Source organism: Streptococcus ratti FA-1 = DSM 20564, from assembly GCF_000286075.1.
GTDB lineage: Bacteria > Bacillota > Bacilli > Lactobacillales > Streptococcaceae > Streptococcus > Streptococcus ratti.
The window spans coordinates 57,672-115,342 of record NZ_AJTZ01000002.1; the positions used below are offsets into that span (position 1 = coordinate 57,672).

Annotated in this window: 58 protein-coding genes, 1 tRNA gene, 1 other RNA gene and 2 pseudogenes (2 of these 62 cut by a window edge); 54 read left to right on the forward strand and 8 right to left on the reverse strand. The window is 42.4% G+C overall.

The window, feature by feature from the left end:
* Both typA and SRA_RS00340 read left to right on the forward strand, forming a co-directional pair.
* Positions 1-1,607, forward strand: partial view of a translational GTPase TypA gene (gene typA, locus SRA_RS00335; RefSeq protein ID WP_003086298.1) — the 3' portion only. Its footprint begins 238 nt before the window's first position; only the last 1,607 of its 1,845 coding nucleotides appear in the window; its start codon lies beyond the left edge, outside the window; its stop codon occupies positions 1,605-1,607.
* A gap of 30 nt (positions 1,608-1,637) precedes the next feature.
* A complete protein-coding gene (locus SRA_RS00340; protein WP_003086300.1) occupies positions 1,638-1,901 on the forward strand; it encodes a DUF3165 family protein in 264 nt (87 codons plus the stop codon).
* 252 nt (positions 1,902-2,153) lie between these two features.
* Here the strand turns inward: SRA_RS00340 and SRA_RS00345 are convergent, their stop codons facing one another.
* Positions 2,154-3,356 (reverse strand): IS110 family RNA-guided transposase, encoded by a 1,203-nt coding sequence (locus SRA_RS00345; protein WP_003086305.1) that lies wholly within the window; start codon positions 3,354-3,356, stop codon positions 2,154-2,156.
* A gap of 497 nt (positions 3,357-3,853) precedes the next feature.
* Positions 3,854-4,666 (reverse strand): Cof-type HAD-IIB family hydrolase, encoded by an 813-nt coding sequence (locus SRA_RS00350; protein WP_003086308.1) that lies wholly within the window; start codon positions 4,664-4,666, stop codon positions 3,854-3,856.
* Positions 4,667-4,776: 110 nt separating this feature from the next.
* Between SRA_RS00350 and SRA_RS00355 the strand changes: the two genes are divergently transcribed.
* The 5 genes from SRA_RS00355 (at position 4,777) to lytR (ending at position 9,279) form a co-directional block, all read left to right on the forward strand.
* Positions 4,777-5,376 carry a DUF1361 domain-containing protein gene (locus SRA_RS00355; protein ID WP_003086311.1) on the forward strand — a complete coding sequence of 200 codons (600 nt, stop codon included), beginning with the start codon at positions 4,777-4,779 and terminating at the stop codon, positions 5,374-5,376.
* 72 nt (positions 5,377-5,448) lie between these two features.
* The gene (locus tag SRA_RS00360; RefSeq protein WP_003086315.1) at positions 5,449-6,879 is read left to right on the forward strand and encodes an NCS2 family permease; all 1,431 of its coding nucleotides are present in this window, start codon (positions 5,449-5,451) and stop codon (positions 6,877-6,879) included.
* A 175-nt stretch (positions 6,880-7,054) separates the two neighbouring features.
* On the forward strand, positions 7,055-7,498 hold the full coding sequence (gene tsaE, locus SRA_RS00365) for a tRNA (adenosine(37)-N6)-threonylcarbamoyltransferase complex ATPase subunit type 1 TsaE (RefSeq protein WP_003086317.1): 444 nt from the start codon (positions 7,055-7,057) through the stop codon (positions 7,496-7,498).
* Positions 7,491-8,012, forward strand: coding sequence for a GNAT family N-acetyltransferase (locus SRA_RS00370; RefSeq protein WP_003086318.1), 522 nt, complete (start codon positions 7,491-7,493; stop codon positions 8,010-8,012). Before tsaE ends, SRA_RS00370 begins: the two co-directional genes overlap by 8 nt.
* A 10-nt stretch (positions 8,013-8,022) precedes the next feature.
* Entirely contained in the window at positions 8,023-9,279 is a 1,257-nt protein-coding gene (gene lytR / locus SRA_RS00375) for a glycopolymer--peptidoglycan transferase LytR (protein WP_003086319.1), read from the forward strand.
* A gap of 66 nt (positions 9,280-9,345) precedes the next feature.
* Here lytR and SRA_RS00380 read toward each other — a convergent pair whose 3' ends face one another.
* Entirely contained in the window at positions 9,346-9,639 is a 294-nt protein-coding gene (locus tag SRA_RS00380) for a hypothetical protein (RefSeq protein ID WP_003086321.1), read from the reverse strand.
* On the reverse strand, positions 9,636-10,055 hold the full coding sequence (locus SRA_RS00385; RefSeq protein ID WP_003086323.1) for an HIT family protein: 420 nt from the start codon (positions 10,053-10,055) through the stop codon (positions 9,636-9,638). Before SRA_RS00385 ends, SRA_RS00380 begins: the two co-directional genes overlap by 4 nt.
* Before the next feature lie 64 nt (positions 10,056-10,119).
* On the opposite strand from SRA_RS00385, the gene SRA_RS00390 reads away from it, so the two are divergent.
* From SRA_RS00390 to SRA_RS00475, 20 genes and pseudogenes are all read left to right on the forward strand, one after another.
* Entirely contained in the window at positions 10,120-10,845 is a 726-nt protein-coding gene (locus SRA_RS00390; RefSeq protein WP_003086324.1) for an ABC transporter ATP-binding protein, read from the forward strand.
* A 3-nt stretch (positions 10,846-10,848) separates the two neighbouring features.
* Entirely contained in the window at positions 10,849-11,883 is a 1,035-nt protein-coding gene (locus SRA_RS00395; RefSeq protein ID WP_003086326.1) for an ABC transporter permease, read from the forward strand.
* 58 nt (positions 11,884-11,941) lie between these two features.
* Positions 11,942-12,724: a cell cycle regulator CcrZ gene (ccrZ, locus tag SRA_RS00400; RefSeq protein WP_003086328.1), complete on the forward strand. Its 783-nt coding sequence runs from the start codon at positions 11,942-11,944 to the stop codon at positions 12,722-12,724.
* A gap of 9 nt (positions 12,725-12,733) precedes the next feature.
* On the forward strand, positions 12,734-13,369 hold the full coding sequence (gene trmB / locus SRA_RS00405) for a tRNA (guanosine(46)-N7)-methyltransferase TrmB (protein ID WP_003086330.1): 636 nt from the start codon (positions 12,734-12,736) through the stop codon (positions 13,367-13,369).
* Between the two features lie 13 nt (positions 13,370-13,382).
* Positions 13,383-13,469: transfer RNA gene (locus tag SRA_RS00410), tRNA-Ser, on the forward strand.
* A 108-nt stretch (positions 13,470-13,577) separates the two neighbouring features.
* Positions 13,578-13,835 (forward strand): P-loop NTPase family protein, encoded by a 258-nt coding sequence (locus SRA_RS00415; protein WP_003086332.1) that lies wholly within the window; start codon positions 13,578-13,580, stop codon positions 13,833-13,835.
* A gap of 56 nt (positions 13,836-13,891) precedes the next feature.
* Positions 13,892-14,419, forward strand: a complete 528-nt coding sequence (rimP, locus tag SRA_RS00420; RefSeq protein ID WP_003086334.1) for a ribosome maturation factor RimP — start codon at positions 13,892-13,894, stop codon at positions 14,417-14,419.
* A gap of 34 nt (positions 14,420-14,453) precedes the next feature.
* A complete protein-coding gene (nusA, locus tag SRA_RS00425; RefSeq protein ID WP_003086336.1) occupies positions 14,454-15,647 on the forward strand; it encodes a transcription termination factor NusA in 1,194 nt (397 codons plus the stop codon).
* Positions 15,648-15,665: 18 nt separating this feature from the next.
* On the forward strand, positions 15,666-15,962 hold the full coding sequence (gene rnpM, locus SRA_RS00430) for an RNase P modulator RnpM (RefSeq protein WP_003086338.1): 297 nt from the start codon (positions 15,666-15,668) through the stop codon (positions 15,960-15,962).
* Positions 15,955-16,257 carry a YlxQ-related RNA-binding protein gene (locus SRA_RS00435; RefSeq protein WP_003086340.1) on the forward strand — a complete coding sequence of 101 codons (303 nt, stop codon included), beginning with the start codon at positions 15,955-15,957 and terminating at the stop codon, positions 16,255-16,257. Before rnpM ends, SRA_RS00435 begins: the two co-directional genes overlap by 8 nt.
* Before the next feature lie 19 nt (positions 16,258-16,276).
* Positions 16,277-16,889 (forward strand): annotated as a pseudogene (locus SRA_RS10545) (translation initiation factor IF-2 N-terminal domain-containing protein); the annotation flags it as partial.
* Positions 16,890-17,224: 335 nt separating this feature from the next.
* On the forward strand, positions 17,225-19,009 hold the full coding sequence (infB, locus tag SRA_RS00440) for a translation initiation factor IF-2 (RefSeq protein ID WP_425505403.1): 1,785 nt from the start codon (positions 17,225-17,227) through the stop codon (positions 19,007-19,009).
* Positions 19,010-19,269: 260 nt separating this feature from the next.
* On the forward strand, positions 19,270-19,620 hold the full coding sequence (gene rbfA / locus SRA_RS00445; protein WP_003086344.1) for a 30S ribosome-binding factor RbfA: 351 nt from the start codon (positions 19,270-19,272) through the stop codon (positions 19,618-19,620).
* 322 nt (positions 19,621-19,942) lie between these two features.
* Positions 19,943-20,137 (forward strand): Blp family class II bacteriocin, encoded by a 195-nt coding sequence (locus SRA_RS00450; RefSeq protein ID WP_003086346.1) that lies wholly within the window; start codon positions 19,943-19,945, stop codon positions 20,135-20,137.
* 17 nt (positions 20,138-20,154) lie between these two features.
* Complete coding sequence (locus SRA_RS09850) at positions 20,155-20,307, forward strand: bacteriocin (RefSeq protein WP_126417904.1); 153 nt, start codon at positions 20,155-20,157, stop codon at positions 20,305-20,307.
* Positions 20,308-20,392: 85 nt separating this feature from the next.
* On the forward strand, positions 20,393-20,608 hold the full coding sequence (locus SRA_RS00455; protein WP_003086350.1) for a hypothetical protein: 216 nt from the start codon (positions 20,393-20,395) through the stop codon (positions 20,606-20,608).
* Between the two features lie 172 nt (positions 20,609-20,780).
* Positions 20,781-21,224, forward strand: a complete 444-nt coding sequence (locus SRA_RS00460) for a CopY/TcrY family copper transport repressor (protein WP_003086352.1) — start codon at positions 20,781-20,783, stop codon at positions 21,222-21,224.
* Positions 21,221-23,449: a heavy metal translocating P-type ATPase gene (locus tag SRA_RS00465; protein ID WP_003086354.1), complete on the forward strand. Its 2,229-nt coding sequence runs from the start codon at positions 21,221-21,223 to the stop codon at positions 23,447-23,449. The genes SRA_RS00460 and SRA_RS00465 overlap by 4 nt, the downstream gene beginning before the upstream one ends.
* Positions 23,450-23,462: 13 nt before the next feature.
* On the forward strand, positions 23,463-23,666 hold the full coding sequence (gene copZ, locus SRA_RS00470) for a copper chaperone CopZ (RefSeq protein ID WP_003086356.1): 204 nt from the start codon (positions 23,463-23,465) through the stop codon (positions 23,664-23,666).
* A 178-nt stretch (positions 23,667-23,844) separates the two neighbouring features.
* Positions 23,845-24,672, forward strand: a complete 828-nt coding sequence (locus SRA_RS00475; RefSeq protein ID WP_003086358.1) for a Cof-type HAD-IIB family hydrolase — start codon at positions 23,845-23,847, stop codon at positions 24,670-24,672.
* Positions 24,673-24,957: 285 nt separating this feature from the next.
* Here SRA_RS00475 and SRA_RS00480 read toward each other — a convergent pair whose 3' ends face one another.
* Positions 24,958-25,464 carry a YgjV family protein gene (locus SRA_RS00480; RefSeq protein WP_174267022.1) on the reverse strand — a complete coding sequence of 169 codons (507 nt, stop codon included), beginning with the start codon at positions 25,462-25,464 and terminating at the stop codon, positions 24,958-24,960.
* Positions 25,465-25,716: 252 nt separating this feature from the next.
* Here SRA_RS00480 and SRA_RS00485 point away from each other — a divergent pair, with 252 nt between their 5' ends.
* The 8 genes from SRA_RS00485 (at position 25,717) to SRA_RS00520 (ending at position 33,133) form a co-directional block, all read left to right on the forward strand.
* On the forward strand, positions 25,717-26,583 hold the full coding sequence (locus SRA_RS00485) for an ABC transporter ATP-binding protein (protein WP_003086361.1): 867 nt from the start codon (positions 25,717-25,719) through the stop codon (positions 26,581-26,583).
* The gene (locus tag SRA_RS00490) at positions 26,584-27,441 is read left to right on the forward strand and encodes an ABC transporter permease (protein WP_003086362.1); all 858 of its coding nucleotides are present in this window, start codon (positions 26,584-26,586) and stop codon (positions 27,439-27,441) included.
* A 46-nt stretch (positions 27,442-27,487) separates the two neighbouring features.
* The gene (locus SRA_RS00495; RefSeq protein WP_037609853.1) at positions 27,488-27,913 is read left to right on the forward strand and encodes a LytTR family DNA-binding domain-containing protein; all 426 of its coding nucleotides are present in this window, start codon (positions 27,488-27,490) and stop codon (positions 27,911-27,913) included.
* Between the two features lie 13 nt (positions 27,914-27,926).
* Positions 27,927-28,334: a DUF3021 domain-containing protein gene (locus tag SRA_RS00500; protein ID WP_003086366.1), complete on the forward strand. Its 408-nt coding sequence runs from the start codon at positions 27,927-27,929 to the stop codon at positions 28,332-28,334.
* A gap of 69 nt (positions 28,335-28,403) precedes the next feature.
* Positions 28,404-29,555: an N-acetylglucosamine-6-phosphate deacetylase gene (gene nagA, locus SRA_RS00505; RefSeq protein WP_003086368.1), complete on the forward strand. Its 1,152-nt coding sequence runs from the start codon at positions 28,404-28,406 to the stop codon at positions 29,553-29,555.
* Between the two features lie 359 nt (positions 29,556-29,914).
* Positions 29,915-30,832 carry a glycine--tRNA ligase subunit alpha gene (gene glyQ / locus SRA_RS00510; RefSeq protein ID WP_003086370.1) on the forward strand — a complete coding sequence of 306 codons (918 nt, stop codon included), beginning with the start codon at positions 29,915-29,917 and terminating at the stop codon, positions 30,830-30,832.
* Positions 30,832-32,868: a glycine--tRNA ligase subunit beta gene (glyS, locus tag SRA_RS00515; RefSeq protein WP_003086372.1), complete on the forward strand. Its 2,037-nt coding sequence runs from the start codon at positions 30,832-30,834 to the stop codon at positions 32,866-32,868. Before glyQ ends, glyS begins: the two co-directional genes overlap by 1 nt.
* 10 nt (positions 32,869-32,878) lie before the next feature.
* The gene (locus tag SRA_RS00520) at positions 32,879-33,133 is read left to right on the forward strand and encodes a DUF896 family protein (protein ID WP_003086374.1); all 255 of its coding nucleotides are present in this window, start codon (positions 32,879-32,881) and stop codon (positions 33,131-33,133) included.
* A gap of 215 nt (positions 33,134-33,348) precedes the next feature.
* Here SRA_RS00520 and SRA_RS00525 read toward each other — a convergent pair whose 3' ends face one another.
* Entirely contained in the window at positions 33,349-34,932 is a 1,584-nt protein-coding gene (locus SRA_RS00525; RefSeq protein ID WP_003086375.1) for a putative cross-wall-targeting lipoprotein signal domain-containing protein, read from the reverse strand.
* A gap of 209 nt (positions 34,933-35,141) precedes the next feature.
* Between SRA_RS00525 and proB the strand changes: the two genes are divergently transcribed.
* The 16 genes and pseudogenes from proB (at position 35,142) to pepC (ending at position 53,053) form a co-directional block, all read left to right on the forward strand.
* Positions 35,142-35,957 (forward strand): glutamate 5-kinase, encoded by an 816-nt coding sequence (gene proB, locus SRA_RS00530; RefSeq protein ID WP_003086378.1) that lies wholly within the window; start codon positions 35,142-35,144, stop codon positions 35,955-35,957.
* On the forward strand, positions 35,957-37,207 hold the full coding sequence (locus SRA_RS00535; RefSeq protein ID WP_003086381.1) for a glutamate-5-semialdehyde dehydrogenase: 1,251 nt from the start codon (positions 35,957-35,959) through the stop codon (positions 37,205-37,207). The genes proB and SRA_RS00535 overlap by 1 nt, the downstream gene beginning before the upstream one ends.
* A 240-nt stretch (positions 37,208-37,447) precedes the next feature.
* Positions 37,448-38,398, forward strand: coding sequence for a 16S rRNA (cytosine(1402)-N(4))-methyltransferase RsmH (gene rsmH, locus SRA_RS00540; protein WP_003086383.1), 951 nt, complete (start codon positions 37,448-37,450; stop codon positions 38,396-38,398).
* Between the two features lie 9 nt (positions 38,399-38,407).
* Positions 38,408-38,731, forward strand: coding sequence for a cell division protein FtsL (gene ftsL, locus SRA_RS00545; protein WP_003086386.1), 324 nt, complete (start codon positions 38,408-38,410; stop codon positions 38,729-38,731).
* A gap of 3 nt (positions 38,732-38,734) precedes the next feature.
* The gene (gene pbp2x / locus SRA_RS00550) at positions 38,735-40,984 is read left to right on the forward strand and encodes a penicillin-binding protein PBP2X (protein WP_003086388.1); all 2,250 of its coding nucleotides are present in this window, start codon (positions 38,735-38,737) and stop codon (positions 40,982-40,984) included.
* A 1-nt stretch (position 40,985) separates the two neighbouring features.
* Positions 40,986-42,008, forward strand: coding sequence for a phospho-N-acetylmuramoyl-pentapeptide-transferase (mraY, locus tag SRA_RS00555; RefSeq protein ID WP_003086390.1), 1,023 nt, complete (start codon positions 40,986-40,988; stop codon positions 42,006-42,008).
* Positions 42,009-42,305: 297 nt separating this feature from the next.
* Positions 42,306-43,649, forward strand: a complete 1,344-nt coding sequence (locus tag SRA_RS00560; RefSeq protein ID WP_003086392.1) for a DEAD/DEAH box helicase — start codon at positions 42,306-42,308, stop codon at positions 43,647-43,649.
* Positions 43,650-43,948: 299 nt separating this feature from the next.
* Positions 43,949-44,362: pseudogene (locus SRA_RS00565) on the forward strand (IS110 family transposase); the annotation flags it as partial.
* A 468-nt stretch (positions 44,363-44,830) separates the two neighbouring features.
* Complete coding sequence (locus SRA_RS00570; RefSeq protein WP_003086394.1) at positions 44,831-45,646, forward strand: transporter substrate-binding domain-containing protein; 816 nt, start codon at positions 44,831-44,833, stop codon at positions 45,644-45,646.
* A 179-nt stretch (positions 45,647-45,825) separates the two neighbouring features.
* Positions 45,826-46,629, forward strand: a complete 804-nt coding sequence (locus SRA_RS00575; protein WP_003086395.1) for an amino acid ABC transporter permease — start codon at positions 45,826-45,828, stop codon at positions 46,627-46,629.
* Positions 46,629-47,372, forward strand: a complete 744-nt coding sequence (locus SRA_RS00580) for an amino acid ABC transporter ATP-binding protein (RefSeq protein WP_003086397.1) — start codon at positions 46,629-46,631, stop codon at positions 47,370-47,372. Before SRA_RS00575 ends, SRA_RS00580 begins: the two co-directional genes overlap by 1 nt.
* Positions 47,373-47,421: 49 nt before the next feature.
* The gene (locus SRA_RS00585) at positions 47,422-47,646 is read left to right on the forward strand and encodes a DUF4059 family protein (RefSeq protein ID WP_003086399.1); all 225 of its coding nucleotides are present in this window, start codon (positions 47,422-47,424) and stop codon (positions 47,644-47,646) included.
* Between the two features lie 68 nt (positions 47,647-47,714).
* A complete protein-coding gene (gene trxB / locus SRA_RS00590) occupies positions 47,715-48,629 on the forward strand; it encodes a thioredoxin-disulfide reductase (protein WP_003086402.1) in 915 nt (304 codons plus the stop codon).
* A gap of 668 nt (positions 48,630-49,297) precedes the next feature.
* Positions 49,298-50,758, forward strand: coding sequence for a nicotinate phosphoribosyltransferase (locus SRA_RS00595; RefSeq protein WP_003086406.1), 1,461 nt, complete (start codon positions 49,298-49,300; stop codon positions 50,756-50,758).
* The gene (nadE, locus tag SRA_RS00600) at positions 50,755-51,579 is read left to right on the forward strand and encodes an NAD(+) synthase (RefSeq protein WP_003086408.1); all 825 of its coding nucleotides are present in this window, start codon (positions 50,755-50,757) and stop codon (positions 51,577-51,579) included. Before SRA_RS00595 ends, nadE begins: the two co-directional genes overlap by 4 nt.
* A 139-nt stretch (positions 51,580-51,718) precedes the next feature.
* Positions 51,719-53,053: an aminopeptidase C gene (gene pepC / locus SRA_RS00605; protein WP_003086410.1), complete on the forward strand. Its 1,335-nt coding sequence runs from the start codon at positions 51,719-51,721 to the stop codon at positions 53,051-53,053.
* Positions 53,054-53,418: 365 nt separating this feature from the next.
* Here the strand turns inward: pepC and pbp1a are convergent, their stop codons facing one another.
* Positions 53,419-55,692, reverse strand: a complete 2,274-nt coding sequence (gene pbp1a / locus SRA_RS00610) for a penicillin-binding protein PBP1A (protein WP_003086412.1) — start codon at positions 55,690-55,692, stop codon at positions 53,419-53,421.
* Positions 55,685-56,278, reverse strand: coding sequence for a Holliday junction resolvase RecU (gene recU, locus SRA_RS00615; RefSeq protein WP_003086413.1), 594 nt, complete (start codon positions 56,276-56,278; stop codon positions 55,685-55,687). The genes pbp1a and recU overlap by 8 nt, the downstream gene beginning before the upstream one ends.
* Positions 56,279-56,360: 82 nt before the next feature.
* On the opposite strand from recU, the gene SRA_RS00620 reads away from it, so the two are divergent.
* The 3 genes from SRA_RS00620 to rnpB form a co-directional block, all read left to right on the forward strand.
* On the forward strand, positions 56,361-56,882 hold the full coding sequence (locus SRA_RS00620; protein ID WP_003086415.1) for an SLOG family protein: 522 nt from the start codon (positions 56,361-56,363) through the stop codon (positions 56,880-56,882).
* A gap of 105 nt (positions 56,883-56,987) precedes the next feature.
* Positions 56,988-57,326: a cell division regulator GpsB gene (gene gpsB, locus SRA_RS00625; protein WP_003086417.1), complete on the forward strand. Its 339-nt coding sequence runs from the start codon at positions 56,988-56,990 to the stop codon at positions 57,324-57,326.
* Between the two features lie 18 nt (positions 57,327-57,344).
* An RNA gene (gene rnpB / locus SRA_RS09860) (RNase P RNA component class B) lies at positions 57,345-57,671 on the forward strand; it runs 41 nt beyond the window's last position.

A 57,671-nucleotide genomic window follows, 5' to 3' on the forward strand; every position in this document is an offset into this window, starting at 1 on the left:
GACACGCGGATTTTGGCGGCGAAGTTGAACGTATCATGAAAATGGTTGATGGGGTTGTTCTGGTTGTTGATGCCTACGAAGGGACAATGCCACAAACACGTTTTGTTTTGAAAAAAGCTTTGGAACAAAACTTGGTTCCAATCGTTGTTGTTAACAAGATTGATAAACCGTCTGCCCGACCAGAAGAAGTTGTTGATGAAGTGCTGGAGCTTTTTATTGAGCTCGGAGCAGATGATGATCAGCTGGAATTTCCGGTTGTGTACGCGTCAGCGATTAATGGAACCTCATCGCTTTCAGATGATCCGGCCGATCAAGAGCATACAATGGCACCAGTTTTTGACACGATTATTGACCATATTCCGGCACCGGTGGATAATTCAGACGAGCCTTTACAGTTCCAAGTCTCTCTTCTTGATTACAATGATTTTGTCGGACGTATCGGTATTGGCCGGGTTTTCCGCGGGTCGGTAAAAGTCGGTGACCAAGTTACCCTTTCAAAACTCGATGGTACGACTAAAAACTTCCGTGTGACAAAACTTTTTGGTTTCTTTGGTCTTGAACGCCGTGAAATTAAGGAAGCTAAGGCGGGTGATTTGATTGCGGTTTCCGGTATGGAGGACATCTTTGTCGGTGAAACGATTACACCAACCGATGCGGTTGAACCGTTGCCAGTTCTTCATATTGACGAACCAACTCTTCAAATGACCTTCTTGGCCAATAATTCACCTTTTGCTGGTCGTGAAGGTAAATTTGTCACATCTCGCAAAGTTGAAGAACGTCTTTTGGCTGAATTGCAAACGGATGTCTCCCTTCGGGTGGAGGCGACTGATTCCCCTGATAAATGGACAGTGTCAGGGCGCGGGGAACTGCACCTGTCAATCCTCATTGAAACCATGCGCCGTGAAGGCTATGAACTGCAGGTGTCGCGTCCTGAAGTTATCATCAAAGAAATTGATGGTGTGAAAATGGAACCCTTTGAGCGTGTGCAGATTGATACACCGGAAGAATATCAGGGAGCGGTTATCCAATCGCTGTCAGAGCGCAAGGGTGAAATGCTTGATATGCAGTCAACCGGCAACGGTCAGACACGCTTGATTTTCTTGGCACCGGCCCGTGGGCTTATCGGTTATCCGACAGAATTTCTATCAATGACACGCGGTTACGGTATCATGAACCATACCTTTGATAAATACATGCCAGTTATCAATGCTGAAATCGGCGGCCGTCACCGCGGTGCTCTTGTTTCGATTGATACAGGCAAGGCGACGACTTACTCTATTATGTCCATTGAGGAACGTGGGACTATCTTTGTTAACCCAGGTACAGAAGTATACGAAGGAATGATTATCGGAGAAAATTCGCGCGAGAATGATCTGACGGTAAATATTACCAAGGCCAAGCAAATGACTAATGTTCGCTCGGCTACCAAGGATCAGACAGCGGTTATTAAAACACCGCGTATCCTGACACTTGAAGAGTCGCTTGAATTCCTCAATGATGATGAGTATATGGAAGTAACACCTGAATCGATCCGCCTGCGCAAGCAAATTCTTGATAAGAATGCACGGGCTAAGGCTGCCAAGAAGAAAAAATCCGCTGAAGATTAAAAATCCTCAGTCAGAGAGAAAGGAGAAAAAATGTTTTATGCTATCATCGCAATACTGCTTTTAATGTATTACATTTTTATCGCTCCTAAGACGGTTAAAAATACCATGAATATGATTTCTGTGGTAGCTATTGTGGCCTTTTTAATGGTACTGGCTGCAATGACTTTTATCAGGATTATGCAGTCACCTCCCGAAATATTTGTTGGTATAGGGATGATTGCTGTCGGCTACTGTGCTCTAAAAGATGTGCTGCAGCTGACAGTCAGACCTAAAAATAAAAAAAATCATAATTAAAATAAAGATGCCGGGATTTGTATATACCGCACTCCTAAAGTTGGACAGAAAAAAATCTAATTTTAGGGGTGCTATTTTCTACCATTTGTCAAGTCTATCAACGGTTTTGAGAACTATTTTTTAAAGATATAGTAGATGTTTAAAGTCTACTGTATCTTTTTAAGTTGTTTAAATCTAAAAAGTGTACACTAAACCAACACCTTATTTTGTGATTTTTTTGATAAGGTGTTACAATAATAGTGCATAACCCCTTTATTGATTTTGGGTTGAAGTATAATCGTAAAGTTTGTTATGCGTTATGAGGTAATACATTGTCCGAATGAGACGATGTATGGAGGCAATCGTGTGCGGCTTAGTTGAAGTCGTTTGCGATTGTCTTTTTCGTTTCTCATAAAAGTCTGCGATATGGCAAGGATTGGTGTGACTGGCTGAAGCGATATTGTGAATGCATTTGAAAAGAATCTTTCTGGCATAAGGGTTGCCGCGTTTGGTAATATGTTCCTGTGCCAAAAAGTTTCCAGATTCATAGTGCCTAAGATCAATGCCGATAAAGGCGTTGATTTGATTGGCAGAATGAAACCGACGAATGTCACCGAGTTCACCAATAATGCTTGTTGCAGTTGTTTCAGCGATACCAGGAATAGAGAGAAGGATCTCATATTCTGGTAAGGATTGAGCTAGTTCCACCATTTCGTCTAAGATTGTTTGTCTCTTTTCAGAAAGTCTGAGTAATTCTTGTGCATAGTAACGGATCTCTTCGAACATTGGAGAGGTTTTCTTAACGGCACAATAAGACTGATTGGCTAGTGCTGTCAGCTTCTCTGCTAAGTAAACCACACGCTTGTCAGAAATGCGTTTTGAAGTGGATTGCCGAATACTATCTAAGAGTTCATTGCCATCCCTATCTAAGACCAACTCCTTACAAGGAAAAGTCATGACCAATTTCCAGTATTGTTCCCCAGTTGGTGTTGCCAAGATATTTTCCAACTCTGGGAAAGTGACTTGCAAAACCTTGTGCAGACGATTTTTGGCCCGAACAATGTCCTCAGTCAGATTCTGATAGAAACGGCTGAGATCCCGCAAGTTTTGGTAGACTTCTTCTTGGACATAAGTCGGTTTACGATTCAGCACAAATTGAGATTGAGCCAGTTTTTCAGCGTCAATTTGATCGGTTTTACGCACACGCAAGCTATCCAGTTGCTTCTTAGCTTCTAAGGGATTAAGTCGTGTGTAAGCATAGCCATTATCTTCTAGAAAAGCTTGGAGACGGCGAGAGTAGACACCTGTTGCTTCAAAGATGATTTCTGGCTTGTGGACGGTTTTCAAATCGCCAAGTAGCCGAGCAAAGCCAATGGCATCATTGGGCATGGTATAGCCATGAACCTTCTCGCCGTTGACTAGAATAGCCACTTCTGAACTTACCTTACTCACGTCAATCCCAAATACTACTCGCATGCTATTACCTCTTTGTCTTGAATGATTCCTTGTTTTAGTGATGTCATTTTCAATACGCGACGTCTGGCGCCCCACATACTTTGATAACATTCTTCCTAAAACAGGTGTCTTGCCAGTTTTTGTTACGACGTCCAGCGCCTAGAGAGAACACGACTTAACAAGACACCTCTACTTTATCATCTTGAGAATGAAAAGAGTAGTGAGTATTCTCTCCCGTCGGAGATTTCCTCACTACTAATCTTAGTATGTTTTTGTTCTCATCTTACTCTCTTTTAGGAAAATCGTCTATCAAAAATGCTTTACATGATGGTCAAAAGGGAGTGGGAAAGAACCCAACAATAACAAAAGGGTTCGTCTTCCCACCCCCGCACAGTTGAATAGGTCAGGTTCAGAGCGTAAAACGCGAACGAAACTGCCATTCAACCACTGCGTTATGATGTTAAAACGAACTCTAATTGATGAGGTTGGACTTTTTGCCCAACCTCTACCTTTTTATTTTATAAAAGCAATTTTTTTAATTCTTTAGCCACACCGTCATGGTCATTATCAAATGCTGTCATTTTATCAGCATAGGGCAGCAGGACTTGGCTGGCATTTTTCATAGCGTAGCCAACGGAAGCAAAGGCTAACATCTGCCGGTCATTGTGTTCATCGCCAAAGGCAATTAGATCCTCTTTAGAGAGGTTGAGCGTTTTTAGCAGGTGCTTAAGAGCGTAAGCCTTGTTAACGCCCTTGGGTGAGAATTCCAGGATATTCATAGGACCGCCCCAGCTGCTGATTTCCATCTCGTGGTTGAAATGGCGGCGCATATCGTCAGCCAGAGCATACTTATCCTCAACTCGGGTTTGCATGAGCAGGGCATGCGGGTCGCGGGTAATTTTTTCTGGTTTGAGCTGCATCTTATCTGTCAGCTCTTTAACCCCAAATATTTCCGGTTTGATGGTCTGGCGGTGATTGAAAGTCAGATAGAATTTTTTGCGGTATTCGCTGGCAATAAAATCCGCTTCAAAGGCCTTTTCATTTTTCAAAACTTCAAAAAGGTATTTACGTTCAATCTTAACCCTGTGCTCACCAGCCCATTTTTGCTCAGGAATATGTGTGAGGGAACCATTGAAATTAATCATTGGTGTTTTTAATCCCAGAATTTTGTAAAATTCCAGAGCCATGCGGTAAGGACGGCCGGTTGAGATAATGACCAGATGTCCTTGTTCTTGGATTTTTTTAATAATGGCCACCGTATAATCCGAAATGGTGCCATCACTTCTAAGAAGTGTTCCATCTAAATCAATAGCAATCGTTTTTTTAGTCATAGAGTCATTATAGCAGAAAGTAAGAAAAATAAGCAAGAAAAGACAGTGAGATTGTTTTGTGTCAGAGGACAGTGTGGTATAATTGATTTTCAGTAAATAAGGAGTTCACCATGAAAATTAAGCTATTAATCAGCCATCTTTTCTTCATTATCATTTCCGGAGCCATCATCTATTTTAAAATAGAAGAAAAGTATCTGATTTGGAATATGTTTCTGGCATTGTCAGCCCTAGATTTTAGCTTCTGCCTGAATCGTTTCAAAAATCCTTTTCTGAGCCTGCTTTTTGGGCTGCTCTGGTTTTTCTTTTATCCCAATACTTTTTATATGCTGACAGATGTGGTTCATATGGACTTTGTGACCAGTATTTTCAGTGATTTAAGGAGTCTCATTCTTTATTTCCTTTTTCTGGCCAGCATTTTGTTTGGTGTCTTGTGCGGCACTGAGAGTGTCAGTCGGGTTTTCAAACGTTTTGCTGTTAGGGGTTTTCATGTTAAATTAGTTCTGATGCTGCTGCTCTCATTTGTGTCCAGCTTGGCTATTCACCTAGGACGCTATGCCAGACTTAATTCATGGGATATGGCTCTGCGGCCCCTGCTTGTCATTGATGAGCTGACCAAGGTATTCTCACAAAATGCCCTGCCTTTTATTCTGGGATTTACCTTCTTGCAGGTAATGGTTCTGCTCTTTTTCGATCAGGAAAATACCAGATAAAGCCCTTGAAGAGCGTCCAATCTTTAGCTATAATAGGACTATCGTTCATAAAAAGGAGAGTCTATTTTTGCAATGGAAAAGTTTTTTAAACTGAAAGAAAACAAGACAACTGTCCGTACCGAAGTACTGGCTGGTTTTACCACTTTTTTTGCCATGTCTTACATCTTATTTGTTAACCCGTCTATTTTGAGCCAGACAGGAATGCCGTCACAGGGAGTTTTTCTGGCTACTATTATCGGTTCTATTGCCGGAACTTTGATGATGGGACTTTATGCCAACATCCCTTATGCTATGGCGCCAGGTATGGGGCTTAATGCTTTCTTTACATATACGGTTGTCTTCTCGCTGGGCTACACCTGGCAGGAGGCCTTAGCTATGGTTTTTATCTGCGGTGTTATCTCTATTATTATTACGCTGACCAAGGTTCGCCGGATGATTATTGATGAAATTCCTGACAGTCTAAAAAAAGCAATAAGTGCTGGTATTGGTGTTTTCTTAACTTATATCGGCTTGAAAAACGCTGGTTTATTAAGCTTTGCTATTGATCCCGGAACCTATACGGTTTCCGGTAAGGGAGCGGCAAAAGGCTTGGCTTCTATTACAGCTAATTCTTCGGCAACCCCATCGTTGGTGAACTTTAACAATCCTGAGGTTATTGTTGCTGTTATTGGGATTGTTATTACTGCTTTTTTCATTATTAAAAATGTCAAGGGCGGTGTTATTCTGTCGATTATTCTGACGACTGTTATTGCTATTCTGGCTGGTATTGTCAACCTGTCAGCTATTGACTTTTCAGCCAATAATCCTGCGGCTGCCGTTAAGGATCTGGGAACTATTTTTGGAGCAGCCCTTGGAAGTAAAGGTTTGGGAGCTCTGTTTTCTGATGCCGGACGTATTCCTGAAGTGCTAATGACAATCTTAGCCTTTGCTTTAACGGATATTTTTGACAATGTCGGTACGCTTATCGGTACAGGTGCTAAAGCAGGTATTTTTGATGTGACAGATGAATCTCAGTCAAATGGTCTGAAAAACAAGATGGACAAGGCTCTGTTTTCCGATATGGTGGGGACCACTGTCGGTGCCATTGCCGGAACCTCAAATGTCACTACCTTTGTGGAATCAGCGGCAGGTATCGGCGCTGGCGGCCGCACAGGTCTGACAGCAGTTGTAGTAGCAGCCTTGTTTGCTGTTTCAAGTTTCTTCAGCCCTCTTCTTGCCATTGTTCCCACACAGGCAACAGCCGCTGTACTTTTGATTGTGGGAATTATGATGCTGTCAAGTCTTAAAGATATTGAATGGTCTGATATGAGTGAGGCTATTCCAGCCTTCTTTGCGACAATTTTCATGGGCCTTGCTTACAGTATCACACAAGGAATTGCGACTGGTTTTCTTTTCTATACTTTTTCAAAAGTCATTAAAAAAGAAGCAAAAGATATCCATCCGATTATTTGGGTGCTTGATTTTCTTTTCATTTTGAATTTTATCAGTCTGGCAGTCCTATAAGCATTTAATGAAGTCACTTTAGTATTTTTTGATCATAATAGAGGAAGAGAACTTAGGCTCTGGTTTGGCAGAGGCTGAGTTCTTTTTTGCCGCTCTTCTTTGTGGAATCATCAAAATCTTTCTTCTTTTTCGGAAAATAGTTGGAAGAGGTAAAACATTTTGATATAATATGTCTATGTTTTATAGCCAAAATGAAAATCAGCTTCTGGCTTTCGGTCAAAAGCTTGGTCAAAAGCTCAAAGCTCAGGATGTACTTGTTTTGACAGGAGATTTAGGGGCTGGCAAGACGACTCTTACAAAAGGAATTGCTAAGGGTTTGGGGATTAAACAGATGGTTAAGAGCCCTACCTATACAATTGTCCGTGAGTATGAAGGCCAGCTGCCGCTTTATCACCTAGATGTCTATCGTATTGGTGATGATCCTGATTCTATTGATTTGGACGATTTTCTTTTTGGTGATGGGGTAATTGTCATTGAATGGGGAGAACTGCTGGATGCTGATCTTTTTGACGACTACTTGATTATCCAGATAGATAAGTTGGATGAAGGCAGACAGCTGACTTTTATTCCACATGGGTCACGCAGTCAAGAGTTAGCAGAGGAAATTGATCATGATTGAACAAGAGGTTATTATCCGTGAAGTCCTGCCTGAGGACGCGGCAAGTTTAGCTGCCGCCTTGAAACAGCTGACCAAAGAAACTGATTTTATTACGCGTGATGAAGACAGCCCTCATATGAACGCCCAGGAAATGTCTGAATTTATTGAGCAAAAATCACAGTCCTTCAATGAAATCTGTCTTGTTGCTAAAGTTGGAGACAATGTTGTAGGTATCCTGATGGTTTCTGCCCACAGCCACAACCGCATCAATCATATTGGTGATATTTTTCTGGCAGTTTTAAAAGACTATTGGGGTTATGGGATAGGCCAGCTCTTAATGGAGGCTGCAATCGACTGGGCAGAACACTGCTCTGTCATCCGCAGATTGGAATTAACTGTTCAGCAGCGCAATGCCAAAGCAGTACATATTTATGAAAAGTTTGGTTTTGAAATTGAAGGCATCAAGAAACGTGGTGCAAAAACAAAAAATGGAGAATTTCTTGATGTTTACCTGATGGGCAAACTGATAGATTAACGAAAAACAGATGAAAATTGGTAAAAAAATTTTAATCATGCTTGTCGCCATAGTTCTTACAAGTTTTCTTGCCTTGGGAGTTTATGCGACAAGTATCTATAATTTTTCTTTGGGTGAGTTTTCAAAGACTTTTAAAGACTATGGAACAGGATCAGGGTCAGGAAAAGATGTTATTGCTGACGAAAAGCCCTTCAGTATCCTTTTGATGGGAGTAGATACCGGTTCGGCAGAAAGAACTTCCAAATGGGAGGGCAACAGCGATTCCATGATTCTGGTAACTATTAATCCAAAGACAAAAAAAACAACCATGACCAGTTTGGAGCGTGATATTTTAATCAAACTGTCCGGACCTAAAAATAATGAACAGACAGGCTATGATGCCAAGCTGAACGCTGCCTATGCTGCCGGCGGAGCTAAAATGGCAATCATGACTGTTCAGGATATGCTTGACATTACAATTGATAAGTACGTTCAAATCAACATGAAAGGTCTGGTTCAGCTGGTAGATGCTGTGGGCGGTATCACGGTGACCAATCACTTTGATTTTCCTATTTCCATAGAAGAACACGAACCTGAGTTTACAGCGTCTGTAGAACCCGGCCGTCACAAGATTAACGGCGAGCAGGCTCTTGTTTATTCTCGGATGCGCTATGATGATCCTGATGGTGATTATGGCCGGCAAAAGCGGCAGCGTGAAGTTATCAGCAAGGTCTTGAAAAAGATTTTGGCTCTGGACAGTGTCAGCAAGTATCGTAAAATTCTGTCTGCTGTCAGCAAGAATATGCAGACTAATATTGAAATTTCCAGTTCTACTATTCCTAATCTTCTGGGCTATAGCGATGCTCTTAAAAATGTTAAAACTTATCAGCTTAAAGGTGAGTCAGCTACTATTGACGGTGCTTCTTATCAGCTGGTAACAGCCAAGGAAATGCTCAAAGTGCAAAATCGGATCAAGACGCAGCTGGGACAGAAAAAATCGACTGCGGAAAGTCTGAAAACAACAGCCAGTCTTTATGAAAATCTGTATGGGGACACCAGTGTGTACGACAGCGAATCGAGTACTTCAGACTATAGCAGCAGTGATTATTCAGGCTCAAGCAGCTCCTCTGATTACGGCTCCAGCTCAGCTTATGGTTACGATTCCGGATCAAGTTCAGGATCAGACTATAGCTCGGGTGCCTCATCTAATTCAGGCAGTTATTCCAATCAGGGCGGATATTATAACCAAGGAAATTATCAGCAGCCTGCTGCAGGCTCCGGTTATTAATTGGGCAATAGAAAAGAGAGGACAGTACATCAGTGCTTTCCTCTCTTGTTTTATGCTGTGAACGTATTAATCTTTGGGGCCGTACTTCTGAGCTGTTTTTTTAATTTCTGCTAAGTGGGACTGGCTTTCTTCCTGAAGAACCCGAAACTTGTAAGTTAAGTCCTGACTGATGGCAGCCAGTTTTTCTTTTTGCTGATTGATGGTGAGCAAACTGTTTTTGATATTGTCAGCATCGGCCTTTGCCTGGTCAAAATGCTGCTTGGATTCTGCGATCGAATTTTGGAGAACATCACGCTTTTGATAAAGCCGGTAAAGACCTGCTCCAAGGATGCTTGAAACAATAAAAGTTTTTACTTTCATACTTCAATCTCCTCATGAATTTTCTCTGCTAACTGAGCAAGAGCAGGAAAGTCAGGTTCGTGTTCTACAAAATGGATAGCAAATTCGTCTGAGTCCGCAAAGCGGGGAACCAAGTGCACGTGAGCATGAAAAACGGTCTGTCCGGCTGCTTCTTCATTGTTATTAATGATATTAAGTCCGTCGGCCTTGGTTGCTTTTTTCAGGGCACGGGCAATTTTAGGAATCCGAGCAAACAGTTTGGCTGCACTCTTTTCATCCATAGAAAGAGCATTTCGAACGTGTTCTTTGGGGATAAGCAGTGTATGGCCTACAGTAGCCTGTGAAATGTCCAGAAAGGCTAAAACGTCTTCATCCTCGTAGATTTTTGATGAAGGAATGTCACCCGCTATAATCTTGCAAAAAATACAATTGTCCATTAAAAATCACCTTCTTAGCTTGTTTTTGTTATAATATAGTATATCAAAGTTAGAAAGAAACGTCATGTTAAAAATAGAAAATCTGACAGGCGGTTATGTCAATATCCCTGTCCTAAAAAATATCAGTTTCCAAGTAGACGACGGCGAATTAGTCGGTCTTATCGGACTCAATGGTGCCGGCAAATCGACGACTATTAATGAAATTATCGGACTTCTGACCCCTTATGAGGGAAAGATTAGTATTGATGGACTGACCCTGTCCGAACAGGAGGAGGCTTACCGCAAGAAAATCGGTTTTATCCCTGAGACCCCCAGTCTTTACGAGGAATTAACTCTGAAAGAGCATCTTGAAACCATAGCTATGGCCTATGATATTGAGCAGGCAGAAGCAATGAACCGTGCTCAAAAACTTTTGGAGCTGTTTAGACTGGAAGATAAGCTTGATTGGTTTCCCAGCCATTTTTCTAAAGGTATGAAACAAAAAGTGATGATTATCTGTGCCTTTATTGTTAATCCTAGTCTTTTTATTGTGGATGAACCTTTTTTGGGGCTGGATCCTGTGGCTATCTCAGATTTAACAGAACTTTTGGCGGCTGAAAAAGCTAAGGGGAAGTCTATTTTGATGTCCACTCATGTTCTTGATTCGGCAGAAAAAATGTGCGATCGCTTTGTTATTTTGCATGCCGGACAAATCAGAGCTCAAGGCAGGCTGGATGATTTACGGGCAAATTTCGGCAGTCCTCAGACCAGTCTCAATGACATTTATATGGCTTTGACCAAAGAGGCTTGATTTATGAAAACAATATTTAGCAAAAGGCGGTTCGCTTTTCTCACTCAAAGCAGTAAGTACCTGCGCTATGTGTTTAATGACCATTTTGTTTTGGTGCTCATTTTTCTGCTGGGCTTTCTCATGGTTCAGTACAGTCAGTTGTTAAAGCATTTTCCAGCCAATCATCTGCCTGTCATCATCATTTTATCTGTGGCGGTTGCAGCTTTGCTTTTTTGGGGAAATTCAGCTACTTATCTGGAGCCGGCTGATCAGCACTTTTTAATAGTGAAGGAAAAAGAAATTATTTCCCTAATCAAACAGGCTCAAAAGCGTGCCTTCTTCTTTTGGGGAACGTTGCAGCTTATTTTTCTATTGATTTTAGCGCCCTTATTTTTGCGCTTGGGAATGTCTTTGCTTTCTTTTGCGCTCTTTTTGCTTGTTTTTCTTGCTTTAAAATGGCTGATTATTGCCAAAAAAGTGCAGATTTTTGTGCATAAGGGCAAACTGGACTGGGCCAAGGCTATCAGCCAAGAGAGAAAACGTCAGCAGATAATTTTAAAATTCTTTTCTCTGTTTACCAATGTTAAGGGACTTTCTGCCAGTGTTAAACGCCGCTCTTATCTGGATTTTGTGACGGTTTTTCTATCGCGAAAGCACAGTTATACTTGGGGGCATCTCTATTTACGTGCTTTTTTGCGGAGCGAGGATTATCTGGGACTTACTCTGCGTTTGGGCATTTTAAGTTTGCTAAGTCTTGTTTTTATTGCCAATCCTTTGATATCAGCAGGCTTAGCTGTGCTCTTTAATTATTTGTTGCTGTTTCAGCTGCTGGCCTTGTATAAGCACTATGATTATCAGTATCTGACAAGGATTTTTCCCATTGACAGCAAAGCTAAAAAAGCGAATCTCAAGCAATTTTTGAGGACTGTCTTATACCTTTTAACGGCAGTTGAAATGTGCGTTAGCTTTTCTTGGCAGAAGGCGCTTTTTCTAGCGGCAGCAATGATTATTTTAAATGAACTCTACCTATCTTATAAAATAAAGAAGATGATTGACTAAGCTGTATAAAACAAGTAAAATAGGACTAGTGATTCGAGATGAAAAGGAGGGAAAGCGTGTGGTCCAATCAGATAAAGATTTAACCTTGACACCCTTAAAAGGGAAAAGCGGTCAAGCCTATATCGGCACTTATCCTAATGGTGATAAGATTTTTGTAAAAATCAATACAACGCCGATTTTAGCGGCTTTGGCTAAAGAACAGATCGCACCGCAGCTTTTATGGGCCAAACGTCTGGGCAACGGTGATATGATGAGCGCTCAGGAATGGCTGGACGGCAGACTTTTAACCAGAGCTGATATGAACAGTAAGCAGATTATTCAGATTCTGCTGCAAATGCACAAGTCAAAACCCTTGGTAAACCAGCTGCTGCAATTAAATTATAAGATCGAAGGGCCGCTGGACTTACTGCTGTCTTGGGAGCGCAGCGCTCCTTATCAAATTGCAGAAAACGCCTACCTACAGTCTGTAGTTGCAGAAATGAAGCGAAATCTACCTGATTTTAAGAAGGACTATGCCACTATTGTTCATGGGGATGTCAGACACAGTAACTGGGTAGTAACTACGAGCGGCTTGATTTACTTAGTAGATTGGGATTCTGTTCGTGTGACGGACCGTATGTATGATGTGGCGCATATTTTAAGCCATTATATTCCGCACACCCGCTGGTCGGAGTGGCTGACTTATTACGGTTATAAGAAAAATGAAAAAGTCTTTCAAAAGATTAAATGGTACGGTCAGCTTTCTTATCTGTCACAGATTTTAAAATATTACGAAAACCGCGATATGGAAAATGTCAATCAGGAAATCTATGAATTGCGCAAATTCAGAGATTCCTTTTAGAAAGAGAGTATGAGAGTTAGAAGACGTAAAGGCGCCGAGGAGCATCTAGAGAGCAATCCTCAGTATGTTATTTTAAAGCCGGAAGAAGTCAAGGGACACTGGCAGAAAGTTTTTGGCAACAATAACCCTATTCACATTGAAATTGGAAGCGGCAAAGGCCGCTTCATCACAGGCATGGCTGCTCAAAATCCTCAAATTAATTATATTGGAATTGATCTGCAGGTTTCTGTCCTCAGCCATGCTTTAGATAGGGTGCTGGAAGGTCAGCTTCCCAATGTTCGGCTGCTTTTGGCAAACGGCTCCAGTCTTAGCGATTATTTTGCTGATCATGAGGTAGGCTTGATTTACTTAAACTTCAGCGATCCCTGGCCCAAAAAACGCCATGAGAAAAGGCGCCTGACCCATAAAAACTTTTTAGAAATCTATCAAAAGATTCTGCCGGAACAAGGTCAGATTCATTTTAAGACAGATAATCGCCAACTTTTCGAATATAGCTTGGCAAGTTTCTCACAATATGGTATGATTTTAGAGCAGGTATGGTTAGATTTGCATGCCAGTGATTATGACAGTAATGTGATGACTGAGTATGAGGAGAAATTTTCGCAGAAAGGTCAGCCCATCTATCGTGTTGAAGCGAGGTTTTAGTCTCGCTCTTTACGGAGAGGTCGCATAGTGGCCGAGTGCGCACGCTTGGAAAGCGTGTAGTCCTTAACGGGGCTCGGGGGTTCGAATCCCTTCCTCTCCTTTTATCCCCTTGATATTTCAAGGGTTTTTTGTATGTTTACTCGCTTTTCACCTGTCAATTCGAGATTTTGTAAAATTTCTGTTGATTCCCTGGCAGAGGATGTTTAAGATGAAGATTGATATTATTGGTTCAGTTGGAGCTGGGGAAACGACTCTGGCTAGGGAATTAAGTGAATATTATCAGATTCCCTACTATGAAAAGGATGATATTGTTTGGATGCGGGATGATGCGGGGGATTATAAACGAAGGGCTGAAGATAGGAAGCAACTTTTAAAAGATTTGGAAAAATATGGTGACAAGGTTAAGATTTGTTCATCATCCCAAGAGGTGAGACATATGCTAAGTCAAGAAAGAAATTTCCGATGAAATCGGGCTTGATCCTTGCTTTCTGATAAATTTATGTTATACTGTGTATAAATAATATGAGAAAGGAGCGAAGTTGTGACTTCGCTCCTTGTGCGTATAAGGAGGGAAATGCAATCGCAAGGATTATTGATATAGTAACACAGGCAGTAAGGCCTGTTATTGTTGAGCCCTTTGAGCTGGTTGATGTCGGCTATGAAAAGATGGGGAACGACTATGTTCTCAGTATTTTGGTAGATAAACCAGGGGGCATTACCGTCGAAGATACGGCAGAACTGACAGATATTATCAGTCCTCTGCTGGATACCATAAAACCAGATCCTTTTCCAGATCAGTACATGCTGGAAGTATCCAGTCCTGGCCTTGAGCGTCCGTTAAAAACTGCTGAAAGTTTGGCAAAGGCTGTCGGTCAGTATGTCAATGTCAGCCTCTATCAGGCTATTGACAAGGTAAAGGTTTTTGAAGGTGATTTGCTTGCTTTTGATGGTGAAACACTGACAATTGCCTATATGGATAAAACACGTCAAAAAACAGTTACGATTCCCTATAAGATGGTTGCAAAAGCCCGTCTCGCTGTAAAACTTTAGAAAGGAAAATCCTTGTTGAGCAAGGATGAAGACTATGAGCAAAGAAATGCTAGAAGCCTTCCGTATTTTGGAAGAAGAAAAACACATTAACAAAGATGATATTATTGATGCGGTTAAAGAATCCCTGAAGTCAGCTTATAAGCGCCGCTACGGCCAGTCTGAAAGTGCTGAAATCGAATTTAATGAAAAAACAGGCGATTTTAAGGTTTATACTGTGCGCGAAGTTGTCGAAGAAGTTTTTGACAGCCGCCTTGAAATCAGCCTCAAAGATGCTCTTGCGATTAGCACAGCTTATGAACTAGGAGATAAGATTCGCTTTGAAGAAAGTCCCAAAGAATTCGGTCGTGTGGCTGCTCAGTCTGCTAAGCAGACCATCATGGAAAAAATGCGCCGCCAAATGCGGGAAGTGACTTTCAATGAATACAAAGAGCATGAAAGAGAAATCATGACAGGAACAGTTGAACGTTTTGATGACCGCTTTATCTATGTTAACTTAGGAACTATTGAAGCTCAGCTGTCCCGTCAGGATCAAATTCCAGGAGAAACCTTTGCTTCCCATGACCGTATTGAAGTGTATGTCTACAAGGTTGAAAACAATCCTAAAGGGGTAAATGTTTTTGTCAGCCGCAGCCATCCGGAATTTATCAAGCGCATCATGGAACAGGAAATTCCGGAAGTCTTTGACGGAACGGTTGAAATCATGAGTGTGGCACGCGAAGCCGGTGATCGGACTAAGGTTGCTGTCCGCAGCCACAATCCTAATGTTGATGCTATCGGAACTATTGTCGGCCGTAAGGGTGCCAACATCAAAAAAGTTACCGGCAAATTTCACCCTAAGCGCTTAGATCAAAAGACAGGGCTTTGGGTGCCTGTTGAAGAAAACATTGATGTTATTGAATGGGTTGATGATCCTGCCGAGTTTATCTACAATGCTATTGCACCTGCTGAGGTTGATCAGGTTCTCTTTGATGAAGAAGATGAAAAGCATGCGACTGTCGTCGTCCCTGATAACAAATTATCACTTGCTATCGGCCGCCGCGGACAGAATGTTCGCTTGGCAGCTCATCTGACAGGCTACCGCATTGATATTAAATCGGCTAGTGAATTTGAAGAAATGGAAGTTGAGTGGGCCCAGGAAGATGAGTCTTTTGAAGAGCTTCCTGTCAATGAGACAGATGCTCAAGAGGCTGATTTTGCTCAGGAACTTGTGTCAGACGATATTGAATAGAGAATCCGGAGGTGTTTGATGGCAAAGACAAGAAAGATACCTTTAAGAAAGTCTCTTGTTTCGGGCGAAATCATTGATAAGCGTGACCTGCTCCGCATTGTCAAAACTAAGGAAGGCCAGATTTTTATTGATCCTACCGGCAAGAAAAACGGTCGGGGCGCCTATATCAAAATTGACAACGAAGAGGCCTTGAAAGCTAAGGAGAGAAGAGTTTTTAACCGCAGCTTTTCTATGGATGTTCCCGAGAGTTTTTATGATGAATTGATTGCTTTCGTTGATCATAAGGTGAAAAGAAGAGAGTTGGGTCTTGAGTAATTTAGAAAAATTGTCACAGCTATTGGGATTGGCCCAGCGGGCAGGGCGTGTTATTTCCGGCGAAGAACAGGTTATTAAAGCCATTCAGACCAACAAAGCCAAGCTCGTCTTTCTGGCCAAGGATGCTGGGGCTAATCTGACCAAGCAAGTGACTGATAAAAGCAAATATTATGATATAGAAGTCTCCACAGTGTTTTCAACACTGGAATTAAGTGCCGCTATTGGCAGAAGCAGAAAAGTGCTTGCTGTTACGGACACTGGATTTTCAAAGAAAATGAGGACTCTTATGGACTAAAAGAATAGGAGGACAAGATTTGTCTAAGAAAAGATTATACGAAATTGCCAAGGAAATTGGCAAAGAAAGTAAAGAAGTTGTCGAAAAGGCAAAATCGTTGGGCATTGAAGTCAAAAGCCATGCTTCGAGCGTGGATGAACAGGATGCTAAGCGCATTGCAGAAAGCTTTACAGTCCCGCAGAAGCTAAAAGTTGCAGAATCTCCGAAAAAGCCGGCAAAAACACAGGACAAGCAGCCGGCTGCAGAAGCTAAAGCGGAGGCTAAGCCGGCTCGTCCAAGGCCGCAAAATCGGAATTTTAAGGCAGAACGTGAAGCGCGTGCTAAGGCAGAGGCAGAACGCCGGGCCAGCGGCGGCAATCGCAATGAAGGCCGAAATAGCCGACGCAATGATAACCGTCATCAAAACCGTCAGGATAATCGCAGAGGCGACAGCCGCCGTCAGAATGATAATCGCCGCGACAATCGCAATCAAGCTGTTAGCCGCCAAGCTGCCTCAAGAGGCAATCAGGCAGGACCGCGTATGGACTTTAAGGCACGAGCAGCTGCTTTAAAAGCAGAGCAGAATGCTGAATATTCTCGTCAGAGTGAAGTACGCTTCCATGAAGCTGAAGAAGCTAAGCGCCGTCAAGCTGTTCAGGCTCAGGAGAAGGCCAAAAAGGCCAAAGAAGAAGAGCTAAGCGCTGCTGCAGCGCTTGCTCAGGCAGCGGCAGCACCTGTGGCACCGCTGCAAAGTCAGCCTGCGGCACCGGCTTCAAGCCCGGCCGCAGCAGATAAGCGGCGGAAAAAACAAGCCCGTCCAGATAAATCACGTGATTTTGCACATGAAAATGAGGATGGGCCAAAACAAAGTAAAAACAAGAAAAATCGAAATAAGCAAAACCAAGTGAGAAACCAAAGAAATAGTAACTGGAACAAGAAAACTAAAAAAGGCAAACATAATCGCAATCATGACAGCAGTCCAAAACCTGTGACTGAGCGTAAATTCCATGAATTGCCTAAAGAATTTGAATACACAGAAGGCATGACGGTGGCTGAGATTGCAAAACGTATCAAGCGTGAGCCGGCAGAAATTGTAAAAAAACTCTTTATGATGGGTGTTATGGCAACCCAAAATCAATCTTTGGATGCTGATACGATTGAACTGCTCATGGTAGACTATGGTATTGAAGCGCATAAGAAGATTGAGGTTGATACAGCCGATATTGAGCGTTTCTTCGTTGAGGATGATTATCTCAATCCGGAAAATATGGTTGAGCGTGCGCCAGTTGTAACCATTATGGGGCACGTTGACCATGGTAAAACTACTCTTCTTGATACTTTACGTAATTCCAGAGTAGCTACAGGAGAAGCTGGCGGTATTACTCAGCATATTGGTGCTTATCAAATTGAAGAAGATGGTAAGAAGATTACCTTCCTTGATACGCCCGGACACGCAGCCTTTACCAGTATGCGTGCGCGCGGTGCTTCTGTCACAGATATTACTATTCTTATTGTAGCAGCAGATGATGGTGTTATGCCTCAGACAATCGAAGCTATCAATCACTCAAAAGCAGCTGATGTTCCAATTATTGTTGCGATTAATAAGATTGATAAGCCTGGTGCTAATCCTGAGCGTGTCATTGGTGAGTTAGCTGAACATGGTGTTATCTCAACAGCCTGGGGCGGAGACTCTGAATTTGTTGAAATTTCAGCTAAGTTTGGTAAAAATATTGAGGAACTTCTGGAAACAGTCCTTTTAGTGGCTGAAATTCAAGAGCTTAAAGCAGACCCAACAGTCCGTGCTATCGGTACGGTTATTGAAGCCCGTCTTGATAAAGGAAAAGGTGCGGTAGCGACTCTTCTTGTACAACAGGGAACGCTGCATGTGCAGGATCCAATCGTTGTCGGAAATACTTTTGGACGTGTACGTGCCATGACCAATGACCTTGGCCGCCGTGTTAAAGTGGCTGCTCCGTCAACACCAGTTTCTATCACTGGTTTAAATGAAGCTCCGATGGCGGGTGATCATTTTGCCGTTTATGAAGACGAAAAAGCTGCGCGTGCTGCTGGTGAAGAACGTGCCAAACGTGCCCTGCTCAAGCAACGTCAATTAACGCACCGCGTTAGTCTTGATAATCTCTTTGATACGCTTAAAGCGGGTGAAGTTAAATCAGTTAATGTCATCATTAAGGCAGATGTCCAAGGTTCCGTTGAAGCTCTTGCTGCTTCTCTTTTGAAGATTGATGTTGAAGGCGTTAAAGTCAATGTCGTTCACTCAGCTGTTGGTGCTATCAATGAATCAGACGTTACACTCGCTGAAGCTTCTAATGCGGTCATCATTGGTTTCAATGTTCGTCCAACACCGCAAGCACGTCAGCAAGCCGAAGCAGATGAAGTTGAAATCCGCCTCCATTCAATCATTTATAAGGTTATTGAAGAAGTTGAAGACGCTATGAAGGGGATGCTTGACCCAGAATTTGAAGAAAAAATTATCGGTGAAGCTCTTATTCGTGAAACCTTCAAGGTTTCTAAAGTGGGAACAATCGGCGGCTTCATGGTAACCAGCGGTAAAGTCACGCGCGATTCCAGTGTCCGTGTTATCCGTGACGGTGTAGTCGTCTTTGATGGTAAATTAGCCAGTCTAAAACACTATAAAGACGATGTGAAAGAAGTCGGCAATGGCCAAGAAGGCGGATTGATGATTGAAAACTACAATGACATTAAAGTTGATGATGCGATTGAAGCATATATCATGGAAGAAATTAAACGTTAATTCCCATTGAGACTAAAGTCTCTAATGGGACTACGGCAAGCTCTATGGAGCCTTGCCTAAACGTTACACTAGTCTAAAACTTTTAGTATTATCGACTAAAAGTTTTAGCCGTCGAAACGCTTGGTTCTCCGCGAGACTAAAGTTTCTAATGGGACTACGGCAAGCTCTATGGAGCTCTTTCCAAACGTTACACATTATAAATGAATAAAAGCTAGGCTTGCTTAGCCTAGCTTTTTCGAAATAAGTAGAAAGGATATTTTATGGCTAATCATCGCATTGACCGTGTTGGTATGGAAATCAAACGTGAAGTCAACGAGATTTTGCAAAAGAAGGTCCGTGATCCGCGCGTTCAAGGAGTAACGATAACGGATGTCCAAATGCTGGGTGATCTGTCTGTGGCTAAGGTTTACTATACTGTTATGAGCGATCTGGCCTCTGACAGACAAAAAGCGCAGCTGGGTCTTGAAAAAGCAAAAGGAACCATCAAGCGTGAATTAGGGAAAAACCTAACCATGTACAAAATTCCAGATTTGACATTCATCAAAGATGAATCTATCGCCTATGGTAATAAGATTGACCAAATGCTTAGGGATTTGGAAAAAAGAAATTGAGCAAACAAAAACGATTTTTCCCTTTGTTTGTCAGCTGCTGCAAAAGCAGGTAATAGGTGTCGAAGCCTTCGTGAGGATTATAAGTCCAATGAAGGCTTTTTCTTTTGTTTCCTAGTATCAAAAAGACTTGAAGCGAATGTCGTGAACGGCCCCAAATATGTCGTGAATGGATATTTTATTGAGAAATCAAGAGCTATTTTTCCCATTTACGACATATTTGATACCATTTACGACAATCGTCACACAAACGGATTAAAATAAGCTATACTATAGGTGTTTCTTGGCCAAGGGATAAGATAAAAAATGAAAGAAGAGTTTTGTTATGAATACAAAGGCATTTGAACAATTTGAAGCAATGGATAATCAAGTGCTCGCTACTGTTGAAGGAGGCGGAGCCGTAGGAGTAATTGGTGGTTGTGTTGCTGGTGGTCTTGGAGGAGTTTGGCTTGCTGGCCCTGTTGGTACTGTGTATGGTTGTGCAGCAGGAGTAGGTTTCTATAATGGTTATAAACACTAAGAAAAAAGGAGGAGAGAGTGATGGAATCTAATACAACATTCAATTATGTAGACTTAACCGATGAAGAACTTCAAGCTATTAGTGGTGGTGGAGCCAGTTTGAAAGGGATAGTGCTTGCTTATCAAGTAGGTTATATGGCTGGTGAAACTGTTTATAATATTTTGCATTGAATACAGACTTATAAATATAAGGGGCTTTCCCCTCTTTACATTTATAGTAAAATAAATAGATGTGGTAGTATAAGGAAGAATGCAGATGGGAAAAAGAGAACAGCAAACAAAAGTTACTCATCTTCGGGCAAAGAAAAAAAGGTTAACGATTTATGCCATTTGTTTGATTGCAGCAGTTGGCATGAGAATTTATATAAGCATAGCAAGTAAAACAAGCTTTATTGATGGGAGTTTACTTATTATACTCCTAATATTTCTTAGTGAATTAATCGAATGGATTGTTCTCAAAATCAAAAAATAGATAGTTTGTCTGTGCACGGATTCCAAAAAAGTTGGACAAATAGTAATTAGAAGGATTTAATTCTGCATTGAACAGGATTAAGTCCTGTTCTTTTGTTTTGAGCTGTTTATTGTTGACAATTGTAAACAAAAAGAATACAATATATCTACAAATGTCAACGAGAGGAGCTTAAATGACAACTATTTCAAATGCAGAGTGGGAAGTGATGCGCGTTGTCTGGGCCAAACAGAAAACAAGCAGCAGTGAAATCATTGCTGTACTGAGTCGGGCCTATCGTTGGTCTGCTTCAACGATTAAAACGTTAATCACTCGTTTATCAGAAAAAGGCTATGTAACCAGCCAGCGTCAAGGAAGAAAATATATCTATTCCAGCTTAATTTCAGAAGAGGAAGCTCTGGAGCAGCAGGTGTCGGAAGTTTTCTCACGCATTTGTGTCACGAAGAATCAAGCTTTGGTGAAACATTTAATTGAAGAGACGCCCATGACTTTGTCTGATATTGAAGACTTAGAAGTTTTGTTATTGTCCAAAAAAGCAAATGCCGTCCCTGAAGTTAAGTGTAATTGTATTGTCGGGCAATGTTCTTGTCACGAACACTTGGAGGTGATGTCACAGTGAGTGAAGAAGTATTTTTGATTGACGGCATGACCTGTGCCTCCTGTGCGCTGACCGTTGAGAATGCAGTCAGAAAACTGGATAATGTGGACAGTGCAGTAGTCAATCTGACCACGGAGAAGATGACGGTTGATTATGATCCTGCCAAGATTTCTGAAGCAGAGATTGAAAAAGCTGTCGCTGATGCGGGCTACGGAGCCAGCGTCTTTGACCCAGCTACAGCTAAATCTCAAGAAGAGCGTCAGGACGAGGCAACACACACCATGTGGCGCAAATTCCTCTGGTCGGCACTGTTTGCTGTGCCTTTGCTTTATCTGTCCATGGGCTCTATGATAGGTATGTGGGTGCCAAGTTTCTTGGATATGTCCCGCCACCCTATGATTTATGCGCTGGTGCAGCTGGCTTTGACCCTGCCTGTCATGTACTTTGGCCGCCGTTATTATGACAATGGCTTTCGCTCGTTTTTTAAAGGGCATCCCAATATGGATTCCCTTGTTGCTTTAGCGACAACAGCGGCTTTTCTTTACAGCCTTTACGGAACCTATCATATTTATTTGGGGCATGTTCACTATGCCCACCATCTCTATTATGAATCGGTAGCTGTTATTTTGACCTTGATTACTTTGGGGAAATACTTTGAAACTCTATCTAAAGGCCGGACGTCAGATGCTATCAAAAAGCTGATGCATTTATCGGCAAAAGAAGCCATTATCCTTCGCGATGGCAAAGAAGTCCGCATTCCGATTGAAGATGTAGAAATTGGTAATCATATCTTGGTTAAACCGGGAGAGAAGATTCCGGTTGACGGCCGCGTACTTTCTGGTCGTTCTGCTATTGATGAGTCCATGCTGACAGGAGAATCGCTTCCTATCGAAAAAACAGCGGACAGCCCAGTTTACGGCGGTTCTATCAACGGTCAGGGGAGTCTTGTGTTTGAAGCAGAAAAGGTTGGCAGTGAAACTTTGCTGTCTCAGATTATTAAGCTGGTTGAAGATGCCCAGCAGACTAAGGCTCCTATTGCCAAAATTGCTGATAAGGTTTCGGCAGTTTTTGTCCCAGTTATTATCGCAATTGCCCTGCTGACAGGACTGTTTTGGTATTTTGTCATGGGACAGGATTTCACTTTTTCAATGACAGTCAGCGTAGCTGTTCTTGTTATCGCCTGCCCTTGTGCCTTGGGTTTAGCAACGCCGACCGCTATTATGGTAGGTACAGGCCGGGCTGCCGAAAATGGGATTCTCTATAAGCGCGGAGATGTGCTGGAATTAGCTCATCAAACTGATACAATCGTTTTTGATAAGACGGGGACCATCACTCGGGGCAAGCCGGAAGTTGTTAACAGTTTTTCATACAGTTCTCATTCGTCTGTACTGCAGCTGGCAGCGTCCTTAGAAGCTCTGTCTGAGCATCCTTTAAGTCAGGCTGTTGTTGACTATGCCCGAAAGGAAGGAAATACTTTGCTTGACGCTGAGGATTTCACTTCGCTAACAGGCTTTGGACTCAAAGGCCGTGTGGCCGGTACAGAGCTTTTGGTGGGCAATGACAAGCTCATGCTGCAAAATCATATTTCTCTTGAACAGGCTCAAAGCGATTTTAAGGGGGCAACTGCTAAGGGACAAACGCCGATTTTTGTTGCAGGTGACGGTCAGCTTTTGGGTTTGATTACCATTGCGGATAAGGTCAAGCCTGACAGTAAGACGACTGTCAAAACGTTGCAAGATATGGGACTTGAAGTGGTCATGCTGACTGGTGACAATGAAGAGACGGCTAAGGCGATTGCCAAAGAGGTCGGCATTACTTCTGTAATCAGTCAGGTTCTGCCGCAGGAAAAAACACAAGCTATCCTTGATTTACAGGCCAAAGGCAAGAAGGTTGCCATGGTTGGAGACGGCATCAATGACGCTCCGGCGCTTGCGACAGCGGATATTGGAATTTCGATGGGATCCGGAACAGACATCGCTATGGAATCAGCAGATATTGTCCTGATGAAACCGGCTATGCTTGATATTGTCAAGGCGCTCAAGATCAGCCGAGCGACCATTATTAATATCAAAGAAAATTTATTCTGGGCTTTTATTTACAACATTTTATCCATTCCGATAGCGATGGGTGTGCTTTACCTCTTTGGTGGACCGCTGCTTGATCCCATGATTGCGGGCCTGGCTATGAGTTTTAGTTCAGTTTCTGTTGTTGTAAATGCCCTGCGTCTTAAAATTGTAAAATTGTAAAGGGAGAACAATCATGGAAAAAACATATCATATCAACGGTTTAAAATGTCAGGGCTGTGCTGACAATGTCATCAAACGTTTTTCAGAGTTAAAAAAAGTGGACAGCGTCAAAGTTGACCTCGATAAAAAAGAAGTCACCATAACAGGCAGCCCCAGCAAATGGTCTTTAAAACGTGCTCTAAAAGGAACAAAGTATGAATTAGGAGCAGAAGTTTAGTAGTTTTAAGGAATGATTTAACAAAAAAGAAAGCGAGAAGGTAGACTGTCAGTGCAGAAATTTTCTCGCTTATTTTATGCTGAAAAATAGTGAATAGGCAGCTGTATTATGGGATGTGCTATTTGCTTAAATATGGTAAACTAGACAGTAGATTGATTTAGGAAAGGTCGTCATTATTGTGCTTAAATTAATTGCTATTGATATGGATGGGACGCTCTTAGACAGTCGAAAGGAGCTTTCCCAAAGAAATATTGATGTCATTCAGGAAGCGGCTCAAAAAGGCCATAAGATTGTCATTTGTACCGGCCGCATTCAAAAGGGAGTGGAGCCCTACTTTGATCAATTAGAGCTGAAGGCAGAGGAAGAATATGCTGTTTTAAATAACGGCTGTTCTCTTCACACGATCCGTGAGGACTGGCAGCTCCTAAGTTATCATAACCTAGACTTTCATGATGTGCAGTATCTCTACAGCCTTTTAGACGGCTATCCTGAAATTTACCTGACCTTGATTGCTGATGTGGATTATTTGGTACTTGCTGATGAAGTACCGGATTTGGTGGCTTATGATGCCAGCTTAGTTTTCACAGAGCCCAAGCCGGTTTCTTTGGCAGAGGTAAAAACAGCAGACAAACCAGTTTTTCAGGCCATGTATATGGGAGAGCCTGACGTCTTAGACACCTTTCAGGCTGACCTTGAAGCAGAATTGGCCGACAAATTTAGCATGGTTAGAAGTCAGCCTTATCTTTTCGAAGCCATGCCCAAGGGCATTACCAAGGCAAGCGGTTTGAGGGAATTGGCTCAAAAATTAGATGTAAAGGACAAAGATATTGTGGCCTTGGGTGATGCGGCTAACGATCTTGAAATGATGAAGGCAGCGGGCTTCAGCATTGCCATGGGAAATGCTGCTGAGGATATTAAAAAAATTGCAGATGCCATAACTAGTTCAAACGACGAAGCCGGTGTAGCTGAAGCTATCCAAAAATATGTCTTAAAAACGAAAGAGTAACTTACTGACCACGGGAATTGTCTGTTCTTTTTAGCTTGGAGCAACTCTGTTAGAAAACTGCCAGGGACTTTCTGCTAATAACACTGGCCTTAAATAAGGCTTTGCTTTAAGAATGGGACGAAAGTGAGACAGACACAGCTGACACCCGCAGATGATGTGATTGATCTAACCAGCTGTGCGAAAGAGGCCTAAGCTTATCCAGTAAATGATTTCTGCCCAAATCTAAAAATAAAAGAGTGAGGAAAAATCAAGCATTTCAAACATTTGATTTTTCCTCACTCTTTTTTATAGTTTTCGGGAGGTCTGCTGGTGTTTATAAATGGCCAAAAGTGTTGACAGACTGATGAAAATATCCATACAAACAGCGGGATAGACCTTGATGGTGATATCATAGACCAGCCACAGCAGCATGTTTTCTATGATGAGCCAGCGCAGAATCTGCATTTTAGAAGTTACAAAGGTTGTTAGGGTATAAGACACCGAAGAGATGATAGGCAGATAACCAATGAGACCTAAATTATTAACATAGCTGCCTAGGCTGATTTGAATTAAGACCAGACAAATGGTGATCCATTTGCTGTTTTTTTCTTTGATAATCAGTGTGTTTCTGATGATGGAGATGCTGATAGTCAGGGCACCTGTATAGCCGCCTAAAAGGAGGTTGGCTATAATGGTAAAAATATAATCGCTGATTTGCCAGATCAGCATCTGCTGCTTATTTTTGGTAAAAGAAGAATAGGCCAGGCAAAAAGCGCCCAGACTGGAAAAGATCATTGCTATAGGAAGTCTCATTAATCATCACCGCTTTATTGTTGAGATGAACACAGAAGAAGCTTTCATGTGTCAGTACTCCTTATTATAAGGAAAAGAATTCAAAAAGCCAACCCCTCACCCCTCATCCCGCTCGTGAGTTCTGCCTAGGCAAAATTTCATTTTCCTTATTCAGCGTCTTATCCTTGTATTTTGACCTCTTGTCCAAAAAGCTGAGATTTTTGAGTGAGCTTTTGTTAGACTGTAGTCAGATAGATAAGAAAGGAGTTCATTATGCTACTCACAACTCAAAACCTCGTAAAAACTTACGGCAAACATATTGCGGTTAATAATCTCAATGTGGACATTGAAAAGGGGAGCTTTACCGCTATTTTAGGCCCTAATGGTGCAGGGAAATCTTCTACGATCCAAATGCTCATCGGCCTCTCCCAGCCTGATGCCGGCAGAGTCATTTACACTCAAAAGGCAAAAATCGGTGTGGTTTTTCAAAACAGTGTTTTAGATGATATGCTGACTGTTAGAGAAAACTTACACATTCGGGCGCGCCAGTATAAAGATATGGCTCCTAAAAGAATAGAGGAACTTGCTGACAAACTAGGGCTGACGCCTTTTATCAATCAAGCTTACGGAAGCCTGTCAGGAGGGCAGAAAAGACGTGTTGATATTGCGCGTGCTCTGCTGAACAACCCTGATATTCTCTTTTTGGATGAGCCGACAACTGGCCTTGACATTCAGACTCGGCAGGCGATCTGGGATTTGCTAAATCAGCTTCAGGAAAGAGATAAGATGACTATTGTTTTAACAACTCATTATCTGGATGAAGCAGACAGTGCTGATATGGTCTATATTGTTGATCACGGACAGGTGATTGCGCAGGGAACAGCCAGTTTCATCAAGGGAAAATATGCCCAAAATATCCTTAAACTGCACAGTGAACAGATGAACAATCTTCTCGATCATCTGCGGGATGACAGTCTGATTGAGCAAGTCGGAGAAAATGAAGTCATTTTAAGACCTGAAACGGCCGAACTTGCTATGGATATTCTTAGCAGCTGCCGAGGGTTAATTCACAATTTTGAATTTCGTCCCGGCACAATGGATGATGCTTTTATGACCTTAACTGGACGGGAGGTACGTTAAATGTTAGCTTTAATAAAACGCAATTGTATTCTTTATTTCCGCAATCGCAGCGGTGTGATCTTCTCGCTTATGGGAGCCCTTATTTCTTTTATTCTTTATCTGGTTTTTCTCAAAGACAATATTGAATCTTCTTGGTCGCGTATTGATGATACCAATCAGCTTTTAGACACTTGGCTGATGGGAGGAACACTGGCTATTACAGGGATTACCACTACCTTATCCAGTCTGTCTCAGTGGACAAAGGATAAGGAAAGCCATGTACGCCAGGATCTCCTCATTACCGATCTTGGCTACTGGCCCTTGTCTTTCAGCTATATTCTCAGCGCAGCCTTTATTGGTTTTGTCATGCAGCTGATTATGCTTGCTATTATGGGAAGCTACTTTTATATGGCGGATCAGGTCAGCCTTTCTTGGTCTGTGTGGCCTCAGCTCCTTGCTGTCATGCTTTTAAATACTCTTATCTCAACCCTGCTTAATGCTCTTTTGGTCAGCCGTATGGGTTCAGTCGATAATCTCGGCAAACTGGCGACTGTTTTTGGGGCTGCCTCAGGTTTTCTTGTGGGAACTTACGTTCCGATCGGTGCACTTCCGGATTTTGCGCAGACCCTGATGAAATGTACACCGGGAGCTTATATCGCTTCTTTATTCAGACAGGTGCTCATGGCAGATACCCTCAAAAATAATTTCAGTCAAAGCAGCGCCAGAGAGCACTTTGAAAAGCTAATGGGAATACGCTTAGATTGGCAGGATTTATTGACAAATGTTCAGACCTACTATATAGTGGTAGGTATCTTAGCGATTGGACTTGTTCTGTTCAGCTTACAAAATGCTCTGATGCAGCGCCGAGTCCTTGTTTAGAGAGGAAGATTAGGTGGTAAAAAGTCAATTTGAGCTGGATTCGTAAATTCCGGCCCACACTCCCCTTGTTTTGGTCAAGGCAGCAGAAAAAACGGACGATATTCAGCGGTTGCTTGATTATATTAATAACTATCAACTGACTGCAAGCACTGTTGTTCCTATCAAGAGTATGGACAAAATCATCATGCTCAAACTCAGTGAAATTATATTGGCCGATGTCAGTCAAACAACCCTGAAAATTTATACCTTAAAGGGCGTTTATACGACAACAGAAACACTGGTTCATTTTTTAAACCGGCTGAATAAATCTAATTTTGTTCAGATTTCAAAGCATGCCCTGATTAACCTTGACCATCTGGAATCGCTGTCTGACAGTTTTTCAGGAAATATGATGGCCAAGTTAAGCAACAATATTAAGTCCAGCGTGAGCCGCAAGTACGTCAAACTGCTGATGGCTCAGCTGGGACTTTAGAAAGGAAATCGGGATGAAAAAAGTATTCAGTGCTATGCTGTCAGGACTTCGTACAGGCAGTCTTGCCTACCTCTTGGTCCTTCTTTTGGATATTCAGCAATCACCAGCCAGCAAAAGCAATATTATTAGTATTTTAGTCATGAGTGCTGTCATTGGACTTGTCAGTCTGATATTCGAAAGTGAGCGCTTCTCATTTCTGCTGCTTTTGACTGTCCACTGTTTAACCACTTTTGCCCTTGTTTCAGCTATGATGATTTACAATGGCTGGCAGGAAGTTCTAGTTCTGCCGCGGTTTTGGCTTGATTATTTTTTAATCTACGTGCTTATATGGGGCATGGTACGTTTGGATATCTACCTCAAAACTCAAAAAATCAATCAAGCTTTGTCAAAGCGCCACCAGTCAAAAAATCAGGAGCAGTAAACTCCTGATTTTTTATTTATAAAGCCAGAAATTTACTGTATAATATAAAGGAAATGGAGGCATTTTTTGATGACAAAATATATTAAAGCTGATAGCTTTTTTTACCCCTATGAAGTTAAGGGAAGCGGTTTTCTGGAAATTACAGATGGCTGTTTTGGACAATGGCAGAGCGAAGTGCCGCAGGAAGCCGATATTATTGACTGTACAGGCTATTCAGTAGCACCGGGTTTGGTTGATACCCATATTCACGGCTATGCCGGGGCTGATACGATGGACAATAGCGGAGCTTCTCTGGAAAAGATGAGTCAGGCTTTGCTTGCGGCCGGCGTAACAAGCTTCTTACCGACAGCCTTGACAGCTTCATTTGAGAAACTGAAGGCCATTTGTCAGACCGCAGCAGAATTTGCAGGTCAAGAAACAGGGGCTAAGATTCAAGGCCTTTATTTTGAAGGACCTTACTTTACGGAAACCTATAAAGGAGCGCAAAATACAGCTTATATGCGCAATCCCAGCTGTCAGGAACTGGATGCCTGGCTGACAGCTAGTCAGGGCCTTTTAAGGAAGATAGCCATCGCACCGGAGCGAGAAGGCAGCGAAGAATTCATCCCTTATGCCAGAGAAAAAGGGGTGACAGTCGCTTTGGGACACTCCAACGCGACCTATCAGCAGGCTGTTGAAGCTGTTGAAGCGGGTGCCAATGTCTGGGTGCATGCTTATAATGGCATGCGAGGGCTCAGCCACCGCGAACCAGGCATGCTAGGAGCTGTTTACAGCCTGCCCAACACCTATGCGGAGCTTATTTGTGACGGCCACCATGTAACACCGGTAGCCTGCGATATTTTGATGAAGCAAAAGGGGCATCATCAGGTAGCTCTCATTACTGACTGTATGAGTGCCGGAGGCCTTGCAGACGGGGATTATATGCTGGGAGAATTTCCGGTTATTGTGGCAAATGGCACAGCACGGCTTAAGGAGGGCGGCAATCTTGCAGGATCCGTTTTGGAGCTAAAAGACGCTGTCAAAAACGTTGCTGACTGGGGGATTGCCAACAAAGCTGAGGCTGTTCGTATGGCCAGTCTCATTCCGGCAAAATCAGTTGGCATTGATGATCGATGTGGTCAGATTAAGGCCGGGCATCAGGCTGATTTTATCGTTTTGGACCATGATTTGAACCTTATGGCCACCTATTTGGGCGGTGAAATAGCATGGAAAAAGGCTTAAAATATTATTGTTGAGAAAAGCTGCAAAAAGTTCATAACAAAGTTTCGTTAAGCTTTAATTCCGGAACTATTTCATTCTCTGACGATTCGTTAGACAATTTCATCATTTTTTGCTATAATAGCTGTCGTGAAAGAGTATCATTTCAGAATCTTTTTCAAGCGAGTCTGGGTCGGTGCAAGCCAGATATGAGATTGGAATGATTGGAGCTTTCTTTATTACTGTAATCCATATAAAATGAAGTAAAAAATTAGGGTGGAACCGCGTTTCAGACGCCCCTATGTCAGTTGGCATGGGAGGTGAATGGACGTGGTTCTTTTGATTTCCTAGCGCTAGCGATTTTACAACAAAAGGAGGACGACATGTCTAAAAAACTAACCTTCCAAGAAATTATTTTAACCCTGCAACAATTCTGGAATGACCAGGGCTGTATGCTCATGCAGGCCTATGACAATGAAAAGGGAGCTGGGACTATGAGTCCTTATACGTTCCTGCGAGCCATTGGACCAGAGCCGTGGAATGCCGCCTATGTAGAGCCTTCCCGCCGTCCTGCAGATGGCCGTTATGGCGAGAACCCCAACCGTCTTTATCAGCATCACCAGTTTCAGGTAGTCATGAAACCTAGCCCGTCAAACATTCAGGAACTCTATCTTCAAAGTTTGGAAGTGCTAGGCATCAATCCTTTAGAGCATGACATTCGTTTTGTTGAGGACAACTGGGAAAACCCGTCAACAGGATCTGCGGGTCTGGGCTGGGAAGTATGGCTGGATGGGATGGAGATTACCCAATTTACCTATTTCCAGCAAGTCGGTGGTTTAGCAACTCAGCCCGTCACAGCCGAAGTCACTTACGGCTTGGAACGTCTAGCTTCTTATATTCAGGAAGTGGACTCGGTATATGAAATTGAGTGGTCGCCAGGAGTCAAATATGGCGAAATTTTCAAGCAGCCAGAATTTGAGCATTCCAAATACAGTTTTGAAGTCAGCGATCAGGAAATGCTGCTTGAGAATTTTGAGAAATATGAAGCAGAAGCCAAGCGCTGTCTTGATGAGCACTTGGTGCATCCTGCCTATGATTACGTGCTCAAATGTTCGCACACATTCAATTTGCTGGATGCCAGAGGCGCCGTATCTGTTACCGAGCGCGCCGGCTATATTGCCCGTATTCGCAATCTTGCCCGTATCGTAGCTAAGACCTTCGTAGCTGAGCGCAAGCGTTTAGGCTATCCGCTGTTGGATGAGGAAACCCGAGCACAACTCTTAAAGGAGGACGCAGAATAATGACGAAAAATTTACTAGTAGAGCTTGGACTGGAAGAAATGCCTGCTTATACTGTCAAGCCAAGCATGAAGCAGCTGCGGCAGAAAATGGGACAGTTTTTAGATGAGAACCGTCTGTCGTTTGAAAAAATCGAAATGTTTTCAACGCCTCGCCGTTTGGCTGTCCGCGTGGTTAATTTGGCTGATCAGCAAAGTGACTACTCTGAAGATTTCAAGGGACCGTCTAAAAAAATTGCTCTGGATGCTGACGGCAACTTCACTAAAGCAGCCCAAGGTTTTGTGCGCGGCAAGGGTTTAACCACGGCTGATATCGAATTTCGCAGTGTAAATGGCGAAGAATATGCTTATGTGACGAAAAATGAAGCTGGAAAACCGGTCAAGGAAGTCCTTACGGGCATCATTGATGTGCTGAAATCACTGACTTTTCCTGTCAATATGCATTGGGCTAACCATACCTTTGAATATATCCGACCTGTTCATACGCTTGTGGTGCTTTTAGATGATGAAGAGCTAGATCTTGATTTTCTTGATATTACTTCCGGCCGCACCAGCCGCGGGCACCGTTTTCTGGGCAAAGCAGCACAAATTGCTTCAGCAGATTCCTATGAAGAAGACCTTGAAGCAGAATTCGTTATTGCCAGCGCTGCTAAGCGTGAGGATATGATCATTGAGCAAATCAGAAACATTGAACAAACCTACAATGTCAGTGTTGAAATCGATGAAGATTTGTTAAATGAAGTCCTCAATCTGGTTGAATATCCGACTGCTTTTATGGGCCGTTTTGATCAGAAATATTTAGAATTGCCCGAAGAAGTCTTGGTAACCTCGATGAAAACGCATCAGCGCTACTTTGTTGTCTGTGATCAAGCGGGCAAGCTTCTGCCAAATTTTATTTCCGTTCGCAATGGTAATGATCAGTTTATTGATAATGTTATTAAGGGAAATGAAAAAGTTCTTCTGGCGCGGCTGGAAGACGGTGAGTTTTTCTGGCGGGAAGACCAAAAACTGCAGATTGCTGACTTAGTAGACAAATTAAAATTAGTTACATTCCATGAAAAGATTGGCTCCTTGTATGAGCATATGATGCGAACTAAGAGCATTGCGGCTTATCTGTCAGACTTATCAGATTTGACAGAGGAAGAAAAAGCGCAGGTAGAGCGTGCAGCCAGCATCTATAAGTTTGATCTTTTGACAGGTATGGTAGGTGAATTTGATGAACTGCAAGGGATCATGGGTGAAAAGTATGCTGTCTTAGCTGGAGAAAATCGGGCTGTTGCGGCTGCTATCCGTGAGCATTATCTGCCGACCAGCAGTGAAGGAGAACTTCCTGATACTAAGGTTGGGGCAATTCTTGCGATTGCTGATAAGTTAGATACTCTGTTATCCTTCTTTTCAGTCGGTCTCATTCCAAGCGGCTCTAATGATCCTTATGCGCTTCGCCGTGCTACCCAAGGAATTGTTCGTATCTTGGATAAATTTGGCTGGGAAATTCCGCTGGACGATTTGATTGCTAATTTGTATCAGCTGAATTTTGACAGTTTGGTCTATCAAAATCAGTCCGATGTTATGGACTTTATCCGCGGCCGTGTTGAGAAAATGATTGATGCGTCTGTACCAAAAGATATTAGAGAAGCAGTGCTTGATAGCTCAACTCACATTGTTCGTTTGCAGGTTGAGGCGGCAGCAACGCTGACCGAAAAATCCAAGGATCCTAATTTTAAAGTTTCTGTGGAAAGCCTCTCCCGCGTCTTTAATTTGGCCGAAAAAGCAGGCAACCAATCAGTAGATACCAGCATTTTTGAAAATGACCACGAGCAAGAGCTCTACGATGCTGTGACGGAACTTCATTTTACAGAAGACATGACAGAAAATGTTGACAGACTTTTTGCTCTTAGTCCGATTATTGATGCCTTTTTTGACCATACCATGGTTATGGCAGAAGATGAGGCTGTCAGAAATAATCGTTTGGCCCTTCTTGCTGCTTTAGGAGAAAAAGCTAAGACCATTGCGGCCTTTAATGAGATTAATACGAAATAGGAGAAGATTTATGGAACAAGCCAAAATTGACCGCATCAATGAACTGGCCCGTAAGAAAAAAACAGAAGGGCTGACCGGTGAAGAAAAAGTTGAGCAGGCCAAACTGCGTGAAGAATATATTGAAGGCTACCGACGGAGTTTCCGCCATCATATTGAAGGCCTCAAAATTGTAGATGAGGAAGGGAAAGATATTACGCCTGAAAAGCTCAAAGAAATTCAGCGCCAAAAAGGTATTCACGGCAGAAAACCGGGAGATAAGAGCTAAAAATCATAAAAAGACAGCAGTTTTCACAATGACTGCTGTCTTTTTATTGACTATTAATTTAAAGAGCAGCTTGTTTGGACTCTAGAAATCACGTTAGGCTAAAATCTTCTTATTTTTGAACTTATCCAGTTAAAAAAAGCAAGAGCAGCAATTGTTACATCACATAGCCCTCACTTTTTTATAAACAGCAAAATCGTATTGATCTGACAGAAGTTTTAACGGTTAAACCTGCGCCCTGCTAAGAAACTAAGGCTCATCAGAATGACTCCCATTCCTAAAACGGCTGGCAGCAGAGAAACTTTATTTCCCGTTTCAGGAAGCAGGTCTGCCGCCTTGGCTTGAGAAATTGTTTTAGCCGTTTTTGGAGAGTATTGGGTTAAGACAGGAGCCGGACTCATTGCTGCTAAGCCGTTGCCTGGGTTTGGCTTTGCAGCCTGCGGTATATTTGGTATAGGATAGGCTGCGGCGGGCTCTGTCCTATCGTCATCCGGCTGCTGAGGGAGTTCCCGGTCGCTGTCCTTTTCAGCAATTGGCGGCTGAGAATCATTAGGAGCAGCTTTTTTAGCAGCAGGAGTCCTGTAATGGAAGGTGGTATTTGGCAAAAACTTGACAGGTCTGCCCTTGTAGTAGAGGACCCAGTTGCCGTCAGTATCTTTTTGAGAAGAAAAATCCTGTTCATTAGAGGTGCCTCCTGTGCCTCCAAAGATGAGCTCAGCATACCATGACTGCTCTTCGCCGCCCTGTCCGTCAGCAATGCCAACTCCCATAGCGCTGCCAGAGGCAGAAAGAATACTGACAGCATGGCCAAATGATTGCAATCCGTCATTTGGGTCGTTTAGGATGTTGAAATAATCAGCAAACCAGTTAAGGGCGAGGCAATAAGCGGTTGCTTGATCTGATGCAATAGTTTGACCGGCAGCATTGGTTCGGCGCAGATTATTGTCCATATGCCCGTTTTCTTCATACCAGGTCATGCCTTGAGGAAAGGATAAGGTCGTTTCGTGTTCCAGACCATCAGATTCTGCCGCTTCTTCATTGGCTCGGGCCTGAGCAAAGTCCTGCATCACCTGATTAACCGGAGGAACAGGAAAATCAATGCCGTTAATCTGACGAAGTTCTGTTAAATATTGGTTGAGATACTTAGCAATTTCTGCAGTGTCAGGCTGATAAGGCTGACTGGGATCATCAACCGTGACGTATTCATCTCTTGTGCCATTGTAAACAACATCTGCTACCTGAGCAATTTTACTGACGGATTTCAGCTCATCATTAAAATTGACCCTATCATAAACAGCGCCTGCCTTCTCATCAGCACTGGTTTCTTGCTTGTCAGCAGCAGAGGTACTTGCTGCTGTCTGAGCGGCAGCCTGCGCAGGCTGAGCGCTTGACTGCTGGGTTTGAGCAGGCACTGTTTCTCTTGCTGTATCAGCAGCAGTATCTGCTGTATTTGTCTGCGGGCTGTCTGCAATTGGAGCGGTCTGCTCAGCTGTGCTTGTTTGAGGAGTTTCTGCTGTATCAGCAGCCTGCGGAGCAGTTTTTTGGGAAGGAGAGCTAAGATCAGCGGAATCAGATGCAGCTGTTTCTGCTTGTTTTACAGAAGTGCTGGCTGCCTGTATCAGTGTGTCAGCTGCAGGAGGCTGTGCTTCTGTCAGCTGAGCAGTTTCTGGCGCTGTTTGTGCCAAGCTGTCATCGGCTTTAGCAGTTTCGGCAGCTCCTAAAGCAATAACAGCACTTGCTAAAATAGCACCGCACAGTCCCAAGGCCTTATTTTTACGTTTACTGAAAATTTTCTTTTGCATAAATCTACCTTTCTTTTTCTTTTAAATAAATGATTTTGGACAGTCCTGCAATCAAAAATTAGCTTATCATTAGTTTGATAAAATTTAGAAAAAATCCGATTGCAATTAGATTACACTTTTTTGTAAATCTCCAAAAAATGACCGTGAAAATCTTAAATATTCTCTTAATATCAGTGCATATTTAAAATTTTTATAGTATAATTTTTCTTATGAAGCGGAATTTTGAAACGGTTAAACGTCTAGTCATTAAAATTGGAACAAGTTCTCTTGTTCTGCCAAATGGCAAAATCAATCTTGAAAAAATTGATCAGCTGGCCTTTGTTATTGCCAGTCTTATGAATAAGGACAAGGAGGTCGTCCTGGTATCATCCGGTGCTGTGGGATTTGGCTTAGATGTTCTGGGGCTAGACAAACGTCCGGCTGAAATAGCCCAACAGCAGGCAGTGTCAAGTGTCGGTCAGGTGGCGATGATGAGTCTTTACTCACAGATTTTTTCGCACTATCAGACCAAAGTCTCGCAAATTCTGCTGACGCGGGATGTTATCGAGTATCCTGAAAGTCTTGCCAATGTTATCAATACCTTCGAAACTCTTTTATCCATGGGAATTGTACCGATTGTCAATGAAAATGATGCGACCAGTGTTGATGAAATGGATCATGCAACTAAGTTCGGCGACAATGACCGCCTGTCGGCTGTCGTTGCTAAGATTACTGAGGCAGATTTACTGGTCATGCTGTCAGATATTGACGGTCTCTATGATAAGAATCCCACCATTTATGAGGATGCTGTTTTGTATGGGCAGGTATCAGAAATTACAGAAAGTATCCTTAAATCTGCCGGCGGTGCCGGCAGCAAATTTGGGACAGGCGGCATGCTCAGCAAGATTCAAAGTGCCCAGATGGTGTTTGACAGCAAAGGACAGATGGTTCTTATGAACGGTGCCAATCCGCGTGATATTCTGCGCATGCTGGACGGCGCTAATCTAGGAACATGGTTTATCCAAAAAGGAAACGAGGTGGACTGATGAGCTATATTGATGAATTAGGCCAGCAAGCTAAAAAAGCCAGCTTGAATTTGGCTAAGCTGGCAACAGCGGAAAAAAACCAAATACTTAGACAGGCAGCAGCAAATCTGCTGGCACAGACTGATGATATTTTGGCTGAAAATGCGCGAGATCTTGCAAGCGCTAAAGAACATGGTATTTCTGAGATTATGACAGACAGGCTGCGTTTGGACCTTGCACGTATTGAAGGAATCGCCGAGGGTATCCGTCAGGTAGCTGATCTTCAGGACCCAATCGGTCAGGTTGTTCGCGGCTATACCAATCTGGATGGTCTTAAAATCGTTCAAAAACGTGTGCCTCTGGGAGTCATTGCTATGATCTTTGAAAGCCGTCCCAACGTTTCGGTTGATGCTTTCAGTCTGGCTTTCAAAACCAGCAATGCGATTATTCTGCGGGGCGGCCGGGATGCCATTAATTCCAACAAGGCTCTTGTCAGGGTTCTTCGGGAAACGCTGTCTGATTTTGGAGCAGATGCCAATGCTGTACAGCTGGTTGAAGATACCAGCCATGCAGTAGCTGAAGAACTGATGCAGGCTGTGGATTATGTTGATGTCCTGATTCCGCGCGGCAGTAGCCGTTTGATTCAGACGGTTAAGGAAAAATCCAAGGTGCCTTTCATTGAAACAGGCGTTGGCAATGTACATATCTATGTTGATGAGTCTGCCGATCTTGATATGGCTGTTAAAATTGTTATCAATGCCAAAACGCAGCGTCCAAGTGTCTGCAATGCAGCTGAAAGCTTGGTTGTCCATGAAAAAGTAGCTCAGGACTTTCTTCCTAAGTTAGAAACCGCTATTAGTCAGGTTCATCCAGTAGAGTTTCGAGCCGATGCCAGAGCTCAGGCTATTTTCAAAGAATCTAAACCAGCTAATCAGGAAGATTATGCAAGGGAATTTTTAGATTATATCATGTCTGTGAATATTGTTGATAATATTGATGAGGCTATTGACTGGATTAATACTTACAGCAGCCATCACTCGGAGTCTATTGTCACGACAGATATTCGCTCTGCTGAACATTTTCAAGATAATATTGATGCGGCAGCAGTCTACGTCAATGCGTCAACTCGTTTTACCGATGGTTTTGTTTTTGGTCTGGGAGCAGAAATCGGAATTTCAACTCAGAAAATACATGCCCGCGGTCCTATGGGGCTGGAAGCTCTAACCAGCACTAAATTTTATATCAATGGACAGGGACAAATCAGAGAATAAGGATGAACAGGAAGCTTGCTGGACAGCAAGACAGTAACCCTTTTGGAACAGGGATCGGAATTTTTCCGATCCTTTTTGCTCTATCCATGCTCTAAGTTTAAGGCAAGGTAAAGAAAAGATTAAGCATAAACGGATGCTTTTTAAGCCGCACAAAAGAGAATCTGGGTTTCTTATACTTTAAACAAATGAGCTTTCTCTTTTTGGTTTATTATGGAGCAAAAGTGTGGTAAAATAAAACTTATGACTAATGATTTTCATCATATCACTGTGCTTTTGCATGAAGCGATTGATAAGCTTGATGTTAAGCCTGACGGCATCTATGTTGATGCGACGCTTGGCGGTGCGGGGCACAGTGAGTATTTGCTCTCAAAACTTGGCAAAAAGGGGCACCTATACTGTTTTGATCAGGATCAAAAGGCTATTGAGAATGCCCAAAAACGCCTGCAGCCTTATGCTGAAGCGGGGCAGGTTACTTTTATTAAGGATAACTTTCGCAATCTGAAGCAACGTCTGGCAGAGGAAAATGTCTTTGAAATTGATGGCATTTGTTATGATTTAGGGGTATCAAGCCCCCAGCTGGACGAAGGAGAGCGCGGTTTTTCCTATAAAAAAGATGCGCCGCTTGACATGCGAATGAATCAAGAGGCTGAGCTGACGGCTTTTGATGTTGTAAATACTTATGATTATCACGATTTAGTGCGCATTTTCTTTAAATACGGCGAGGATAGATTTTCAAAACAAATTGCGCGAAAGATTGAAAAAGCCAGACAAGAAAAGGCAATCACAACGACCGGAGAATTGGCAGAAATTATCAAATCGGCTAAGCCGGCTAAGGAACTCAAGAAAAAAGGTCATCCTGCCAAGCAGATTTTTCAGGCTATCAGAATTGAAGTTAATGATGAACTGGGAGCTGCTGAGGAATCCTTATATCAGGCTTTGGATTTGCTGGCAGTGAACGGACGGATATCCGTAATTACCTTTCATTCTTTGGAAGACCGCCTAGTGAAGCAACTGTTTAAAGAAGCAACAGTCATTGATGTCCCCAAGGGTCTTCCTTTTATTCCCGATGACCTGCAGCCTAAATTTTCCTTGGTCAGCCGCAAGCCGATTCTGCCGGGTCAGGCCGAGATTGAAGCTAATAATCGTGCGCATTCAGCTAAATTACGAGTCATTCAAAAAATTCGAAAATAGAGAAATAATATGACAAATGAAAAACGCAGCGAAGCCCTTTCGCAAGCCTTGCAAAAACGTATCAGAACCTTTACTAGATTGGAAAAGGCTTTTTATGGTGCCATTATTATTACGGCTATCACATTAGCAGTCAGCATTATTTACCTGCAGAGCCGCAGTTTGCAGATTCAGCAGGAAATCAGCCACTTAAACAGCCAGATTAATGACAAGGAAACAGAATACAATAATGCCAAGCAGGAAGTCAATGAGCTGAGCCGCTATGATCGGATTGCTGATATTGCTCAAAAAGCGGGTATGACTGTGCAAAAAGATAATATTAAGAAGGTGGACTAGCCTATGAACAACTTTAAAAAGCGATTTTTAGACTATGTCATAGGTGATCGCAGGACACCTGAAAAAAACCGCGAACGTGTTGGACAAAATTTAATGATTTTGTCTGTCTTTGTCTTTTTTGTTTTCATTATCAATTTTATTATCATTATCGGAACAGACAGAAAGTTCGGTGTTAACTTATCAAAGGGAGCTTCATCTGTTTATCAGACAGTGCAAAAGGTTCAGGCCAAGCGCGGAACAATTTATGACCGCAATGGCAATCCCATTGCCGAGGACTCAACAACCTACAATGTCTATGCTGTTATTGATAAATCTTATGTGTCAACTTCCGGAGAGAAACTTTATGTACAGCCTTCTCAGTATAATAAGGTCGCTGATATTCTCCATCAGCATCTAGGCATGGATAAAAAATATGTAATTTCTCAGCTGGGGCAAAAGAAGTTAACTCAGGTCTCTTTTGGAACCAAAGGATCAGATATTACCTACAGTACGATGACAGCTGTTACTAAGGCGTTTAAGGATGCTAAAATTAAGGGAGTTGCTTTCACTACAAGTCCCGGCCGCATGTATCCAAATGGTACTTTTGCATCACAATTCATCGGTCTGGCACAGGTTAAAGAAAATAAGGACGGCAGCAAGAGTCTAGTTGGTGCGACAGGCATGGAAGCTGCTTTGGATAAACTTTTGTCCGGGAAAGACGGACAAGTAACCTACGAAAAAGATAAAAACGGTAACACCTTGCTGGGGGCTGCGACAACGGTTAAGAAAGCTGTGGATGGAAAAGATGTCTATACGACTTTATCTGCTCCAATCCAGACCTATTTAGAAACGCAGATGGATACCTTCCAAAGCAAGGCCCAAGGTGTTCAGGCAAGTGCCACTCTTGTTAATGCTAAAACAGGAGAGATTTTGGCAACATCACAGCGGCCAAGCTTTAATTCAGATACTAAAGAAGGGTTGGATGCCAAGGGGTTCACCTGGCAAAATACTCTCTACCAGACCAACTATGAGCCCGGTTCAACAATGAAGGTTATGCTGCTTGCTGCAGCAATTGATGAAGGTGTTTTCAACCCGAACGAAACCTATAATAATGCCAGTCTCTCCTTGGCTGATGCAACTATTAAGGACTGGTCTGTCAATGAAGGTATCTCTCAAGGAGGCTATATGACTTTTGCCCAAGGTTTTGCCTATTCAAGTAATGTCGGCATGACCTTGCTGGAGCAAAAGATGGGCAATGACAAGTGGCTTAGCTACCTCAGCAAATACCGTTTTGGTCTGCCGACTCGTTTTGGCATGGGCAGCGAGGCCTCAGGACTGCTGCCGTCGGACAATGCGGTTACGATTGCCATGAGTGCTTTTGGACAAGGGATTGGAGTAACCCAGACACAAATGCTCAGAGCTTTTTCATCTGTGTCAAATGATGGTGTTATGCTCGAACCCCAATTCATCACAAAAATTTATGATCCCAAAACAGGAACCAGCCGTACAGCTAAAAAAGAGGTAGTCGGTAATCCTGTGTCGGCAGATGCAGCCAAGCAAACACGGCAGTATATGGTAACTGTCGGAACAGACCCTTCTTATGGAACCCTCTATTCAGCCAGTCTGGGCGGACCTGTCATCAAGGTAGGCAATCAGTCTGTTGCCGTTAAATCAGGGACTGCCCAGATTGCTTCTGAAGACGGGTCAGGTTATCTGACCGGCAGCACTGACTATATCTATTCGGTTGTAGCTATGGTACCGTCTGATAATCCTGACTTTATTATGTATGTAACCCTGCAGCAGCCAAAAACATTTAGTTTTACCTTTTGGCAGGATGTCGTCAATCCTGTTTTGGAAGAAGCAACTTTGATGAAAGATACCTTGCTGTCGCCGGTTGAAACACCAGAAGATCAGCAGACCAAGTACCGTTTGCCGGATGTTATCGGAAAAAGTCCGGGCAACACAGCGGATGAACTTCGGCAGAATCTTGTTCATCCTATTGTGCTTGGAACAGGCAATAAAATCACAAAAACGTCTGTAGCTGCCGGTTCAAACTTAAAAGAAAACCAGCAGGTGCTAATGCTGACCAGTCACTTTGAAACCATGCCTGATATGTATGGCTGGACTAAGAAAAATGTCAAAAAATTCGAGGACTGGACCGGTATCAATGTGGTTTTTAAAGGGAAAAAGTCCGGAAAGGTCATCAAACAAAGCATCAGTACAGGCAGCAAACTTAAAAACTTGAAAAAAATTAAAATAACTCTAGGAGACTAACATGTTAACCACTATGATCATTGCAGGAATTGCGTCTTTTATCTTGACCGTTCTTGCTATGCCCTCTTTCATCCGCTTTTATCAGCTGAAAAAAATTAATGGTCAGCAGATGCATGAGGATGTGAAACAGCATTTGGCCAAAGCAGGCACTCCGACTATGGGAGGAACTGTCTTTCTGGCAGTTGCTGTTTTGGTAACTTTCATATTTGCCTTTCTTGTTAATCTTGTGACTGGACCGGCCTTTGGTGCAACTTTAGCCATTTTGTTCATTATTTTAATTTATGGAACTGTTGGCTTTCTTGATGATTTTTTAAAGATTTTTAAGAAAATTAATGAAGGTTTGACAGCAGGACAAAAGATGGCTCTGCAGATTATCGGCGGTTTGGTTTTCTATTTTGTTCATGTGCGCCCGAGCGGAGCAGATTCTTTAAATGTCTTTGGTTTTCCTTTGCATCTGGGTATTTTTTACATTGCCTTTATTTTGTTTTGGATTGTCGGCTTTTCTAATGCTGTCAATCTGACAGATGGCATTGACGGTTTGGCTTCTATTTCAGTTGTTATCAGTCTGGCAACTTATGGGATTATTGCCTATCAGCAAAGGCAGTTTGACATTCTTCTCATTATTGTTGTCATGATTGGTGCCTTGCTTGGTTTCTTTATCTATAATCATAAACCTGCCAAGGTTTTCATGGGAGATGTTGGCAGCCTGGCTCTAGGAGCGATGCTGGCTGCTATTTCGATAGCTCTGCGGCAGGAATGGACCCTGCTTATTATTGGCATTGTCTATGTTCTTGAAACAGCCTCAGTTATGCTGCAGGTGACTTACTTTAAATATACAAAGAAAAAATACGGTGAAGGCCGCCGAATTTTCCGCATGACCCCTTTTCATCATCATTTGGAGTTGGGAGGACTGAGTCTGACCAAAGAAGGTGCGAAATGGAGCGAGTGGAAAGTTGATGCTTTTCTTTGGGGACTTGGTATATGCGGAAGCCTTTTGACGCTGGCTCTGCTGTACTGGCTGTAAAAAGATAACTATGCGGTGTTTGCCGCATTTTTTAATAGACGAGGCAGGTTAGCGGTCATGGAAAAAATTAGGCTTAAGCCAACGTGAGTTTTGCTGATTTTCGGTTCTTAAGACGCTTATTCGTTGGGATTAGGCAAGGAGTTTAATTCCAATGAAATACTTCTAAGCTATGTTTGAAATTTAAAGACAGTCCAGCCATTTTTCTACAAAGCTGCTTCTTTCCTGTCTTATTTTCTGCTATAATAATTTAGAATGCTCTTTAGGATATACGGTTTATAAGAGCACTATGAGGTACCTATGACATTTACAGATTTTGCATTTAAAGACTATATCAATCAGGCTCTTGCAGCTCTGCATTTTGAAGAGCCGACAGAGGTGCAAAAGCGCCTGATTCCTCTTGTCTTATCCGGACAGGATTTGGTTGGAGAATCAAAGACAGGCTCAGGAAAAACACATACTTTTTTGCTGCCTGTTTTTCAAACACTAGAGGAAGATCTCGAAACAGTACAGACTGTGATTACAGCACCCAGCCGTGAATTGGCCAGACAGATTTATGAGGCTGCTAAGCAAATCGCTGCTTTTTCAGACAAGGAAATCCGCCTTGCTTACTATGTAGGCGGAACAGATAAGCTGCGCCAGATTGAAAAATTAAAAGCCGGTCAGCCGCAAATTGTTATCGGCACGCCGGGGCGTATTTATGACCTCGTTCAATCGGGCTATCTTGATATTCACAAGGCACGCACATTTGTTGTTGACGAGGCGGATATGACGCTTGATATGGGCTTTTTGGACACAGTGGATAAGATTGCTGCTACCCTGCCCAAAGACGTTCAGATACTAGTCTTTTCGGCAACTATCCCGCAAAAACTGCAGCCTTTCTTAAAAAAATATCTGAGCAATCCCATCATGGAAAAAATTCAAAATCATACGGTTATTGCAGATACCATTAGTAATTGGCTAATCTCAACCAAGGGCCGCGATAAAAACAGCCAAATTTTGGAAATTGCTCAGCTGCTGAATCCATACTTGGCGATTATTTTTGTCAATACCAAGGAGCGGGCAGATGAACTGCATGCCTATCTGACGGCTAATGGTCTGAAAGCAGCCAAGATTCACGGGGGCATTCCGCCGCGTGAACGTAAGCGTGTGATGAATCAGGTGAAAAAGCTGCAGTTTGAATACATTGTGGCAACAGACCTTGCTGCGCGGGGAATTGATATTGAAGGAGTCAGTCATGTGATCAATGACTCTATTCCGCAGGATCTGTCCTTCTTTGTGCACCGTGTAGGACGTACCGGCCGCATGGGGCTTTCCGGGACAGCTATTACACTTTATCAGCCAAGTGATGATTCGGATATCAGAGAACTTGAAAAGATGGGTATTGCCTTTACACCGAAAATTGTAAAAAATGGTGACATTCAGGATACTTATGACCGTGACCGCCGCATCAACCGTGAGAAGACTTACCAAAAACTAGATACTGAAATGATTGGTTTGGTGAAGAAAAAAAAGAAAAAAATTAAGCCGGGCTATAAAAAGAAAATTCAGTGGAAGGTAGACGAAAAACGGCGCAAAGCCCGCCGTGTGGAAGCGCGTGCTAAGGGTCGTGCAGAGCGCAAGGCCAAAAGACAAAGCTTTTAACAAGTAAAAATGGCTGTCAGTAATCTGACATTATTTAAAGATAAAAAAAGAGCTTGGGCAAGACATCCATGATGGCTTCGCCCTCACCCACAGAATAATGAAAACGAATATAAAGCCCTCACTAGGTGTATAATCTTAGTGAGGGCTTTGTGGTTGACGACTTAATGATTCTAATAATCGAGGGCAAAACTGATCCACTCTACTGACGAGTACCCTAAAATATGCAATAAGCATGAGTATAAAAATACGATCAGAACTCGGTAGATAAGCTCTCATATTTTTAGAAGGAGGGAATTGTCATGGATGTTCTCTATCACTCTTGTGCAGGTATTGATGTCCATCAAGCCAATATTGTTGTCTGTATCCTACACGGACCTCTCATCTCAACTCGTCCAAAGCGTGAGATGGCTGCCTTTGAGACAACAACTAAAGGCCTATGTGCTTGCCACGATTTTCTCAGTCCATTTCATGTGAAAGCCCTTGGTATGGAAAGCACAGGTGTCTATTGGCGGCCTGTCTGGCATGCTCTATGTGATGATTTCAAGTTGATACTCGCTTAGCCAGCCCATATGAAGGCTATACCAAGTCAGAAAACGGATAAGAAAGATGCACATTGGATTGCTAAATGAACACGGATTGGTCTGCTTCCTCGAAGTTTCGTCCCCGATGAAACCATTCAAGAATTGAGGGAATTGACCAGACAGCGAAAGCATGGAGAAACTCTGTTAGCTTTAGCTAGCCTAGAGTTTCCCCTGCACAATTCATTAGGCACTTTAGTGCCGATGAGCCACTGTTGAATGGCAGTTTCGTTCGCGTTTTACGCTCTTTAGCTGACCGATTCAACTGTGCGGGGGTGGGAGTGAATCGGTCTGGGGAGAGACCGTTTCAGGTCACCGCCTAGAAATTAGGGAGCGGTGAGAACCAAAATTTTCAATTTTTGGGTTGATCCCACTCCCTTAAACGTTGAATTTGACAAAGAGCAGTTCGATTGTTGAAAGAGAAGCAGACAGGTGCTAGATTAAGGTTTCCCTAGGTATTTTAATCTAGGACAATTGCCTTAACAGCAGTGATAGGGAAAAATTATCACTGTGATAGAAAAAAACTATTATACAGAGCTTGTTTATCGTGATAGACTGAGATATAGTGAACATAAGCTATAGACTTATTTTGGGGAGAAGAATATGAATATGAAAAAATTACTGGCAGCTTCTATTTTACTTGCTGTAACGGCGTTGGCTTTGGTGTCGCCGGTCAAGGCAGCTGCAAAGGAAACAGTGACAGTGGCTACAGATTCAGACACCACACCCTTTACCTATAAAAAAGATAAGCAATTTGATGGTTACGATATTGCCTTAGTGAAGGCTATTTTTAAGGGATCAAAGCAGTATAAGGTCAAGTTTAAAACCGTGGCTTTTTCCTCCATTTTAACAGGAATTGATGCCGGCCGTTATCAGATGTCGGCCAATAATTTTAATTACAGTGATGAAAGAGCAGAAAAATACCTCTTTTCAGATCCTGTCTCAAAATCTAACTATGCCATTGCCAGTAAGAAGGGCAAGTTTAAAACTTTAGACAGCCTGTCTGGTAAATCAGTAGAAGTCTATGCAGGTTCTAACTATGCTGCTATTCTTGAAAATTGGAACAAGCGTCATTCAGATAAGAAGGCTATTGACATTCATTATGTAGCTAACAGTGTGACCTTGACTCAACGTCTCCAAAATGTCGAAGCAGGAAAGATTGATTTTCTGCTTTACGATGCTATTTCGCTAAAAACAGTTATCAAGGATCAGGGCATGAAACTGAAGATTGCCAATGTCCAAGGAAAAGTTGGCGATGCAAAAGATGGTCTGGAATACCTTCTTTTTGCCAAAGATGAGACAGGAAAAAAACTTCAGAAGTTTGTTAATAAACGTATCAAGGTCCTTCAAAAAGACGGCACTTTGAAAAAACTAAGCCGAAAATATTTTGGCGGCGATTATGTTTCTTCGCTTGATTGATCTAACTGAACACGGGCTAAAAGCGTCGAGAAAAAGATAGCCTGCCTTATGCGCAAAAGCGCCTGGCGTTAGGCTCCTATTTTCTTCTCGCTTTCTTCACGCCCTTAGCGACACAGCGTCCGTTTCCTATTTTTATACGGATTTCTTCACGCCCTTTGTATCTTAATTAAAGGAGAACTATGTTTAATTTACTTTTAGCAGCAGGCTGGTATGACAAACTTGTCAGCAGCCTGCCCAATGGAAAGCTCTTTAGCTGGCGGGCGGTATTTGACGCTATTCCTTCTATTTTAGAAAAGCTGCCGACCACTTTGATTCTAACCTTAGGCGGGTCAGTCTTTGGCTTGTTTTTGGCTCTCTTGTTTGCTGTCGTTAAAATTAATCGGGTTAAAATTCTCTATCCGATTCAGGCCTTTTTTGTTTCTTTCCTGCGAGGGACTCCCATTTTGGTTCAGCTCATGTTAACCTATTATGGGATTCCTTTGCTGCTGAAGGCTCTCAATCAAAAGATAGGAACTGATTTTAATATTAACGCCATACCGGCCTCTGTTTTTGCAATTACGGCCTTTGCTTTTAATGAAGCAGCCTATACCAGTGAAACGATTCGTGCGGCTATTCAGTCGGTCAATTCTGGAGAAATTGAGGCTGCCAAGAGTCTAGGAATGACGACTGTTCAGGTTTATCGCCGAGTCATTATTCCTAATGCAGCTGTGGTAGCCACTCCAACTTTGATCAACACCTTAATTGGTTTGACCAAGGGAACCTCTCTTGCCTTTAATGCCGGCATTGTCGAAATGTTTGCCCAGGCTCAGATTCTCGGCGGCAGCGATTATCGCTATTTTGAACGCTTCATTTCTGTAGCTATTATCTATTGGGGTATCAGCATTCTGATTGAGCAGGCCGGACGTTTGATTGAACAAAAAATGGAGATTACTTCTCCTGATAATCTCGTTAAGGATCAAGCTGTGGAAGGGGGTGTGCGCTAGTGATTCGTATTTCCAATTTAAGCAAGGAATTTTCCGGACAAAAGGTCTTGGATGGTCTAAATCTCGATATTGAAAAAGGTGAAGTTGTTGCTCTTGTTGGTGCTTCTGGTGCGGGGAAATCAACTTTTTTACGCAGCATGAATTATTTGGAACAGCCTGATTCCGGAACTATTGAGATTGATGATTTTAAGGTCAATTTTGACACCATCACTGAGGAAGACATTTTAACCTTGCGTCGTAAATTGGCCATGGTTTTCCAGCAATTTAACCTTTTTGAGCGTCGAACAGCGCTTGATAATGTCAAAGAAGGTCTTAAGATTGTTAAGAAATTGCCGGATGATGAAGCGACCAAGATTGCCAAAGAAGAATTAGCCAAGGTTGGGCTCTCTGACCGTGAAAATCACTATCCGCGCCATCTTTCAGGAGGTCAGAAACAGCGTGTAGCTCTGGCACGGGCCCTTGCTATGAAACCTGATGTTCTTTTGCTTGATGAACCTACATCTGCACTTGATCCCGAGCTTGTCGGCGAGGTTGAAAAATCAATTGCAGATGCAGCTAAGTCAGGTCAGACCATGGTTTTGGTCAGTCATGATATGAGTTTTGTCCGTCAGGTAGCCGATAAGGTTCTTTTCCTTGAGAAGGGGCATATTCTTGAACAGGGAAGCCCAGAACAGCTCTTTAATCATCCAAAAGAAGAACGGACAAAGGAATTTTTTGCCAGTTACAAAAAAACCTTTATTTGATATAATAAGAATACTCTGGATTTAGAGTATTTTTATTTAGGGTGGTAATATGTTAGCAGAGATTTTTAATTTATATGTACAAGGCCTGCTTTTGTCTGCTTTAACAGTTGTTTTAGCCAGTGCCGGCTGGATTCTTTACCGTGCTGTTCGCAAAAAAGACAAGACTTCCAAAGAGCGTCTGACAATTCTCTATGAGGCCTTGCTGATGGACTTAGTAACGATTCCCATCTTGTCTTTTGCCTTCATGGCTGTCATTTTGATGATCAAAGCATAAAATTGGTAAATTCTTTAAAATTGATTTAGAATGAAAGAACGAAAAAAGACAAAAAAGGAATATAAGATATGTACGATACAATTATTATTGGCTCTGGTCCTGCAGGTATGACAGCAGCTCTCTATGCTGCCAGAAGCAATCTTAAGGTTGCTGTCTTAGAGCAGGGGGCACCGGGCGGTCAAATGAATAATACTTCTGATATTGAAAATTATCCTGGTTATGAATTGATTTCAGGACCTGACTTATCAATGAAAATGTATGAACCGCTTGAAAAGTTTGGTGTTGAGAATCTTTATGGTATTGTGACAGCTGTTGAGGATCATGGGGATTTTAAAAAGGTTCTTACTGATGACAATAGCTATGAAACAAGAACCGTTATCATTGCTACCGGTGCTAAGCACCGTCCTCTTGAAGTAGAAGGAGAGGAAACTTACAACAGCCGCGGTGTTTCTTACTGCGCGGTCTGTGATGGTGCTTTTTTCCGCGGTCAGGACTTGCTGGTTGTTGGCGGCGGGGACTCGGCCGTTGAAGAAGCTCTCTTCTTAACCAGATTTGCCAATAAGGTGACCATTGTCCACCGCCGTGATGAGCTGCGAGCCCAAAAGGTATTGCAAGAGCGTGCATTTGCCAATGACAAGGTCGAATTTATTTGGGATTCTGTTGTTAAGGAAATCAAAGGCAATGATGTCAAGGTTACCAGCGTTGATATTGAAAATGTCAAGACAGGTCAAGTAAGCAATCATAAATTTGGCGGAGTCTTTATCTATGTAGGACTTGATCCGGTTTCCAGCATGGTGGAGGGGTTGCCTATCACCGATGAAGCCGGCTGGATTCCAACAGATGACCATATGAATACCAAGGTCTCAGGCATTTTTGCTATCGGCGATGTCCGTCAAAAAGACCTGCGTCAGATTACGACAGCTGTCGGAGACGGTGCGGTAGCAGCTCAGGAAGCTTATCAGTATATTGTCAATAACTATTAAGAAAGAAAAAAATGAAACGGGATTTTGAACTGCGTTTTAAAATAGGATTCTCTAGTATCCAATTTTAAGATTGCGGTTCTTTTTGTTTGTTATTCTCTCTTACTAATTGTCTAATCGGCTTAGAGTTTTTGTGATATAATAGTAGCAATAAATCTAATTGAACATGGGCTAAAAGCGTCGAGAAAAAGATAGCCTGCCTTATGCGCAAAAGCGCCTGGCGTTAGTCTCCTATTTTCTTCTCGCTTTCTTCACGCCCTTTGCGACACTTCGTTTGGTTAGTCGATCTTACTAACCAAACGAAGTTAGCGGGAGAGGTAGGGAGTGGGATCAACCCAAAAATTGAAAATTTTGGTTCGTCTTCCCACCCCCGCACAGTTGGCTAGATTTTCTGCTTTGGCCTTGTGGCAAAAGGAAAGCCAGCCAACCACTGCGTCAAGAGCTTATTCCAAAATAGGAATATTGGACGAGTTTTTGCGCCCAGCCTCGTTTGTTATCAAGTGAGAAGCACTTAGATAACAATCCTCTGCCGTATCTTGATAATTGAACATGGGCTAAAATCCTAGTAAAAAAGATAAAGGTCCTTGTGTCTTAGCGACACGGCGTACCTTTCCTATTTTTATACGGATTTCTTCACGCCCTTTGTATCTTAATAAAAAAGGAGAGTATGTATGTATAAGGATGACAGTTTAACCTTACATACAGATTTGTATCAAATCAATATGATGCAGGTCTATTTTGACCGAGGTATTCATAATAAGAAGGCTGTTTTTGAGGTTTTCTTTCGGAAAGAACCTTTTGCTAATGGCTATGCTGTTTTTGCAGGTTTAGAACGTATGATTTCTTATCTGCAGGGACTGAATTTTTCAGACACAGATATTGCTTACCTAGAAGAACTGGGCTATCCAGCAGATTTTATTGCCTATCTTAAAAATTTTAAGTTAGAATTAACTGTAAGATCTGCTCAGGAAGGTGACTTAGTCTTTGCCAATGAACCCATTGTTCAGATTGAAGGCCCGCTGGCCCAGTGCCAGCTGGTCGAAACGGCTCTTTTAAATATAGTCAATTTTCAGACCTTAATTGCCACAAAAGCGGCCCGTATCCGCTCAGTTATTGAGGATGAACCGCTTTTAGAATTTGGTACCCGGCGTGCGCAGGAATTGGACGCGGCCGTTTGGGGGACGCGGGCAGCCGTTATCGGCGGTGCTAATGCTACCAGCAATGTCCGCGCAGGAAAGCTCTTTGGTATTCCTGTTTCCGGTACTCATGCGCATGCTCTTGTTCAGGCTTACGGCAACGATTATGATGCCTTTATGGCCTATGCCGGAACGCATAAGGACTGTGTCTTTTTGGTAGATACCTATGATACACTTCGTCTGGGCGTACCTGCTGCTATTCGGGTAGCTAATGAATTAGGCGATAAGATTAACTTTTTAGGTGTACGAATTGACTCAGGGGACATGGCTTATTTGTCCAAGAAGGTGCGAAAACAGCTGGATGAGGCTGGATATCCTAACGCTAAAATTTACGCTTCCAATGATCTTGATGAAAATACTATTCTTAACCTCAAGATGCAAAAGGCTAAGATTGATGTTTGGGGTGTGGGAACTAAGTTAATAACTGCCTATGATCAGCCAGCTTTGGGAGCTGTTTACAAGATTGTCTCCATTGAAGATAACAAGGGAGTCATGCAGGACACCATCAAACTCTCCAATAACGCTGAAAAGGTGTCAACGCCAGGCAAAAAACAAGTTTGGCGCATCACCAGCCGCGCTAAAGGAAAATCAGAAGGCGATTATATCACTTTTACCGATATTGATGTTAATGACTTAGAAGAACTAGATATGTTCCATCCGACCTATACTTACATCAATAAAAAAGTAAAGAATTTTGATGCAGTACCGCTGCTGGTTGATGTTTTTGACCGCGGCCGTCTCGTTTATGATCAGCCAAGTCTGCAAGAGATTCAAGAGTATGCCCGCAAAGAATTTGATAAATTATGGGACGAATACAAGCGTGTCCTCAACCCGCAAGATTATCCAGTTGATTTGGCGCGTGATGTTTGGCAAAACAAGATGAACCTTATTGATCGTATCCGCAAAGAAGCCTGTGAGAAAGGTGAAGTTCAATGAGTTTACAAGAGAAAATAATTGCTCAGTTAGGTGTAAAGCCCACTATTAATGCTAGGGAAGAAATCCGCAAGTCAGTTGACTTTCTAAAGGATTACCTGAAAAAACACAGGTTTTTGAAAACCTATGTTTTAGGAATTTCCGGCGGTCAGGATTCCAGTTTGGCTGGCCGTCTGGCTCAGATTGCCATAGAAGAGCTGCGGCAGGAAACTGGCAATCAAGACTACCAGTTTATCGCACTTCGCCTGCCTTACGGCACACAGGCTGACGAAGCTGATGCCCAGCGGGCACTCAAGTTTATTCAGCCTGATGTCAGTCTTGCTATTAATATCAAACCTGCTGTAGATGGTCAAGTTGCATCTCTGGCAGAAGCAGGTGTTGACATTTCTGATTTTAATAAAGGAAATATCAAAGCACGTCAGCGTATGATTAGCCAGTATGCTGTTGCTGGTGAAAATAGCGGAGCTGTTATTGGAACTGACCATGCTGCCGAAAATATTACGGGTTTCTTTACTAAATTTGGCGATGGCGGAGCAGATATTTTGCCGCTTTACCGTCTCAATAAACGTCAAGGAAAGCAGCTTTTAGCAGAACTAGGAGCAGATAAGGCACTGTATGAAAAAGTTCCGACTGCAGACCTTGAAGAAAATAAACCCGGTATTGCTGATGAGGTTGCTCTTGGTGTGACCTATAATGATATTGATGACTACCTTGAAGGAAAGCCAGTTTCGCAGCAAGCACAGGAAAAAATTGAAGCTTGGTGGCATAAGGGAGAACACAAACGCCATCTGCCTATTTCTATTTTTGATGATTTTTGGCGCTAGAGTTTAGAAAAACAGCAATGATAAGAGCGCAGTACAAGAAGTAAGTTTTTTTAGATGTCACCATTAGCTGCTATGAGACTAAAAGTCAGCATAAAACAGCAGGAGTTTAAGGATAAGATTATAGGAAAGGGAGATTGTTTTGTCAGAATTAACAACAACTTTTACAGATAAATTATTTGAACAGTACGAAGCCAATGCTAAATTTCAGGCAGTTGAAAATGCCGTTACTCACAATGGCCTGCTGAAGTCGCTGGAAACACGTCAGAGCGAAATTGATAACGACTATGTTTTTTCCGTTGATCTGACCAAGGATGAAGTAGCTAATCAAAAAGCATCCGGCCGCTGCTGGATGTTTGCAGCTCTCAATACTTTTCGCCATAAGCTGATTGCCGATTTGAAACTAGAAAATTTTGAACTCTCTCAGGCTCACACCTTCTTTTGGGACAAATACGAAAAAGCTAATTGGTTTTTCGAGCAAGTCATTGCTACGGCAGACCAAGAACTCAGCAGCCGCAAGGTGAGATTCTTGCTTGATGTTCCGCAACAAGATGGCGGTCAATGGGATATGGTGGTTGCTCTGTTTGAAAAATACGGTGTGGTTCCTAAAGCTGTCTATCCAGAATCAGTTTCATCAAGCAATAGCCGGGAACTGAATCAGTATCTCAATAAATTGCTCCGGCAGGACGCTCAAATTTTGCGTGAGTTGATTGCAGGAGGTGCAGACAATGCTGTTGTTCAAAGTAAGAAAGAAGAACTTTTGCAGGATGTTTTCAATTTTCTTGCTATGAACCTTGGTTTGCCGCCGCGCACCTTTGATTTTGCCTACCGTGACAAGGACAACCACTATCAGTCTGAAAAAGATATTACACCGCAGGCCTTTTATCAAAAGTATGTCGGTCTCAAACTATCAGATTATGTTTCTATTATCAATGCACCAACAGCAGACAAGCCTTACGGCCAATCTTATACGGTTGATATGTTAGGAAATGTTGTAGGCAGCCCTGCTGTACGTTATCTCAATCTTGCTATGACACGTTTCAAAGAACTAGCAATTGCTCAAATGCAGGCTGGTGAAACCGTTTGGTTTGGATCTGATGTTGGTCAAGTTTCAGATCGCCAAAAAGGTATCCTTGCAACAAACACTTATGATTTCAGCGCAGCCATGGACATTGAACTGAGCCAAGATAAAGCAGGGCGTCTTGATTACAGTGAGAGTCTCATGACTCATGCTATGGTTTTGACTGGTGTTGATTTGGATGAAAATGGCAGGGCTATTAAATGGAAGGTTGAAAATTCATGGGGAGATAAGGTTGGTCAAAAAGGCTACTTTGTTGCCTCAGACGCTTGGATGGATGAGTATACTTATCAGATTGTTGTCCGCAAAGATTTTCTTACGGCTGAAGAATTGGCAGCTTATGAAGCTGAACCAGTAGTCCTTGCGCCTTGGGATCCAATGGGTGCCTTGGCTAGGTAAGAGATCTGAGCTCAATCAGGTCGCTCTTAGCTCTTTTATTAGAGTTAAACAAATCTGTTCTTAGATAAGCCAGTCATACTTGGTTATTTTCAATATTTGAAAATATTATTTACACCTCAATTAGCTAGGGATAATTAGCAATGAAATAATTAGTTCATCATTTCATTATTTGAGTTGGAAGCTTTTGTTTCAATTTTTTCCTGAGGTTAGATTTCCCTACCTAGCAATGAAACTAGAGAAAAATTTTGATTTTAACTGAGTATTAGTTTTAGCGATTGTATGGTTATTACCTTAAAAAATAAAGCCCAAAAAAAGATACCTGAAAATTTGCTTTCAGGTATCTTTTTAATTATCTGGCTGATCTTTTATTCAGAACCGGTCGTGTTTGCTGCAGCAGTAGTTGCTTCACTGTTTGCAGAAGAAGCTTCACTGCTTTGAGTAGCCTGAGTAGCCGCCTGTTCTTGACTAGTATTTTGATCATCATCTTGGTCGTCTGTCTCCTCCCCGTCACTGTCAGCATCATCAGCTGATGATGCTGAGGTTACTGGGGCAGCACCATATCTGCTGTTTGAACCAGAAGAACCATTTAAGTAAAGATAACCGCCGCTGCGGTAGAGCCCGTCAGGCATCACCCAGTCAGAGCTGCCTGAGCTGGACAGATAAGACATCATCGCCCGATAAACTTGAGTTGCTATTTTAAGACTGTCTCCGTAAACAGGTCTCAGCCGGTCTTTGTAGCCGGTCCAAACCGCCATCGAATACTGCGTCGTATAGCCGACAAAGTTTTCATCGGGAGCAATAGTGCCCAGTCCGTATGGATTGATGCCATACTTTTCAGCCATTTCAGTTAGTTCATGATCATCGTAGTTGGATGTTCCTGTTTTACCAGCTTGGTAAAGGCCGGGAATGGCTGCCTCAGTACCTGTACCGTAAGTCAATACAGTCTTGAGCATGTCTGTCATCATGTAGGCAGTTGTTTCTTTCATCGCCCGGCTGCCTTTAGCGTCATAGGTTTCTGATGTACCGTCGCTAAATTCTATTTTATTGACATATTGAGGTTGGTAGTAGGTTCCGCCATTGGCAAAGGCAGCGAAGGCTGCAGCCATTTTTTCACTGCTGGCTCCGTATTTTTGGTCGGAGCTGCTTGTATTACTTGAGATAGCGTTTGAATAACGCATTTCCGGATAATCAATTCCAAGACCGTTTAAGAAGGCCTTAGCAGTGTCTAATCCCGCAGCATCAAGAGCTCTTACAGCTGGAACGTTACGGGATTGCTGGATAGCGGTTTGGATGGTCATCCAGCCGTTATAGCGGCGATCCCAGTCATAAACCTGAGTGGTTGTTCCTGGATAGTAGTAGACGGAGTCATTGAGCATTTGCGCCGTTGTGGTAAAGGCTTCACTCTCCAAGGCTGGACCGTAAGCAGAGATAGGTTTCATGGTTGATCCCCAGTCGCGGTCTGTCAGGACGGCTTGGTTGGTACCAAAGGAAACTTTTGTGTCCTGATTGCGTCCGCCAAGCTGAGCGATAACTTTACCAGTAGTAACATCCATAACAGTTGAGGCAACTTGGAAATCAGCATCCGGATAAGCAACAAATTGATCTGTATTATAAATATTCCAAAGGTACTGCTGAGCTTCAGCGTTGACATTTGTATAGACTTTCATGCCGGCTGAGAAGATATCCTGACCGGTACGTTTCTTGACTTCAGCAATGACTTGCTTCAGGTAATTATCCATGTATTTTGGATAGCTGGATGTACGCTTGAGTTCCTGCAGACCATCTGAAATTGGCGTAGCTACTGCCTTATCGTATTCAGACTTAGTGATCTTTTTATGTTTATACATTTGAGACAAAACAGTGTTTCGTCTGCTGGTCGCTGCTTTTGGCTGAGCATAAGGATCATACTGGGTCGGTGCCTGCGGAATTCCGGCCAAGGTTGCCAGCTGAGCGATAGAGAGCTCTTTAAGATCTTTTCCATAGTAAGATTTGGCAGCTGTACGCATCCCATAGTTGCCATTTCCCATATAAACCTTGTTGATATAGAAAGTTAAAATTTCTTCTTTGGTATACTTTCTTTCCATTTGCAGCGACAACCAAACTTCCTGCGATTTACGCTTTAACGTTTGATCTGATGCTTTGGTAGAGAAATACGCCAGTTTGATTAACTGCTGGTCAAGTGTTGACCCCCCTTGGGTCGATTTACTGACCAAGTTGTTCCAAGCAGCACCTATAATCCGATAGATATCAACCCCGCGGTGTTTGAAAAAGCGATGGTCTTCAATGGAAGTTATAGCATTGACCAAGTTGATAGGAATATTGTCAGATGAGATGCTCTCGCGCTTTTCAGCTCCCAAATCGGCAATCAGATTGTTGTTGCTGTCATAAACCAGACTGGAATTGGTTGCCTTAAGCTTAGCCTCAGAAAGTTTTGGCGTACTGCTGACATAGTAGGTAAAGAGGAGGCCTCCGATAATGATAGCTAAAATAACGGCGCTTAGAATAATACCAAGTCCATATTTTAAAACTTTTAATCCAAAACGTTTATCGAATTTAACGTCTTTAAAACTGGATTTATTAAATTTGAGATTTTTTAACTTGGATTTGTCAAATTTTAATTTATGTTTAATTTTAATCACCGCCTAAAATATTTTTTTCAAGAACATCTAAATAAGGAACTTGAGGAAATGCAGACTCATTGACCTGATAACCATTTTTTTTGATATAATCAAGTGGCATAGACTTCCCGCCCTTATCAATTTGATAAAAGCGAATCAGGTGGGAAGCAGGAAGCAAATAGGTCTCTCTAAGTGTTGAAAAATGCAGTAAGACAAAACAGATACCCTTTTGGTCTAAAACTTGCGACATATGCTTAATCTGATGAGCATGAAAATTTTTCATGGGTATCGATGTCTTATGTCTCGTTTCTTTTGCCTCGAAATCTATATAGTATCCCTTATAAACTCCTGAATAATCTGTTGTTGATGCCTGTCTGAAATAGGCTTCGACAATTTTAGCACGACTCCTTCTAGGATAATCTACCCTTACAATTTGAACAGGTGTCGGTTTCTTATGGATAACAGCAATCTGCTGGGACAAATAATAATCATTTGTCGCATTGATAGCTGCTTCAAAGGACATACCACGATTGGCAAAATCAGTTGTTTTAGCCGTTTGGACAGGCCTGCTTTGTTTACGAATTAAATGATGCGGATAGTTGACCATGGTTCTCCTAACTCTGCAATAAAGTAAAACATAACATAAAGCATATACTATTATACCATAAAATTAAAAAGGACAACAGTTTATGAGTACAATTCTTATCACTGGCTACAAAAGTTTTGAATTAGGAATTTTTAAAGATAAGGATCCTAAAATAGCAGTTATTAAAAAAGCTATCAAGCGCGATCTCCTTTGTTTTCTGGATGAAGGGGCAGAATGGTTTGTTTTTCTGGGGAATCTGGGCTTTGAATACTGGGCACTGGAGGTCGCCTTAGACCTGCAGCAAACATACGATGTTCAATTAGCAACTATTTTTCTCTTTAAGAATCACGGTGAAAATTGGAATGAAAGCAATCAGGAAAAGCTGTCGGCATTTAAACAGACAGATTTTGTCAAATATGTTTATGATAGCTATCAAAATCCTAGTCAGCTAAAGAAATACAACCAATTTTTACTGAATAATACAGATGGTGCTTATTTATTTTATGATGAGGACAAAGAAACGAGTCTTAAATATTTGTATCAACTGGTGAAGTCCAAGGATGATTATTGGCTGAAAGGTCTGACTTTTGAAGAATTAAATGATATGGCACAGGATTTAGATTAGAATTTGTACATAAAAGACTTGATTTTTAAATTAATTTTCTGTATGATTATGAATGATAGTGTAGGCTAGTTCTACACATAATGATATGTTTGGAGAGACGAACGAATGGCAAGTATTATGTACACCCCTAAAGATATTTTTGAACAAGAATTTAAGTCTAGCATGCGAGGCTATGACAAAAAAGAAGTTGATGAATTTCTCGATGATATTATCAAGGATTATGAAACATATATATCAACCATCGAGGAGCTCCGTCAGGAAAATGCTCGTTTGAAGGAAGAGATGAAGCAGGTTAAAAAACGTCCAGAGCCTGTTCAGCCGTCAGCGGTATCAGCTTCTGCTGTAGGTTCCAGCCATGCAGCGACAACGGCAACGAATTTTGATATTCTAAAGCGCATCAGCCGGCTGGAAAAGGAAGTTTTCGGTAAGCAAATTACCGAATAAAGAAGGGAAAACTGTGCAATTTTTGGATAATCGCGTGATAATATTTTATCATGAGGAAAGTCCATGCTAGCACTGGCTGTGATGCCGGTAGTGTTTGTGCCAGGCGAACAAATAAGCCTGGGGATGTGTTTTGCACATTACGGCGGATAAAATTGCTAAGTCTTCGGATAGGTGAGAGTCATCCTGAAAGTGCCACAGTGACGTAGCTTTTATGGAAACATAAAAGGTGGAACGCGGTAAACCCCTCAAGCTAGCAACCCAAACTTTGGTAGGGGCATGGAAGAGCCGGAAACAGAACGGTCTTTTCTGACTGCATAGCAGTAGACAGATGATTATCGAAGAAGG

Coding starts and splice junctions, on each gene's coding strand:
- SRA_RS00340 (WP_003086300.1), top strand. CDS start 1,638: ATGTTTTATGCTATCATCGCAATACTGCTTTTAATGTATTACATTTTT.
- SRA_RS00345 (WP_003086305.1), bottom strand. CDS start 3,356: ATGCGAGTAGTATTTGGGATTGACGTGAGTAAGGTAAGTTCAGAAGTG.
- SRA_RS00350 (WP_003086308.1), bottom strand. CDS start 4,666: ATGACTAAAAAAACGATTGCTATTGATTTAGATGGAACACTTCTTAGA.
- SRA_RS00355 (WP_003086311.1), top strand. CDS start 4,777: ATGAAAATTAAGCTATTAATCAGCCATCTTTTCTTCATTATCATTTCC.
- SRA_RS00360 (WP_003086315.1), top strand. CDS start 5,449: ATGGAAAAGTTTTTTAAACTGAAAGAAAACAAGACAACTGTCCGTACC.
- tsaE (WP_003086317.1), top strand. CDS start 7,055: ATGTTTTATAGCCAAAATGAAAATCAGCTTCTGGCTTTCGGTCAAAAG.
- SRA_RS00370 (WP_003086318.1), top strand. CDS start 7,491: ATGATTGAACAAGAGGTTATTATCCGTGAAGTCCTGCCTGAGGACGCG.
- lytR (WP_003086319.1), top strand. CDS start 8,023: ATGAAAATTGGTAAAAAAATTTTAATCATGCTTGTCGCCATAGTTCTT.
- SRA_RS00380 (WP_003086321.1), bottom strand. CDS start 9,639: ATGAAAGTAAAAACTTTTATTGTTTCAAGCATCCTTGGAGCAGGTCTT.
- SRA_RS00385 (WP_003086323.1), bottom strand. CDS start 10,055: ATGGACAATTGTATTTTTTGCAAGATTATAGCGGGTGACATTCCTTCA.
- SRA_RS00390 (WP_003086324.1), top strand. CDS start 10,120: ATGTTAAAAATAGAAAATCTGACAGGCGGTTATGTCAATATCCCTGTC.
- SRA_RS00395 (WP_003086326.1), top strand. CDS start 10,849: ATGAAAACAATATTTAGCAAAAGGCGGTTCGCTTTTCTCACTCAAAGC.
- trmB (WP_003086330.1), top strand. CDS start 12,734: ATGAGAGTTAGAAGACGTAAAGGCGCCGAGGAGCATCTAGAGAGCAAT.
- SRA_RS00415 (WP_003086332.1), top strand. CDS start 13,578: ATGAAGATTGATATTATTGGTTCAGTTGGAGCTGGGGAAACGACTCTG.
- rimP (WP_003086334.1), top strand. CDS start 13,892: ATGAGAAAGGAGCGAAGTTGTGACTTCGCTCCTTGTGCGTATAAGGAG.
- nusA (WP_003086336.1), top strand. CDS start 14,454: ATGAGCAAAGAAATGCTAGAAGCCTTCCGTATTTTGGAAGAAGAAAAA.
- rnpM (WP_003086338.1), top strand. CDS start 15,666: ATGGCAAAGACAAGAAAGATACCTTTAAGAAAGTCTCTTGTTTCGGGC.
- rbfA (WP_003086344.1), top strand. CDS start 19,270: ATGGCTAATCATCGCATTGACCGTGTTGGTATGGAAATCAAACGTGAA.
- SRA_RS00450 (WP_003086346.1), top strand. CDS start 19,943: ATGAATACAAAGGCATTTGAACAATTTGAAGCAATGGATAATCAAGTG.
- SRA_RS00455 (WP_003086350.1), top strand. CDS start 20,393: ATGGGAAAAAGAGAACAGCAAACAAAAGTTACTCATCTTCGGGCAAAG.
- SRA_RS00460 (WP_003086352.1), top strand. CDS start 20,781: ATGACAACTATTTCAAATGCAGAGTGGGAAGTGATGCGCGTTGTCTGG.
- copZ (WP_003086356.1), top strand. CDS start 23,463: ATGGAAAAAACATATCATATCAACGGTTTAAAATGTCAGGGCTGTGCT.
- SRA_RS00480 (WP_174267022.1), bottom strand. CDS start 25,464: ATGAGACTTCCTATAGCAATGATCTTTTCCAGTCTGGGCGCTTTTTGC.
- SRA_RS00485 (WP_003086361.1), top strand. CDS start 25,717: ATGCTACTCACAACTCAAAACCTCGTAAAAACTTACGGCAAACATATT.
- SRA_RS00490 (WP_003086362.1), top strand. CDS start 26,584: ATGTTAGCTTTAATAAAACGCAATTGTATTCTTTATTTCCGCAATCGC.
- SRA_RS00500 (WP_003086366.1), top strand. CDS start 27,927: ATGAAAAAAGTATTCAGTGCTATGCTGTCAGGACTTCGTACAGGCAGT.
- nagA (WP_003086368.1), top strand. CDS start 28,404: ATGACAAAATATATTAAAGCTGATAGCTTTTTTTACCCCTATGAAGTT.
- glyQ (WP_003086370.1), top strand. CDS start 29,915: ATGTCTAAAAAACTAACCTTCCAAGAAATTATTTTAACCCTGCAACAA.
- glyS (WP_003086372.1), top strand. CDS start 30,832: ATGACGAAAAATTTACTAGTAGAGCTTGGACTGGAAGAAATGCCTGCT.
- SRA_RS00520 (WP_003086374.1), top strand. CDS start 32,879: ATGGAACAAGCCAAAATTGACCGCATCAATGAACTGGCCCGTAAGAAA.
- SRA_RS00525 (WP_003086375.1), bottom strand. CDS start 34,932: ATGCAAAAGAAAATTTTCAGTAAACGTAAAAATAAGGCCTTGGGACTG.
- proB (WP_003086378.1), top strand. CDS start 35,142: ATGAAGCGGAATTTTGAAACGGTTAAACGTCTAGTCATTAAAATTGGA.
- SRA_RS00535 (WP_003086381.1), top strand. CDS start 35,957: ATGAGCTATATTGATGAATTAGGCCAGCAAGCTAAAAAAGCCAGCTTG.
- rsmH (WP_003086383.1), top strand. CDS start 37,448: ATGACTAATGATTTTCATCATATCACTGTGCTTTTGCATGAAGCGATT.
- ftsL (WP_003086386.1), top strand. CDS start 38,408: ATGACAAATGAAAAACGCAGCGAAGCCCTTTCGCAAGCCTTGCAAAAA.
- pbp2x (WP_003086388.1), top strand. CDS start 38,735: ATGAACAACTTTAAAAAGCGATTTTTAGACTATGTCATAGGTGATCGC.
- mraY (WP_003086390.1), top strand. CDS start 40,986: ATGTTAACCACTATGATCATTGCAGGAATTGCGTCTTTTATCTTGACC.
- SRA_RS00560 (WP_003086392.1), top strand. CDS start 42,306: ATGACATTTACAGATTTTGCATTTAAAGACTATATCAATCAGGCTCTT.
- SRA_RS00570 (WP_003086394.1), top strand. CDS start 44,831: ATGAATATGAAAAAATTACTGGCAGCTTCTATTTTACTTGCTGTAACG.
- SRA_RS00575 (WP_003086395.1), top strand. CDS start 45,826: ATGTTTAATTTACTTTTAGCAGCAGGCTGGTATGACAAACTTGTCAGC.
- SRA_RS00585 (WP_003086399.1), top strand. CDS start 47,422: ATGTTAGCAGAGATTTTTAATTTATATGTACAAGGCCTGCTTTTGTCT.
- trxB (WP_003086402.1), top strand. CDS start 47,715: ATGTACGATACAATTATTATTGGCTCTGGTCCTGCAGGTATGACAGCA.
- SRA_RS00595 (WP_003086406.1), top strand. CDS start 49,298: ATGTATAAGGATGACAGTTTAACCTTACATACAGATTTGTATCAAATC.
- nadE (WP_003086408.1), top strand. CDS start 50,755: ATGAGTTTACAAGAGAAAATAATTGCTCAGTTAGGTGTAAAGCCCACT.
- recU (WP_003086413.1), bottom strand. CDS start 56,278: ATGGTCAACTATCCGCATCATTTAATTCGTAAACAAAGCAGGCCTGTC.
- SRA_RS00620 (WP_003086415.1), top strand. CDS start 56,361: ATGAGTACAATTCTTATCACTGGCTACAAAAGTTTTGAATTAGGAATT.
- gpsB (WP_003086417.1), top strand. CDS start 56,988: ATGGCAAGTATTATGTACACCCCTAAAGATATTTTTGAACAAGAATTT.